The sequence below is a fragment of the Streptomyces sp. NPDC001980 genome (genome assembly GCF_040296885.1).
GTDB lineage: Bacteria > Actinomycetota > Actinomycetes > Streptomycetales > Streptomycetaceae > Streptomyces.
In genome coordinates this window covers 1-56,447 of the sequence record NZ_JBEOYD010000043.1, presented here as the reverse complement: position 1 = coordinate 56,447, position 56,447 = coordinate 1, and the positions used below count along the sequence as shown (strand labels likewise).

51 protein-coding genes and 1 pseudogene are annotated in these 56,447 nt (G+C 71.6%); 33 read left to right on the top strand and 19 right to left on the bottom strand.

Features of this window, described 5'->3' with window-relative positions:
• Nucleotides 1-265: 265 nt before the first annotated feature.
• The 4 genes from ABT137_RS41770 to kdpB (ABT137_RS41760) all read right to left on the bottom strand — a co-directional run bounded on the left by ABT137_RS41770 (nt 266) and on the right by kdpB (ABT137_RS41760) (nt 4,588).
• The gene (locus ABT137_RS41770; RefSeq protein ID WP_351717297.1) at nt 266-1,042 is read right to left on the bottom strand and encodes a GNAT family N-acetyltransferase; all 777 of its coding nucleotides are present in this window, start codon (nt 1,040-1,042) and stop codon (nt 266-268) included.
• A gap of 114 nt (nt 1,043-1,156) precedes the next feature.
• Nucleotides 1,157-1,234 carry a 50S ribosomal protein bL37 gene (locus ABT137_RS51135; protein ID WP_502984659.1) on the bottom strand — a complete coding sequence of 26 codons (78 nt, stop codon included), beginning with the start codon at nt 1,232-1,234 and terminating at the stop codon, nt 1,157-1,159.
• A gap of 31 nt (nt 1,235-1,265) precedes the next feature.
• Entirely contained in the window at nt 1,266-2,075 is an 810-nt protein-coding gene (locus ABT137_RS41765; RefSeq protein ID WP_351717295.1) for an SDR family NAD(P)-dependent oxidoreductase, read from the bottom strand.
• Nucleotides 2,076-2,434: 359 nt separating this feature from the next.
• Nucleotides 2,435-4,588, bottom strand: coding sequence for a potassium-transporting ATPase subunit KdpB (gene kdpB / locus ABT137_RS41760; RefSeq protein ID WP_351717293.1), 2,154 nt, complete (start codon nt 4,586-4,588; stop codon nt 2,435-2,437).
• 571 nt (nt 4,589-5,159) lie between these two features.
• Here kdpB (ABT137_RS41760) and ABT137_RS41755 point away from each other — a divergent pair.
• Nucleotides 5,160-6,572: a GlnX family signal transduction membrane protein gene (locus ABT137_RS41755; protein ID WP_351717291.1), complete on the top strand. Its 1,413-nt coding sequence runs from the start codon at nt 5,160-5,162 to the stop codon at nt 6,570-6,572.
• Between the two features lie 24 nt (nt 6,573-6,596).
• On the opposite strand, the gene ABT137_RS41750 is transcribed toward ABT137_RS41755, so the two are convergent.
• On the bottom strand, nt 6,597-8,156 hold the full coding sequence (locus ABT137_RS41750) for a Na+/H+ antiporter (RefSeq protein WP_351717290.1): 1,560 nt from the start codon (nt 8,154-8,156) through the stop codon (nt 6,597-6,599).
• A gap of 268 nt (nt 8,157-8,424) precedes the next feature.
• Here ABT137_RS41750 and ABT137_RS41745 point away from each other — a divergent pair, with 268 nt between their 5' ends.
• From ABT137_RS41745 to ABT137_RS41735, 3 genes are all read left to right on the top strand, one after another.
• A complete protein-coding gene (locus ABT137_RS41745; protein ID WP_351717288.1) occupies nt 8,425-10,923 on the top strand; it encodes an ATP-binding protein in 2,499 nt (832 codons plus the stop codon).
• A gap of 37 nt (nt 10,924-10,960) precedes the next feature.
• Nucleotides 10,961-11,350, top strand: coding sequence for a hypothetical protein (locus tag ABT137_RS41740; RefSeq protein WP_351717286.1), 390 nt, complete (start codon nt 10,961-10,963; stop codon nt 11,348-11,350).
• A gap of 192 nt (nt 11,351-11,542) precedes the next feature.
• Complete coding sequence (locus ABT137_RS41735; RefSeq protein ID WP_351717284.1) at nt 11,543-13,366, top strand: NAD-binding protein; 1,824 nt, start codon at nt 11,543-11,545, stop codon at nt 13,364-13,366.
• On the opposite strand, the gene ABT137_RS41730 is transcribed toward ABT137_RS41735, so the two are convergent.
• Nucleotides 13,344-13,862: a hypothetical protein gene (locus tag ABT137_RS41730; RefSeq protein ID WP_351717282.1), complete on the bottom strand. Its 519-nt coding sequence runs from the start codon at nt 13,860-13,862 to the stop codon at nt 13,344-13,346. The two genes, ABT137_RS41735 and ABT137_RS41730, sit on opposite strands and share 23 nt — an antisense overlap.
• Nucleotides 13,863-14,176: 314 nt before the next feature.
• On the opposite strand from ABT137_RS41730, the gene ABT137_RS41725 reads away from it, so the two are divergent.
• From ABT137_RS41725 to ABT137_RS41695, 7 genes are all read left to right on the top strand, one after another.
• Nucleotides 14,177-16,018, top strand: a complete 1,842-nt coding sequence (locus tag ABT137_RS41725) for an APC family permease (RefSeq protein ID WP_351717280.1) — start codon at nt 14,177-14,179, stop codon at nt 16,016-16,018.
• A gap of 298 nt (nt 16,019-16,316) precedes the next feature.
• Complete coding sequence (gene kdpF, locus ABT137_RS41720; protein ID WP_016434100.1) at nt 16,317-16,406, top strand: K(+)-transporting ATPase subunit F; 90 nt, start codon at nt 16,317-16,319, stop codon at nt 16,404-16,406.
• Nucleotides 16,407-16,413: 7 nt separating this feature from the next.
• Nucleotides 16,414-18,078 (top strand): potassium-transporting ATPase subunit KdpA, encoded by a 1,665-nt coding sequence (kdpA, locus tag ABT137_RS41715; RefSeq protein ID WP_351717278.1) that lies wholly within the window; start codon nt 16,414-16,416, stop codon nt 18,076-18,078.
• Nucleotides 18,075-20,207 carry a potassium-transporting ATPase subunit KdpB gene (gene kdpB / locus ABT137_RS41710; RefSeq protein WP_351717276.1) on the top strand — a complete coding sequence of 711 codons (2,133 nt, stop codon included), beginning with the start codon at nt 18,075-18,077 and terminating at the stop codon, nt 20,205-20,207. Before kdpA (ABT137_RS41715) ends, kdpB (ABT137_RS41710) begins: the two co-directional genes overlap by 4 nt.
• A 5-nt stretch (nt 20,208-20,212) precedes the next feature.
• Nucleotides 20,213-20,881: a potassium-transporting ATPase subunit C gene (locus ABT137_RS41705; protein WP_351717274.1), complete on the top strand. Its 669-nt coding sequence runs from the start codon at nt 20,213-20,215 to the stop codon at nt 20,879-20,881.
• Between the two features lie 8 nt (nt 20,882-20,889).
• Nucleotides 20,890-21,573, top strand: a complete 684-nt coding sequence (locus ABT137_RS41700; RefSeq protein ID WP_351717272.1) for a response regulator — start codon at nt 20,890-20,892, stop codon at nt 21,571-21,573.
• A gap of 1 nt (nt 21,574) precedes the next feature.
• Nucleotides 21,575-24,115 (top strand): sensor histidine kinase, encoded by a 2,541-nt coding sequence (locus ABT137_RS41695; RefSeq protein WP_351717270.1) that lies wholly within the window; start codon nt 21,575-21,577, stop codon nt 24,113-24,115.
• A 27-nt stretch (nt 24,116-24,142) separates the two neighbouring features.
• Here ABT137_RS41695 and ABT137_RS41690 read toward each other — a convergent pair whose 3' ends face one another.
• Nucleotides 24,143-24,676, bottom strand: a complete 534-nt coding sequence (locus ABT137_RS41690; protein WP_351717268.1) for a universal stress protein — start codon at nt 24,674-24,676, stop codon at nt 24,143-24,145.
• A 321-nt stretch (nt 24,677-24,997) separates the two neighbouring features.
• Here ABT137_RS41690 and ABT137_RS41685 point away from each other — a divergent pair, with 321 nt between their 5' ends.
• The 13 genes and pseudogenes from ABT137_RS41685 to ABT137_RS41630 all read left to right on the top strand — a co-directional run bounded on the left by ABT137_RS41685 (nt 24,998) and on the right by ABT137_RS41630 (nt 38,744).
• Nucleotides 24,998-25,345: an SAV_915 family protein gene (locus tag ABT137_RS41685; protein WP_351717267.1), complete on the top strand. Its 348-nt coding sequence runs from the start codon at nt 24,998-25,000 to the stop codon at nt 25,343-25,345.
• A 47-nt stretch (nt 25,346-25,392) separates the two neighbouring features.
• Nucleotides 25,393-26,727, top strand: coding sequence for a diaminopimelate decarboxylase (gene lysA, locus ABT137_RS41680; protein ID WP_351717265.1), 1,335 nt, complete (start codon nt 25,393-25,395; stop codon nt 26,725-26,727).
• Between the two features lie 104 nt (nt 26,728-26,831).
• Nucleotides 26,832-26,921: a K(+)-transporting ATPase subunit F gene (gene kdpF, locus ABT137_RS41675; RefSeq protein WP_351717263.1), complete on the top strand. Its 90-nt coding sequence runs from the start codon at nt 26,832-26,834 to the stop codon at nt 26,919-26,921.
• Nucleotides 26,921-29,074 carry a potassium-transporting ATPase subunit KdpB gene (gene kdpB, locus ABT137_RS41670; RefSeq protein ID WP_351717261.1) on the top strand — a complete coding sequence of 718 codons (2,154 nt, stop codon included), beginning with the start codon at nt 26,921-26,923 and terminating at the stop codon, nt 29,072-29,074. Before kdpF (ABT137_RS41675) ends, kdpB (ABT137_RS41670) begins: the two co-directional genes overlap by 1 nt.
• 3 nt (nt 29,075-29,077) lie before the next feature.
• Nucleotides 29,078-29,932 (top strand): potassium-transporting ATPase subunit C, encoded by an 855-nt coding sequence (locus ABT137_RS41665; protein ID WP_351717259.1) that lies wholly within the window; start codon nt 29,078-29,080, stop codon nt 29,930-29,932.
• Nucleotides 29,933-29,936: 4 nt separating this feature from the next.
• Entirely contained in the window at nt 29,937-31,586 is a 1,650-nt protein-coding gene (kdpA, locus tag ABT137_RS41660; RefSeq protein ID WP_351717258.1) for a potassium-transporting ATPase subunit KdpA, read from the top strand.
• 132 nt (nt 31,587-31,718) lie between these two features.
• Nucleotides 31,719-33,536 (top strand): APC family permease, encoded by a 1,818-nt coding sequence (locus tag ABT137_RS41655; RefSeq protein WP_351717256.1) that lies wholly within the window; start codon nt 31,719-31,721, stop codon nt 33,534-33,536.
• Nucleotides 33,537-33,632: 96 nt separating this feature from the next.
• Nucleotides 33,633-34,120: pseudogene (locus ABT137_RS51130) on the top strand (family 43 glycosylhydrolase); the annotation flags it as partial.
• Between the two features lie 174 nt (nt 34,121-34,294).
• Entirely contained in the window at nt 34,295-34,387 is a 93-nt protein-coding gene (locus tag ABT137_RS51125; protein ID WP_502984658.1) for a hypothetical protein, read from the top strand.
• Nucleotides 34,388-34,535: 148 nt separating this feature from the next.
• Nucleotides 34,536-35,828, top strand: coding sequence for an extracellular solute-binding protein (locus tag ABT137_RS41645; RefSeq protein WP_351717254.1), 1,293 nt, complete (start codon nt 34,536-34,538; stop codon nt 35,826-35,828).
• A gap of 8 nt (nt 35,829-35,836) precedes the next feature.
• Entirely contained in the window at nt 35,837-36,832 is a 996-nt protein-coding gene (locus ABT137_RS41640; protein WP_351717253.1) for a carbohydrate ABC transporter permease, read from the top strand.
• The gene (locus tag ABT137_RS41635; protein WP_351717251.1) at nt 36,829-37,662 is read left to right on the top strand and encodes a carbohydrate ABC transporter permease; all 834 of its coding nucleotides are present in this window, start codon (nt 36,829-36,831) and stop codon (nt 37,660-37,662) included. Before ABT137_RS41640 ends, ABT137_RS41635 begins: the two co-directional genes overlap by 4 nt.
• Before the next feature lie 29 nt (nt 37,663-37,691).
• Nucleotides 37,692-38,744, top strand: a complete 1,053-nt coding sequence (locus ABT137_RS41630; RefSeq protein WP_351717249.1) for an endo-1,4-beta-xylanase — start codon at nt 37,692-37,694, stop codon at nt 38,742-38,744.
• A gap of 106 nt (nt 38,745-38,850) precedes the next feature.
• On the opposite strand, the gene ABT137_RS41625 is transcribed toward ABT137_RS41630, so the two are convergent.
• Nucleotides 38,851-39,057, bottom strand: coding sequence for a DUF5999 family protein (locus ABT137_RS41625; RefSeq protein WP_351717248.1), 207 nt, complete (start codon nt 39,055-39,057; stop codon nt 38,851-38,853).
• A 348-nt stretch (nt 39,058-39,405) separates the two neighbouring features.
• Nucleotides 39,406-39,990 (bottom strand): hypothetical protein, encoded by a 585-nt coding sequence (locus ABT137_RS41620; protein WP_351717246.1) that lies wholly within the window; start codon nt 39,988-39,990, stop codon nt 39,406-39,408.
• Nucleotides 39,991-40,548: 558 nt separating this feature from the next.
• On the opposite strand from ABT137_RS41620, the gene ABT137_RS41615 reads away from it, so the two are divergent.
• Complete coding sequence (locus ABT137_RS41615; RefSeq protein ID WP_351717244.1) at nt 40,549-42,069, top strand: glutamate-cysteine ligase family protein; 1,521 nt, start codon at nt 40,549-40,551, stop codon at nt 42,067-42,069.
• 108 nt (nt 42,070-42,177) lie between these two features.
• Nucleotides 42,178-42,978: a CPBP family intramembrane glutamic endopeptidase gene (locus ABT137_RS41610; protein ID WP_502984657.1), complete on the top strand. Its 801-nt coding sequence runs from the start codon at nt 42,178-42,180 to the stop codon at nt 42,976-42,978.
• Here the strand turns inward: ABT137_RS41610 and ABT137_RS41605 are convergent.
• Nucleotides 42,968-43,780: a PhzF family phenazine biosynthesis protein gene (locus tag ABT137_RS41605; RefSeq protein WP_351717242.1), complete on the bottom strand. Its 813-nt coding sequence runs from the start codon at nt 43,778-43,780 to the stop codon at nt 42,968-42,970. The two genes, ABT137_RS41610 and ABT137_RS41605, sit on opposite strands and share 11 nt — an antisense overlap.
• A gap of 343 nt (nt 43,781-44,123) precedes the next feature.
• Nucleotides 44,124-45,572, bottom strand: a complete 1,449-nt coding sequence (gene argG / locus ABT137_RS41600; RefSeq protein ID WP_351717240.1) for an argininosuccinate synthase — start codon at nt 45,570-45,572, stop codon at nt 44,124-44,126.
• Between the two features lie 207 nt (nt 45,573-45,779).
• Here argG and ABT137_RS41595 point away from each other — a divergent pair, with 207 nt between their 5' ends.
• Nucleotides 45,780-46,415 (top strand): PadR family transcriptional regulator, encoded by a 636-nt coding sequence (locus ABT137_RS41595; RefSeq protein WP_351717239.1) that lies wholly within the window; start codon nt 45,780-45,782, stop codon nt 46,413-46,415.
• Nucleotides 46,416-46,493: 78 nt separating this feature from the next.
• Here the strand turns inward: ABT137_RS41595 and ABT137_RS41590 are convergent, their stop codons facing one another.
• Nucleotides 46,494-46,922 (bottom strand): type II toxin-antitoxin system Rv0910 family toxin, encoded by a 429-nt coding sequence (locus ABT137_RS41590; RefSeq protein WP_089105600.1) that lies wholly within the window; start codon nt 46,920-46,922, stop codon nt 46,494-46,496.
• Nucleotides 46,923-47,056: 134 nt separating this feature from the next.
• Nucleotides 47,057-47,248, bottom strand: coding sequence for a hypothetical protein (locus tag ABT137_RS41585; protein WP_351717237.1), 192 nt, complete (start codon nt 47,246-47,248; stop codon nt 47,057-47,059).
• Between the two features lie 200 nt (nt 47,249-47,448).
• On the opposite strand from ABT137_RS41585, the gene ABT137_RS41580 reads away from it, so the two are divergent.
• Both ABT137_RS41580 and ABT137_RS41575 read left to right on the top strand, forming a co-directional pair.
• Nucleotides 47,449-48,054 carry a Clp protease N-terminal domain-containing protein gene (locus ABT137_RS41580; protein WP_351717235.1) on the top strand — a complete coding sequence of 202 codons (606 nt, stop codon included), beginning with the start codon at nt 47,449-47,451 and terminating at the stop codon, nt 48,052-48,054.
• Between the two features lie 46 nt (nt 48,055-48,100).
• Complete coding sequence (locus ABT137_RS41575; RefSeq protein ID WP_351717233.1) at nt 48,101-49,075, top strand: EamA family transporter; 975 nt, start codon at nt 48,101-48,103, stop codon at nt 49,073-49,075.
• 134 nt (nt 49,076-49,209) lie between these two features.
• Here ABT137_RS41575 and ABT137_RS41570 read toward each other — a convergent pair whose 3' ends face one another.
• Entirely contained in the window at nt 49,210-49,899 is a 690-nt protein-coding gene (locus ABT137_RS41570) for a pyridoxamine 5'-phosphate oxidase family protein (protein ID WP_351717232.1), read from the bottom strand.
• Nucleotides 49,900-49,935: 36 nt separating this feature from the next.
• Here ABT137_RS41570 and ABT137_RS41565 point away from each other — a divergent pair, with 36 nt between their 5' ends.
• On the top strand, nt 49,936-51,264 hold the full coding sequence (locus tag ABT137_RS41565) for an aminotransferase class I/II-fold pyridoxal phosphate-dependent enzyme (RefSeq protein ID WP_351717231.1): 1,329 nt from the start codon (nt 49,936-49,938) through the stop codon (nt 51,262-51,264).
• 151 nt (nt 51,265-51,415) lie between these two features.
• Here ABT137_RS41565 and ABT137_RS41560 read toward each other — a convergent pair whose 3' ends face one another.
• Nucleotides 51,416-52,372 carry a DMT family transporter gene (locus ABT137_RS41560; protein WP_351717229.1) on the bottom strand — a complete coding sequence of 319 codons (957 nt, stop codon included), beginning with the start codon at nt 52,370-52,372 and terminating at the stop codon, nt 51,416-51,418.
• Between the two features lie 74 nt (nt 52,373-52,446).
• On the opposite strand from ABT137_RS41560, the gene ABT137_RS41555 reads away from it, so the two are divergent.
• On the top strand, nt 52,447-53,349 hold the full coding sequence (locus tag ABT137_RS41555; RefSeq protein WP_351717227.1) for a LysR family transcriptional regulator: 903 nt from the start codon (nt 52,447-52,449) through the stop codon (nt 53,347-53,349).
• A 42-nt stretch (nt 53,350-53,391) separates the two neighbouring features.
• Here ABT137_RS41555 and ABT137_RS41550 read toward each other — a convergent pair whose 3' ends face one another.
• The gene (locus tag ABT137_RS41550) at nt 53,392-53,859 is read right to left on the bottom strand and encodes a pyridoxamine 5'-phosphate oxidase family protein (protein WP_351717225.1); all 468 of its coding nucleotides are present in this window, start codon (nt 53,857-53,859) and stop codon (nt 53,392-53,394) included.
• Between the two features lie 81 nt (nt 53,860-53,940).
• Between ABT137_RS41550 and ABT137_RS41545 the strand changes: the two genes are divergently transcribed.
• Nucleotides 53,941-54,588 carry a cysteine hydrolase family protein gene (locus ABT137_RS41545; protein ID WP_351717224.1) on the top strand — a complete coding sequence of 216 codons (648 nt, stop codon included), beginning with the start codon at nt 53,941-53,943 and terminating at the stop codon, nt 54,586-54,588.
• 3 nt (nt 54,589-54,591) lie between these two features.
• Here the strand turns inward: ABT137_RS41545 and ABT137_RS41540 are convergent, their stop codons facing one another.
• Both ABT137_RS41540 and ABT137_RS41535 read right to left on the bottom strand, forming a co-directional pair.
• The gene (locus ABT137_RS41540; protein WP_351717222.1) at nt 54,592-55,092 is read right to left on the bottom strand and encodes a Rieske (2Fe-2S) protein; all 501 of its coding nucleotides are present in this window, start codon (nt 55,090-55,092) and stop codon (nt 54,592-54,594) included.
• 183 nt (nt 55,093-55,275) lie between these two features.
• Nucleotides 55,276-55,485, bottom strand: a complete 210-nt coding sequence (locus tag ABT137_RS41535) for a hypothetical protein (protein WP_351717220.1) — start codon at nt 55,483-55,485, stop codon at nt 55,276-55,278.
• A gap of 50 nt (nt 55,486-55,535) precedes the next feature.
• On the opposite strand from ABT137_RS41535, the gene ABT137_RS41530 reads away from it, so the two are divergent.
• Nucleotides 55,536-55,751, top strand: coding sequence for a VOC family protein (locus ABT137_RS41530; RefSeq protein WP_351717219.1), 216 nt, complete (start codon nt 55,536-55,538; stop codon nt 55,749-55,751).
• A gap of 74 nt (nt 55,752-55,825) precedes the next feature.
• Here the strand turns inward: ABT137_RS41530 and ABT137_RS41525 are convergent, their stop codons facing one another.
• Nucleotides 55,826-56,317 (bottom strand): MmyB family transcriptional regulator, encoded by a 492-nt coding sequence (locus ABT137_RS41525; protein ID WP_351717217.1) that lies wholly within the window; start codon nt 56,315-56,317, stop codon nt 55,826-55,828.
• Nucleotides 56,318-56,447: the final 130 nt, after the last annotated feature.

Sequence of the window (56,447 nt, the reverse complement as noted above, 5' to 3'; positions counted from 1 at the left end):
GCGGCGCAGTTCGATTCCGGCCATCACGCGGACGGCGGCACCAGCGTAAGCAGAGAGTGACGCGTGGGCCCACGGATCGGAGTGCGCTGGGCGTCAAGCTTGCGTTAAGAATCGCCTGGCAGGAGGTGGCGGAGCATCAAGAAAGGGTGGCCCGGAGGCCGGAAATGGGCGCTGGGCTGTACGGGGGACGGCAGGCGGGTGCCGGGCGCCGGACACCGAGCGTTATGCCGTACGGCATCCTGCACGACGTGCTGCCTGCTCCCTCTCACGCGCTCAGCCGTTCGCGTACTGCCGGACCGCCCACCGCGTAGTGCACATACTCGCGGACCAGGCGGAAGCCCGCGGTCCAGGCCAGCAGGCGGCTGGCGCGGTTGTGGACCGAGCAGTTCCAGGCGGGGACGTGGCCGCGCCCGGCGATGTCGGCGCACAGGGACGTCACGCAGGCCAGGGCGAGGTGGTGGCGCCGGCGGTCGGGGACCGTGTAGACGGCGAGGTCCTCGAAGCGGGTGCCGCGGAAGAAGGTGCAGGCGATCGCGAGGACCCGGCCGGTGCGGCCTACCGTGGCCCAGGCGTGCCCGGAGGCGGCCAGGCCCGGCGGTCCGCCCCAGCTGGCCGAGAGCCAGGAGGCGTCCGGGCCGAGGGCGAGCACCGCGTCGGCGTCGGCCGGCTCCAGGCGCCGTACCGTCACGCCCGTCGGGACCCGGGCGGGCTGCGGTTCGGCCTGGAGGGTCCAGACCATCCGCTCCCAGGGGGTGAGGCGTTCGAAGGCGGCGCCGAGCGCGGGCAGGAGGCTGGCGGGAGCGTCGATCCGAGTGCCGGCGAGCGGTGCCAGGGTCTCGGGTGTGAGCGCGTCCGCGGCGCCGCGAAGGACGACGTAACCGGCGCAGGACGCGGCGATCGCGCGCGGGTGGACCGGGCGGTCGGCCCACCAGCGGCCGACACCGGTGGCCAGGATGTGCTCGCCTATGGCGGCGGGTCCGGGGGTTCCGGCGGGCAGCCAGCGGGTGGTCAGGGGGAGGTGCGAAGGGGCGAGCTCGATCATGGGGTCTTCACTCCGACTTGTCCGGCGTTGAGGGTGATGGGGCAGAGCTCAAGGGACCGCGACGGGGGCAGTGCCCTCACCGGCACTGCCCCCGTCGCCGTACCGCCGGAGGCGTCAGCCCTGACCGGCCTTGGTGCCGTGGTTGGACTTCTTCCTGCGGCGGGCCTTCTTCTTGCGGGCTCGCTTGGACATGTAGATCAACTCCGTTGCAGTGAGGGGGCGTTCAAGCGGTGTGACCGACCAGGAGGTCGGCCAGCCTGCTCAGCCGCCTGACGGTGCGGTCCTCCGTCGCCGCCGGGGCCGGTTCGACGCGGGCGTCGCGGTCGTAGTAGGCGCCGTTGACGATCTCGACGGCCGGGTCGCAGAGCCGGACCACGTGTGCGGCGCCCTCGGCGGCCGAGGCGCCCTCGTGGGCGTAGAGCGGGAGCAGCGCGGTCTCGCACGCGCCCGGGTGCACGGAGACGGCGGTGACGCGCGGGTCGGCGGCGAACACCGTGAGGGCCAGCTGCGACTGGGCGTACGCGGCGAGCCGGGAGTAGCGGCGGGCGCGGTTCGGGTCGGCCCACTGGATGGAGGCCGTGCGGTGCAGCGCCGAGGAGACGTTGACCACCCGGCCGCCGGGGTCGCTGGTGAGGGCCGGCTCCAGCAGGCAGGTGAGCAGGTAGTGGGCGAGGAAGTTGACCTGGAAGGCGATCTCGTTGCCGTCGGCGGTCACCGTGTGCCGTTCGGGCGCGGCGATGGCCGCGTTGTTGACGAGGACGTCCAGATGCGGGTGCTCGGTGACCACCTTGTGCGCGAGGCCCTCGACCTCGTCGAGACGGGCGAAGTCGGCCGCATACGTGCACAGTTGGCCGGCCTCGATCCCGGCGGTGGCGACGAGCCGGTCTGCGGCGGCGCGTGCCTCCTCGGCGGTACGGCCATGCAGCAGCACGGTTGCGCCGCGCTCGGCGAGCAGCCGGGCGGTCTCCAGGCCGATGCCGGAGGTGGCACCGGTGACGAGGACGGTACGGGACGAAAGGGTGGAGTCGGACATGATCCCATCCGGGGTTGCGGGCACGCGCCACGGCCCCGGACGGGGCGGCGGGCGTGCGGGGTGAAAGGAGGGCAAGGGGGCGCCGGACCGGGTCAGGTCCCTTGGCGAGAGGGCGAGGGCCGGCGCCCCGTGGGTCACGGAAGCCGCGTCAGCGGGACGCGAGGGCTTCCGGGCAGCGCGGCACACGACGGGACGGCCGAGCGGGACTCGGCGGCCGGTCGAAGAGGAGCCAGGCGCTGTTCACAGGTTCCATGGAAGCCGCCCCGTAGACCCCGGACAAGCCGAAGTGCCGTTCTCTGACGGGGCTCTGACGTGCACATACGGGTCCTTGACGGGCCGTTCGGCCGCACGGGTGAGGGTCAGCCGAGGCCGGGTACCGCCGAGATGAGAAGGTCGATCAGCTTGATACCGGCGAACGGCAGCACCAGCCCGCCGAGCCCGTACACCAGCAGGTTGCGGCGCAGCAGGTCGTGCGCCGACGAGGGTGTGTAGCGGACTCCGCGCAGCGCGAGCGGGATCAGCGCGACGATGATCAGGGCGTTGAAGATGATCGCGGAGGTGATGGCGGAGGTAGGGCTGTGCAGGCCCATCACGTTGAGGGACCTCAGGCCGGGGTACGCGCCCGCGAACATCGCCGGGATGATCGCGAAGTACTTCGCCACGTCGTTGGTGATGGAGAACGTGGTCAACGCGCCCCGGGTGATGAGGAGTTGCTTGCCGATCTCGACGATCTCGATCAGTTTGGTCGGGTTGGAGTCGAGGTCGACCATGTTGCCGGCCTCCTTGGCGGCCGACGTACCCGTGTTCATGGCCACGCCCACATCGGCCTGGGCCAGCGCGGGCGCGTCGTTCGTGCCGTCGCCGGTCATCGCGACCAGTTTGCCGGCCGCCTGCTCCCGCCGGATCAGCGCGAGTTTGTCCTCGGGCGTGGCCTCGGCGAGGAAGTCGTCGAGGCCGGCCTCCTCGGCGATCGCGCGGGCGGTGACCGGGTTGTCGCCGGTGATCATGACCGTGCGGATGCCCATCCGGCGCAGCTCGGCGAAGCGCTGCCGGATGCCGTCCTTCACGACGTCCTTGAGATGGATCAGGCCGAGCACGCGCGGGCCGTCCCAGTCGTGCACCGCCACCAGCAGCGGGGTACCGCCGGACGCGGCCACCGTGTCGGCGAACGTCCGCGCCTGGGACGGGACCTGACCGCCGTACATCTCCACCCAGGCGATCACCTGCTGGGCCGCGCCCTTGCGGATCGCGCAGACGGCGCCGTTGTCCCAGCGCAGGTCCACACCGCTCATCCGGGTCTGGGCGCTGAAGGCGACCCAGCGGCCGTTCGCCAGCTCGTCCTGGGCGGGAGCGCGCAGTCCGTGCAGCTTCTTCGCGAGGACGACGACGGAGCGGCCCTCGGGCGTCTCGTCAGCCAGCGAGGACAGCTGGGCCGCGTCCGCGAGCTGCCGTTCGTCCACGCCGGGCAGCGGTACGAAGGCGACGGCCTCGCGGTTGCCCAGGGTGATGGTGCCCGTCTTGTCCAGCAGGAGCGTGCCCACGTCACCGGCCGCCTCCACGGCCCGGCCGGACATGGCGAGGACGTTGCGCTGCACCAGCCGGTCCATGCCCGCGATGCCGATCGCGGACAGCAGCGCGCCGATCGTGGTCGGGATGAGGGTGACGAGGAGGGCGACCAGGACGGTCGTCGACTGGGCCGCGTCCGCGTACTCGGCCATCGGCTGGAGGGCGGCCACGACCAGCAGGAAGATGATCGTGAGCGAGGCGAGCAGGATGTTCAGGGCGATCTCGTTCGGTGTCTTCTGCCGGGAGGCGCCCTCGACCAGGGCGATCATCCGGTCCAGGAAGCTGTGCCCGGGCCGCGCGCTCACCCGGACGACGATCCGGTCCGACAGCACGGTCGTCCCGCCCGTGACCCCGCTGCGGTCGCCGCCCGACTCGCGGATCACCGGCGCCGACTCGCCGGTCACGGCCGACTCGTCGACCGCGGCGACCCCGTCGACGACATCGCCGTCCGCGGGGATCATCTCGCCGGCCTCCACGACCACGAAGTCCAGCGGCTTCAGCTCGGTCGCGGCGACCGCCTCGGTGCGGGCGGTGCGCGCGTCCGTGCCGTAGCGCCAGTCGAGGAGCCGCAGCGCCACCGTGTCGGTGCGGGCCTTGCGCAGGGACGCGGCCTGAGCCTTGCCGCGGCCCTCGGCGACCGCCTCGGCCAGGTTGGCGAAGACCACGGTCAGCCACAGCCAGAAGCTGATCACCCAGGTGAAGACGGCCGGGTGCAGCAGCGCGGACAGGGTGGTCAGGGCGGCTCCCACCGAGACCACGAACAGGACCGGGTTCCTGACCAGGTCCCGTGGATGCAGTTTGCGCAGAGCGTCGGGAAAGGAGCGGACGAGCTGGGCGGGTTCGAAGAATCCGCTCGGGGTCCGGTGCCGCGTGCCCCCCTTCGACTCCGGACGGGTGGGACGCGGGGCGCGGGACGGCGGGGCCTGCTCGGGAGCGGCGCGCGACATGAGGACCTTCGTGAGACGACAGGGGGTGGTGGGCCGCGAGGACCGTGCGGTGCCGGAGCACCGGCACCGCACGGCGGGCGCACGGACGCCGACGGGACGCCGTCGGGGTGTGGTGCGCGGGCACCCGTCGTTCGGAACGGGCACCCCGGCCGCCGCGGCCGGCATCGGATGTGGGTCCGGGGCCGTGAGGCCGCTGACGCTCGCGGCCTCCTCGGGCGGCCGACCGTGAACCTATCCCTGCGCGGGCGCGGAACATGCCTGTTCAGCGCGGAATTTGCGGATCCCGTACGGGCGTCGCGGGCGGCCCGTCAAGGTCCCGTCAAACCCGCCTGAAGGGGCGTCAGGAGCGCGTCAAGGCCGATCGTTCATGCCCGGATCCGGTCGCAGACTGATCGGCACGGGGGACGGGCGACCGTCCGTGGCGGGTACCTGGGAGGGGACCGTGACCATCACGGCCGGCACAGCACACAGACCTCCGGCGGAGGCTGTCGAAGAGCCACGGCAGGCCACGGTGGTACCGCCGCCCGTACCCACCCCGGGGCCGCGGAAGGAACGCCCGGGGGAGTGGATCGTGGCCGCGCGGGCCGCTCTGCGCCGCCGTCTCCGGTCGACCGTACCGGCCCGGCTGCGTCTCCTGCGCGCGGCCACGGTCCTGCTCGCCGCCGCCCTCGGGGCGCTGCTCCTCGTCGCCGGCCTGGCCGCCAACGGCACCTGGGACGACGTGGCCGACCGCGACGCCCCCCGCACCACCAGCGCGGCCTCCCTCAACCTGGCCCTCAACGACATGGACGCCCAGGCCGCCAACATCCTGCTGTCCAGCGGGGACGGCGGGAAGGGCGAGCTGGCGACCCCGCACGCCAAGGCCGTCGCCCTGTACGGCGACGCCCGCCGCGAGATCGGCCACGACCTGCGCACCCTCGCGGCCGCCGCCCAGGGGAACCGCGCCGACGAGAAGACCGTGGAGTCGATCACCGACGACTTCGCCGAGTACCAGGAACTCATCGGCCGGGCTCTGGAGAACGACCGCCGCGCCGGCGGCAAACCGGACGCGCTCACCGACTACCGCGAGGCCACCGACCTGCTGCGCAACAGCCTCCTGCCGGACGCGCGCAAACTGGTCTCCTCCAACGACGCGGCCTTCGACTCGCACTACGCCGCGGCCCGTTCGGCACTCTCCGGCCAGCTCGCCGCGGTCCTCGCGCTGGGTCTGCTGCTCCTGGCCGTCCTCGGCGTCCTGCAGTGGTACCTGGCCCGCCGCTTCCGCCGCAACCTCAACCCCGGCATCCTGGCGGCCACCGTGTGCACCCTGGTCGCCGTCGTCCTCGGCACCCAGCTCCTCACGGCCTCCGCCACGCATCTGAAGGTGGCCCGGCACGACGCCTTCGACTCCGTCGTCGCCCTCTCCCGCGCCCGCGCGATCGCCTACGACGCCAACGCCGACGAGAGCCGCTACCTCCTCGACCCACAGCGCCGCACCCGGTACGCCGACTCCTTCCTCGCCAAGTCCCAGCAGCTGTACGGCATCCAGGGCGCCACGCTGGCCACGTACGACGCCGGCCTCGCGACCACCTGGCAGGCCTACCGCGCCGACTCCACCGACCTGCGCTTCACCGGTGAGTTCCGGCGCGAGCTGGACAACATCACCTTCCCCGGGGAGCGGGCCGCGGCCGAGAAGACGGTCGACGCGTACGCCGTCTACGAGCGCGACGACCGGAAGATCCGCGCACTGCTCGCCGCCGGCAAGGAGCAGCAGGCGGTGGAGTTCTGCATGGGGTGGGAGGCGGGCACGTCCAACGCGCACTTCGGCGCGTGGATGACCGCGCTGGACGAAGTGACCGGCATCAATCGTGCCCACTTCGACGCGTCGGTGGCCGCGGGGCGGAGCGAGATGACCGGCCGGCTTCCGTACGCCTGTGGGCTGTTGCTGCTTGCGATGGTGCTGACCGGGCTGGGGCTCCGGCCCCGGCTGGCGGAGTTCCGCTGAGTACTGGCCCCTGCCCGCGGAACGCTACGCGTCCGCCAGCCGCGCCTCCTCCAGGTCCAGCGACCGCTGGAGCCGCCTTCGGGTCGTGTCGCTGATCGTGTGCTCGTCGTACAGCCGTCGCAGCTCCGCCGCCTCCACCGCTATCAGGTCGCGGCGCAGCTGCCGGTAGACCAGGTCGGCCGACTCGACCGTACTGTCGGTCAGCCGGTCGCGGGCGTCGTCGAGACGTGCGTTCAGGCCGCGCCGGAGCCGGTCGAGGACCACGTCCGGCACGGCCTCCAGCTCGGACAGCTCCTCCAGGCGCCGGATGCCCGCGTCGGCCAGCCGGCAGCGGGCGGCGGCCTCCTCGCGCTCGGTGTGGTCGGGCTCCAGCGCGATGCCGGAGCGGCGCACCACCGAGGCCAGGGAGAAACCCTGCACGACCAGGGTGACCACGACCACCGAGGTGGTCAGGACCAGGACCAGCGGGCGCTCGGTCAGCGCCGAGCCGTCCTTCGCCACCACCGGGATCGACAGCGCGGCCGCCAGCGGCACCACGCCCCGGGTGCCGGCCCAGGTCAGCACCACCGGCACTCGCCAGTTCGGCCGCTGGATGCCGCCCTTGCGCTGCACGACCGCCGACAGCGGCGCCAGCCACAGCAGCCGCACCGCGATGAGCGTGCCGGCCACCGCCAGCGCGTACAGCGGCCAGGCCTTGTCTCCGTCGGAGAGCGCCCGCACCTGGGCGGGCAGCGCGAGCCCTATCAGGCTGAAGACCACGCTCTCCAGCAGGAAGACCACCGTGCCGTAGACGGCGTGCAGCTGGAGCCTTATCCGGGCGTTGGTGAGCCGGTCGCCGCGGCCGCCCAGGACCACGCCCGCCACCACCACCGAGGTGACCCCGGAGGTGTGGGCCGCCTCCGCGAGGACGTACGCCGCGTACGGCGTGACCAGGGAGATCACCGTCTCCAGGACCGGGTCCTCGGTACGCCGCCGTATCACCACGACGACCGCGGCGACCAGCGCGCCGATCAGCGTGCCGCCGCCCGCCAGCAGCAGGAACTCGCCGCCCGCCGCCCCCCAGTTCGCCGCCGCCGAGGCCACCGCGACACTCACCGCGACCCGGTAGAGGACCAGGGAGGTCGCGTCGTTGAACAGGCTCTCCGCCTGGACCAGCATCTGCACCTTCGGCGGCAGGGCGAGTCGGCGGCCGAGCGCGGTTACCGCGACCGGGTCGGTGCTGGCCAGGATCGCGCCCAGCACCAGCGCCATCCGCCAGGACAGCGGGGTGACCATCGAGGCGACCGCACCCACGGCCGCCGCCGAGGCGAGCACCAGGCCGACCGCGAGCACGCTGACCGGCTTCCACACCGCCCGCAGCTCGCGCCAGGAGAGTTCCTCCGCGCTGGCGTAGAGCAGCGGCGGGAGGACGACGAGGCCGATGACCTCCGGGCTGATCTGGATCGTCGGGGTGCCCGGCAGCAGGGCCACGGCGAGACCCGCGACCACGAGCAGGGAAGGCGCCGGAATCCGCCATCGGCGGGCGAAGGTCGCCACCACCGTGGCCAGTACCACGAGTGCGAGAACCGTACCCACGCTGCGCATGCCGTCCCCCTGGGGCCTGAGGGCCTGTCTCTCGGATCACGCCGCAGACGCGGGGCTGACGAGTCACCGCCGATGTCCTGCGACCTGATCCGAGAGACAGGCCCAACAGGAGCCACTGTGACTCCCGGCCGACCAGACTTCCCGGCACACCGCCTTCACCCTATCCGGCCAAGGGCCGTCAAGACAGTGTCAACGTCCTCGTCAGCGGCGCCAGAGACACGTCAAGACGGCGCTCCCCGGGCCCTCCGGCGCGCTTCTCTTTGAGGTGATGAACGATGTACCGCGCGGACGACTGAAGGTCTACCTCGGGGCCGCCCCAGGGGTCGGCAAGACCTACCGCATGCTCGACGAGGCCCAGCGCCGCGCGTCCCGGGGCGCGGACGTGGCGGTGGGGTACGTGGAGTGCCACGGGCGCCACCTGACCGAGGCCATGATCGACGGCCTGGAGGTCGTGGCACGGTTGCGCTGCGACTACCGGGGCGGCGAGTTCGAGGAGATGGACGTCGCGGCCGTACTGGCGCGTCGCCCCAAGGTGGCGATCGTCGACGAGTTCGCGCACACCAACATCCCGGGCGGCGGCCGGCACCCCAAACGCTGGCAGGATGTCGAGGACCTGCTCGCGGCCGGCATCGACGTGATCACCGCCGTCAACATCCAGCACCTGGAATCACTGAAAGACGTCGTCGAGAAGATCACCGGGGTGCCGCAGCACGAGACGGTGCCCGACGAGGTGGTCCGCAAGGCGGAACAGATCGAGTTCGTCGACATCCCGCCCGAGGGCCTGCGCCGCCGCATGGCGCACGGCAACATCTACGCCCCCGAGAAGATCGACGCGGCCCTCGCCAACTACTTCCGCCCCGGCAACCTCACCGCCCTGCGCCAGCTGGCCCTGCTCTGGGTCGCCGACCGCGTCGACGAGGCCCTCCAGTCGTACCGCGCCGAGCATGCCATCGGCGGGGTGTGGGAGACCCGCGAGCGGGTGGTGGTCGCGCTGACCGGCGGCCCGGAGGGCGACACGCTGGTACGGCGGGCCGCGCGCATCGCAGACCGGTCGGCGGGCGGCGACCTGCTCGCCGTGCACGTGGCCCGCAGCGACGGCCTGGCCGCGGGTGTCTCGCACGCCTCGCTGGCCCGGCAGCGCCGGCTGGTCGAGGACCTCGGCGGCAGCTACCACTCGGTGGTCGGCGACGACGTGGCCACCGCCCTGGTGGACTTCGCACGCGCCGAGAACGCCACCCAGCTGGTCCTCGGCACCAGCCGCCGGGGCCGCCTGGAACGCTTCCTCACCGGACCCGGCACGGGGGAGACGGTCACCGCCCTCTCCGGCGACATCGACGTCCACCGGGTCACCCACGAGCGGGCCGGCCGCGGCACACTGCTGCCCTCCCGCCGCCGCACCCTCTCCACCGGCCGGCTGATCGCCGGACCGGTCGCGGGGCTGGTGCTCCCGGTCCTGCTGACCGTCGCCCTCGCCCAGGTGCGCGGCACCGTCAACCTGACCAGCGAGGCCCTGCTGTTCCTGCTCGCGGTGGTCGGCGTGGCCTGCATAGGCGGGGTGACCTCCGCCGTGATCGCCTCCGTCACCGCGTCCCTGCTGCTCAACTACTGGTTCATACCGCCCATCGGCCAGTTCACCCTCGACGATCCCAACGCCCTGCTCGCGCTCGGGGTGTTCGCGGTCGTGGCCGCCACCGTCGCCGCGGTCGTCGACCGCTCGCTGCGGCTGTCCAGACGCGCGGCCCGGGCCACCGCCGAGGCGGAGACCATGTCGTCACTGGCCGGCAGCATCGTGCGCGGTGGCCAGACCATCCCGGCACTCCTGGAACGCACCCGCGAGACCTTCGGCATGGACTCCGCCGAGCTCGTCGAGGAGCCGCCCGACGGCGCCGAGGCCACCGCCGTGCCCGCCGGACCCGGCAACTACCTCGTCCTGCGCGGCCGTACGCCCTCGTCGTCCGAGCGGCGGGTCCTCGCCGCGTTCGCCGCGCACGTCGGTTCGGCGGTCGAGCGGGCCCGGCTCGCCCAGGCCGCCGCCGAGGTCGAACCCGTGCGTGCCGCCGACCGGATGCGCACCGCGCTGCTGCGCGCCGTCGGCCACGACCTGCGCACCCCGCTCGCGGCGGGCTGGGCGGCGGTCACCTCGCTGCGCAGCCGGGAGGTGGAGTTCTCCCCGGAGGACCGCGACGAACTCCTCGCCACCGCCGAGGAGTCCATGGCCCGGCTGAGCCGCCTCGTCGACAACCTCCTCGACCTCAGCCGCCTGGAGGCCGGCGTCCTCACCCTCAACCTGCGGGCCACCGCCCTGGAGGAGGTGCTCCCGACCGCCCTGGCGGACACTCCGACGGCCGAGGTGCACGGCGAGCTGGAGAACATGCCCCCGCTGCTGGCCGACCCGCCGCTGCTGGAGCGCGTGATCGCCAACCTGGTCGGCAACGCCGCCCGCTACAGCCCGCCCGGCAAGCGGGTACTGGTGACCGCGAGCGCGCTGGCTGGGCGCGCCGAACTCCGGATCATCGACCGGGGCCCCGGCCTGCCGGCCAACGGCCGCGACCGCCTCTTCGAGCCCTTCCAGCGGCTCGGCGACACCGACAACACCACCGGCCTCGGCCTCGGACTCGCCCTCGCCCGGGGGCTCACCGAGGCGATGGACGGCACCCTGACCCCCGAGGACACCCCGGGCGGCGGACTGACCATGGTCGTGTCGCTGCCCCTGGCCGATCGGGCCCAGCCCTTCCGGACACCGCAGCACGTAGGAGGTGCCACATGAGCAGCACGCATGCCGGTCCGGTACGAACGACCTTCGGGTGGCCCACGATGCCCGTCCGGGACCGGGCCGCCCTCGGTCCGCCAAGTCCGCCGACACCGTCGTCGACCACGTGCGCGGCGAACTCACCGCGCTGCTCGGCCTGTCCGGCTGCCGTTTCGAGTACGGCACCCTGCTGGGCCGGCCGCCGCGGCTGGGCAAGGACGGCGCGATCAGCGTCGGGCGCCGGACCTGGGACCCGGACCGCGACGGCTGGCCGGAGGGCGAGACCGAGCTGCGCGCGTACGGCAACGGGCACTACCTCGGCCGGTTCAGGCTCACCCCGGGACCCGGGCCGGTGCCCCCGTTGCAGGCACGGCTGGTCGCGGTGACGCCGGCCGACCAGACCGGGGCGGCGCTGGACACGGCGGGGCCGGTGGGCGCGGGCTGACCCGCGGGTCGGCGGCAGCCCCGCCGTCCGGCTTCCGCGCCTGTCTCGCTCCTGCTTCTTGACATGTTCTTGGCAGAGTTTTGAACGGCGGGCAGCGGTCCGGCCGGAACCGGCGTCACGGCCGGTGCCGTTCAGGCTGATGTGACGTCAACCCTGCTCGTGCCAGCGGCATCCGGAGAGCGAACCGGCCACATGGTGATCTGCGGCGACGACGGCCTCGCACACCGGCTCGCCGTCGAACTGGACGCCGTGTGCGGCGAGGTCGTCACCGTGGTCCTGCCGACCGCCGACGACGAGCACGGCGCCCGGGTCGCCGCCCTGCACCGCGACCCGGCGTCCGCCGTCCACCTGCACATCTCGGGCCGCCCCGACGAGGCCACCCTGCGCGCGGCCGGCGTGGCACGGGCCGCCGCGCTCGCCCTGACCTACCGCGACGACCAGGTCAACGTCACCGCGGCCCTGGTGGCCCGCGCGGTCAACCCCTCCGTACGGCTGGTCGTGCGGATGTTCAACCGGGAGCGCGGCAGCCATCTGGAACGGCTCCTCGACCGGGCGGCGGGCCTGTGCGACGCCCCCGCACCGGACACCTCCACCACCGTGCTCTCCGACGCCGACACCGCCGTACCGGAACTGGTGGCGGCGGCCGCCGTGGGGCACGGCCACACCCTCCAGGTCGAGGGCAAGGTCTTCCGCGGTGTCGTACGGCCCGCGGGGACCCCGACGCACGCCACCGACCTCGCCACCCTCGCCGTGCTCTCCGGCGCGCACGAGGACGATCCGGCCAGCCAGGACAGCGCCGAGACGGCCGGCGAGGACGGCACCCTGCTGCTGCCGGACGACCGGACGGCGTACCACCGGCAGTTCACGCACGGGCGGCTGATGCTGGAGGAGGTCGTCCACCTCGACACCGCCGAACCGGCCCGCCGCGCCTGGCGGTTCCGGCCGGTGCGCTGGCTGCGGGCCCGGCTCGCCCATCTGCCGTGGCGGGTCTTCCGCTCCCGGCAACTGGCCGCAGTCTACGGCTCGTTGGCCGCCGTGGTGGTCGCGCTGTCCGCCGCCACCGCGCTCTTCGCGGACGAGCATCCCTGGTGGAAGAACTTCTACCTGCCCCTGCTGGACATCTTCACGATGGGGGATCCGGCGACCGAGGAGTCCCCCGCCCGCCGCATACTCCAGCTCCTCGCCGGCTTCGTCGGGCTCGCCGTGCTGCCGCTCGTGGTCGCCGCGACCATGAACGCCACCGAGGCGTTCCGCACCGCCTCGGTGAACCATCCGCCCGACGACGACGTCAGCGGCCATATCGTCCTGGTCGGCCTCGGGATGGTCGGCACCCGGGTGCTGGACCGGCTGCGCACCAGCGGCCATCAGGTCGTGGCCATCGAGCGGGACCCACGTGCGAGGGGAGTCGCGCTCGCCCGGGCACTCGGCGTCCCGCTGGTCCTGGAGGACGCCACCGCCCCGGGCGTCCTCGAACTCGCCCGGGTCCGGCAGTGCGGCTCCCTGCTCGTCCTGACCCGCGACGACGGCCAGAACCTCGACATCGTGATGGCCGTCCGGGAGGCCAACCCCGAGGTACGGGTGGTCACCCGGCTGTACGACGACGCCTTCGCCGCGACCGTCCAGCGCACGCTGCGGGCGTCCTACCCGGACGCGCTCACCCGGAGCAGAAGCGTTTCGGCGCTGGCCGCGCCGTCGTTCGCCGCCGCGATGATGGGCCGCCATGTGCTGGGGGTGATGCCCGTGGAACGGGGGTCGCTGCTGTTCACCTGCGTGGACGTGGCCGGGCATCCGGAGCTGGAGGGACGCTCGGTGCACCAGGCGTTCCGGCGGCGGGAGTGGCGGGTGCTGGCAGTGGGGCCGGTCGGCGGGGGCGCCCCGGGACAGCCCGCCTTCGACTGGCGGCCGGCGCAGGGGCGGGTGCTGGAGGCGGGGGACCGGGTGGTGATGGCCACCACGCGGCGCGGACTCGATGTGCTGATGACGGGGGTGGGCGCTAATCCAGGCCCGACGCCTTGAAGACCCCCAGCGCGTTCTCGCGCTCGACCTGTTCGCCGAGGCGGCTCAGGGCGATCGAGCCGCAGAGCAGGGTGCCGGCCTCGGCGGCCTTGCGGGCGCCCGCGTCGACGCGCAGCCACAGGTCGGGGTTGTCGACGAGGACCTGGGGATCGATCTCCAGCCGGTCGCCGAAGGCGTCCCGGAGGAGCAGGCGCGGCGAGATGCCGTCGAGGCGGCGGACCGAGACCAGGCGGTCGGTGCGGACCCTGCGGGTGCGCAGGAGCCGGCGTGAGGTGAGCCAGCCGTCGCCGGCGCGGACCCTGGCGGGGCAGAGGACGCCGAAGAGGAGCAGGGCGAGGGTGGTCCAGAGGGTGCCGCGCCACCAGGTGAACGTCTCTGATCCCCAGTCGATCAGGAGGAGCAGGGCGAGGAGGGCGCCTGCGCAACGGGCCGATGCGTAGACGTCTTTGGACCAGCGGTGGTCCTCGGAGGGGCGGGCTTCTTCGCCGTGCTGCATGGGCTGAAGGTAGGGAGCGGCGGTGCACGGCGTCAGTAGGTGGGGCATGTCTTTGACGGGACTCTGACGGTTGTGGGTGCGTGCGGGCCGGTGGGGGCTGGTCGCGCCCACGCGGTGGCAGCCGCACATCGAATACAGCCCCGCGCCCCTTTCAGGGGCGCTGCCGTCAAGGGCGTGTCAAAGTCGCCGCCCCCCGCGCGAAGAACGCGCAAGGAATTGTCGGACCTGGGCAGGGCGGGACAGAACCTAGTCGCATCGCGCGCGGTACTCCCGTGCGCGAGACGTATATCCCGTTCGTTAAGGAGCACCCTCCCATGTCCGTACTGACCGCCGAGCCGGGGGCCGTGCCCGCCGGTGAGGAGCCGCCCGATACCGGGGAACGGCATCGCCTCACCGCCGTGACCGGCCTCGCCGCGCTGTCACTGGACGCGATGGCGTCGGTGGCGTACGGACCGGAGGCCATCGTGCTGGTGCTGGCCGCCGCCGGTGCGCACGGGCTCGGCTTCACGCTGCCCGTCACGCTCGCGATCGCGGCCCTTCTGGCGGTGCTCGTCGCCTCGTATCGGCAGGTCATCGCGGCCTTCCCGGACGGCGGCGGGTCCTACGCCGTGGCCCGGACCCATCTGGGGGCGCGGACCAGCCTGGTCGCCGCCGCCTCCCTGGTGCTGGACTACGTGCTCAACGTCGCCGTCGCCGTCACCGCCGGGGTCGCCGCCCTCACCTCCGCCTTCCCGGCGCTGTACCCGCACCGGCTGGTGCTGTGCCTGGCCGTGCTGGTGCTGGTCACGGGGGTGAACCTGCGGGGCATCGTGGAGTCGGCGAAGGCGTTCATCGTGCCGACGGTGGTGTTCGTCGGGTCGATCTTCGTGCTGATCGTGGTGGGGCTCTTCAGGTCCTCGCCGGCCAGTACGGTCACCGCCGCCGGGCATGCCTCCGTGCTCGCCGACAACGCCTCCAGCGTGGGTGCCCTGCTCCTGCTGAAAGCTTTCGCCTCCGGTTGTGCCGCCCTCACCGGCGTCGAGGCCATCGCCAACGCCGTGCCCTCCTTCCGGGTGCCCCGCGTCAAGCGCGCCCAGCACGCCGAGGTCGCCCTGGGCGCGGTGCTGGGCGCGATGCTGATCGGGCTCTCGGTGCTGATCTCCCGGTTCCATCTGCAGCCGGTCGCGGGCGTGACCGTCCTGGCCCAGCTCGCCGACGCCTCCCTCGGCCACAACTGGGGCTTCTACGTCATCCAGTTCGCGACGATGATCCTGCTCGCGTTGTCCGCGAACACCAGCTTCGGCGGGCTGCCGGTGCTGCTGAAGCTGCTCGCCCGGGACAACTACCTGCCGCACGTCTTCGCGCTGAAGGCCGACCGGCAGGTGCACCGGCACGGTGTGCTCGCCCTGGCCCTGGTCTCGGCCGCGTTGCTGGTGTTCTCCGGCGGCGACACCAACACGCTGGTGCCGATGTTCGCCATCGGGGTCTTCGTCGGCTTCACCGTCGCCCAGGTCGGGATGGTGAAGCACTGGCGGCTGCAGCGGGGGGCCGGCTGGCGGGGGAAGGCGCTGCTCAACGGGTTCGGGGCGGTCCTGACCGGGGTCGCCACCGTCGTGGTCACCGCCAGCAAGTTCACCGAGGGCGCCTGGCTTGTCGTGGTCATGCTGCCGCTGCTCGTCGGTGCCTTCGTCGCCGTGCACCGTGCCTACGGGCGGATCGGGGAGCGGCTCGGGCTCGGGCGGATCCCCGATCCGCCGCACCGGGAGCGGTCGGTCGTGATCGTGCCGGTGTCGTCGCTGTCCCGGCTCACCTCCCAGGCGCTGTCGGCGGCCGCTTCCCTCGGCGACGAGGTGCGGGCCGTCACCGTCTGCCATCCCGACCCCGAGGACCGCGCCCAGCTGCACGCCCTGGAGCGCGCCTGGGCCGCGTGGGACCCCGGGGTGCCGCTGGTCCGGCTGGCCTGCGAGCGGCGCACCCTGGGCCGTCCCATCGCCGCCTACGTCCGTGAGGTGACCGCGGCCGAGCCGGCCACCCAGGTGACCGTGCTGATCCCGGAGACCGAGCCGGAGCGGCTCTGGCAGCGGCTGCTGCAGAACCAGCGCGGTGCCGTCGTCGCCCATGCCGTGCGCAGGGAGACCGACGCGGTGATCTGCCGGCTGCGGTTCCGCCTGTCCTGACGCCTCCGGGGCTCCTGAGGCCGACGTTCCCCCAGTTCAGGGCGGTTTCGGCGGCCGAATGGCGCTTCCCGGTCGCGGGTTGGTCGCGGCCGCGTAAGAGTCCCGTCAAAGGCGCGAACACCGCCGTAAGGGACCCGTCAACGGCGGCTGAATCCGGCCAGAAAGACGCTTTCCTCTAACAGTCCAAGTCCGTTCCGAACCTCATCCAGGAGTTCACGATGGCCGATCTGGCCTTCGTCGTCACCGTGCTCGCGGGTTTCGCGCTGGTGGCCCTCGTCGCCAAGGGGGTGACCAAGCTGTGACCGCCGAGAACATCGTCGGCCTCGTCGTGGCCGTCGCCCTGCTGGGCTATCTCGTCCTCGCCCTGATCTTCCCGGAGAGGTTCTGAGACACCCATGGGTCCCGTAACCGCCGCCGTGCTCCAGCTCGTCGCGCTCATAGGCGCGCTGGCGCTCTGCTACATCCCCTTCGGCAACTACATGGCCAAGGTCTACTCCTCCGACAAGCACTGGCGCGTCGAGAAGTGGATCTACAAGGGCATCGGCGCCAACCCCGACACCGAGATGCGCTGGCCCGCCTATCTGCGCGGAGTCCTCGCCTTCTCCCTCGTCGGCGTCCTCTTCCTCTACCTGCTGCAGCGGCTCCAGGGCATCCTGCCCGGCTCGCTCGGCTTCTCCTCGGTCAACCCGGCGCAGTCGTTCAACACGGCCGTCTCCTTCGTGACCAACACGAACTGGCAGTCGTACTACGGCGAGCAGACCATGGGGCACATCGTCCAGACCGCCGGTCTGGCCGTGCAGAACTTCGTCTCCGCGGCCGTCGGCATCGCCGTCGCCGTGGCGCTGGTGCGCGGGTTCGCGCGCTCGCGCACCGGTGAGATCGGCAACTTCTGGTCCGACCTGGTGCGCGGCACCGTCCGCATCCTGGTGCCGGTCTCCGTCGTCGCCGCGATCGTCCTGGTCGCCTGCGGTGCCATCCAGAACTTCTCCGGCATCCACGCGGTCGGCCAGTTCATGGGCGGCTCGCAGCAGTGGAACGGCGGCGCGGTCGCCTCCCAGGAGGCCATCAAGGAGATCGGGACCAACGGTGGTGGCTACTTCAACGCCAACTCCGCCCACCCCTTCGAGAACCCGACGCCCTTCACCAACCTGTTCGAGATCTTCCTGATCCTGCTGATCCCGTTCGCGCTGACCCGCACCTTCGGTGTGATGGTCGGCTCGGTCAAGCAGGGTTACGCGATCCTCGCCACCATGGGCACCATCTGGCTCGGCTTCACCGCACTGATGATGTGGACCGAGTTCGCCCACCACGGCCCGGCGCTCCAGCTCGCGGGCGGCGCGTACGAGGGCAAGGAGGTCCGCTTCGGCGTCGGCGGCTCGTCGATCTTCGCCGTGGCGACCACGCTCACCTCGACGGGCGCGGTGGACTCCTTCCACTCCTCGTTCACCGGCCTCGGCGGCGGCATCACCATCCTGAGCATGCAGTTGGGCGAGATCGCGCCCGGCGGTACCGGTTCCGGCCTCTACGGCATCCTGATCATGGCGATCATCGCGGTGTTCATCGCCGGTCTGATGGTCGGCCGCACGCCCGAGTACCTGGGCAAGAAGATCGGTGCCCGCGAGATCAAGCTGTCGGCGATCTACATCCTGATCACCCCGGCGCTCGCGCTCGTCTTCACCGCGGCCTCCATGGCCCTGCCGACCCCGCCGCACTCCATGCTCAACCCGGGCGCGCACGGGTTCTCCGAGGTGCTGTACGCCTTCACCTCGGCGGCCAACAACAACGGCTCGGCCTTCGCCGGCCTGAACGCGAACACCGACTGGTTCAACACCATGACCGGACTCGCGATGCTGTTCGGCCGCTTCCTGCCCATGGTGTTCGTGCTGGCGCTGGCCGGCTCGCTCGCCGAGCAGAAGCCCGTCCCGGCCACGGCCGGCACCCTGCGCACCGAGAAGCCGCTCTTCACCGGCCTGCTCGTCGGCGCGATCCTGATCATCACCGGTCTGACCTACTTCCCGGCCCTGGCGCTGGGTCCGCTCGCCGAGGGGCTGGCGTCATGACCACCCGTACCCAGAAGTCAGAGGACTCCATGTCCACAGCCACCCCGACCCGGGCGCCGCACAGCGACGTCCCCACCGGGCACAAGCCCGCCGAAGGACGTGTCGGCGCGGGCCTGTTCGACCCCAAGCAGCTGGTCAAGTCCCTTCCCGAGGCCTGCCGCAAGCTCGACCCGCGGGTGATGGTCAAGTCGCCCGTGATGTTCGTGGTGTGGGTCGGCTCGATCCTGACCACCGTCTTCTCCTTCAAGGACCCCGGCGACTGGTTCGGCTGGACCATCAGCGCCTGGCTGTGGCTGACCGTGATCTTCGCCAACCTGGCGGAGGCGGTCGCCGAGGGCCGCGGCAAGGCCCAGGCCGACACCCTGCGCAAGGCGAAGACCGACACCATCGCCCGGCGGCTGACCGGCTCCACCGAGGAGCAGGTGCCCGGCACCGAGCTGAAGATCGGTGACCTGGTCGTCTGCGAGGCCGGCGACATCATCCCCGGTGACGGTGACGTCATCGAGGGCGTCGCCTCCGTCGACGAGTCGGCGATCACCGGTGAGTCGGCCCCGGTCATCCGCGAGTCCGGCGGTGACCGCAGCGCCGTGACCGGCGGTACGAAGGTGCTGTCCGACCGGATCGTCATCAAGATCACGACGAAGCCGGGCGAGACCTTCATCGACCGCATGATCAGCCTCGTCGAGGGCGCGGCCCGGCAGAAGACGCCGAACGAGATCGCGCTGAACATCCTGCTCGCCTCGCTGACCATCGTCTTCCTGCTGGCCGTCGCCACCCTGCCGCCGTTCGCCGACTACGCGGGCACCCACCTGACGATGGTCGTGCTGGTCGCCCTCCTTGTCTGCCTCATCCCGACCACCATCGGCGCGTTGCTCTCCGCGATCGGCATCGCCGGCATGGACCGGCTGGTGCAGCGCAACGTGCTCGCCATGTCCGGCCGCGCGGTCGAGGCCGCCGGTGACGTCTCCACGCTGCTGCTCGACAAGACCGGCACCATCACCCTCGGCAACCGCCAGGCCTCCGAGTTCGTGCCGGTGCGCGGGGTGACCGAGGCCGAGGTGGCCGACGCCGCACAGCTGTCGTCGCTGGCCGACGAGACCCCCGAGGGCCGCTCCATCGTCGTCCTCGCCAAGGAGAAGTACGGGCTGCGCGAGCGGCACCAGGGCGAGCTGGCGCACGCCGAGTGGATCGCCTTCACCGCCCAGACCCGCATGTCGGGTGTGGACGTCGACGGCCGGAAGATCCGCAAGGGCGCGGCCGGTTCGGTCATCGCCTGGGTCCGCGAGCAGGGCGGCACCGTCGCCGAGGACGCGGACACCCTCGCCAACGCCATCTCCGAGTCCGGCGGCACCCCGCTGCTCGTCGCGGTCGACGACGCCGAGGGCGCCCGGGTCCTGGGCGTCATCCACCTCAAGGACGTCGTCAAGGAGGGCATGCGCGAGCGGTTCGAGGAACTGCGCCGCATGGGCATCAAGACCGTCATGATCACGGGTGACAACCCGCTGACCGCGCGCGCCATCGCCGAGGAGGCGGGCGTCGACGACTTCCTCGCCGAGGCCACTCCCGAGGACAAGATGGCCCTCATCAAGCGGGAGCAGGCGGGCGGCAAGCTGGTCGCGATGACCGGTGACGGCACGAACGACGCGCCGGCGCTCGCGCAGGCCGACGTCGGCGTGGCGATGAACACCGGTACGTCGGCCGCCAAGGAGGCCGGCAACATGGTCGACCTCGACTCCAACCCGACCAAGCTCATCGAGATCGTCGAGATCGGCAAGCAGTTGCTGATCACCCGCGGTGCGCTGACCACGTTCTCCATCGCCAACGACGTCGCGAAGTACTTCGCGATCATCCCGGCCATGTTCGCCGTGGTCTACCCGGGCCTGGACAAGCTCAACATCATGCACCTGTCCTCGCCCAGCTCCGCGATCCTGTCCGCGGTCATCTTCAACGCGCTGATCATCATCGCGCTGGTGCCGCTCTCCCTGAAGGGCGTGCAGTACCGGCCGGTGAGCGCGGACAAGATGCTCCGCCGCAACCTCGGGATCTACGGCCTCGGCGGCCTGATCGCCCCCTTCATCGGCATCAAGATCATCGACATGATCATCTCTCTCATCCCTGGAATCGGCTGATCGCGATGAACAACTCCGTAACCAACACCGCCCGGTTGCTCTGGGCGGGCCTGCGGGCCCTCCTGGTGCTGACCCTGGTGACGGGCGTCGTCTACCCGCTGGTCGTCACCGGCATCGCCCAGGCCGCGTTCCACAACAAGGCGAACGGCTCCGAGATCAAGTCGGACGGCAAGGTCGTCGGCTCGTCCCTGATCGGGCAGTCGTACAACCTGCCGCTGAAGAAGGGCCAGGAGACCCCGGACGCGGACCTGCAGTGGTTCCAGGGCCGCCCGGCCAACGGGCTCGGCAGCAACAGCATCAACACCCAGTACAAGTTGATCCTTTCGGGTGCGACCAACCTGGCTGCCGACAACAAGGTGCTGATCCAGCAGGTGAAGGACGCCAAGGCCGCCGTCGTCAAGGACAACTCGGTGCCCGGCTACACGGTCTCGCCCTCCCAGGTGCCGGCCGACGCCGTCACCTCCTCGGGCTCCGGCCTGGACCCGGACATCTCCCCGGCCTACGCCGAACTCCAGGTCCACCGGGTCGCGGACAAGAACGGCCTGTCCGTCGCCCAGGTGGAGAAGCTGGTCAAGGACCACACCACGGGCCGCACGCTCGGCTTCATCGGTGAGCCCCGGGTGAACGTCCTCGAACTCAACATCGCGCTGAAGGATCTGACCAAGGGCAGTTGAGAGAACCGATGACCCGAGTGCTGGTCGTGGAAGACGACCCCCAGCTCGTGCGGGCACTCGTGATCAACATGCAGGCACGCCAGTACGGAGTGGACGCGGCGCCCGACGGCGCCACGGCCCTCCGGCTGGCGGCCGCGCGTCAGCCGGACGTGGTGATGCTCGACCTCGGACTGCCCGACATGGACGGGGTCGACGTCATCAAGGCGCTGCGTGGCTGGACCCGCGTACCGATCCTGGTGCTGTCCGCGCGGCAGGCCTCCGACGAGAAGGTCGCCGCGCTGGACGCGGGCGCCGACGACTACATCACCAAGCCGTTCAGCATGGACGAACTCCTCGCCCGGCTGCGGGCCGCGGTCCGCCGCACCGAGGACGTGCCGCTCACCCCCGAGACCACCCGGGTGGAGACGGCCGACTTCACCATCGACCTGCTCGCCAAGAAGGCGGTGCGGGCCGGTCACGACGTACGGCTCACCCCCACCGAGTGGCATCTGCTGGAGATACTGGTCACCAACCCCGGCCGGCTCGTCACGCAGAAACACCTGCTGCGCGAGGTGTGGGGAGTCACCCAGAGCAACAAGACCAACTACCTGCGGGTCTACATGGCCCAGCTCCGCCGCAAGCTGGAGGCGGACCCCTCGCACCCCCGGTACCTGATCACCGAGCCCGGCATGGGCTACCGCTTCGAAGGATGACATGGCACGCGGCAGGCTTCGGATCTACCTCGGCGCGGCTCCCGGCGTGGGCAAGACCTACGCCATGCTCTCCGAGGCCCACCGCCGGATCGAACGCGGCACCGACTGCGTCGTCGCGTTCGTCGAGCACCACGACCGGCCGCGCACCGAGGTGATGCTGCACGGCCTGGAGGAGATCCCGCGCAGGGAACTGGAGTACCGGGGCGCGGTGTTCACCGAGATGGACGTCGACGCAATCCTCGCCCGCCGCCCCCAGGTCGCCCTCGTCGACGAACTCCCGCACACCAACATCCCGGGCTCCCGCAACGCCAAGCGCTGGCAGGACGTGGAGGAGTTGCTGGCCGCCGGGATCGATGTCGTCTCGACGGTGAACATCCAGCATCTGGAGTCGCTGGGCGACGTCGTGGAGTCCATCACCGGGGTGCGGCAGCAGGAGACCGTGCCCGACGAGGTGGTACGGCGCGCCGACCAGATCGAACTGGTCGACATGTCCCCGCAGGCCCTGCGCCGCCGTATGGCGCACGGCAACATCTACCAGCCGGACAAGGTCGACGCGGCCCTGTCCAACTACTTCCGGCCGGGCAACCTCACCGCCCTGCGCGAACTCGCCCTGCTCTGGGTCGCGGACCGGGTCGACGAGTACCTGAACGAGTACCGCAGCGAGCACCGGGTCTCGAAGATCTGGGGTTCGCGGGAGCGGATCGTCGTCGGACTCACCGGCGGCCCGGAAGGACGGACTCTCATCCGTCGGGCGGCGCGGCTGGCCGAGAAGGGCGCCGGCGGCGAGGTGCTCGCCGTCTACATAGCGCGCAGCGACGGCCTCAACTCGGCCTCCCCGAAGGAACTCGCCGTCCAGCGCACCCTCGTCGACGACCTCGGCGGCACCTACCACCACGTCGTCGGCGACGACGTCCCGGCCGCGCTCCTCGACTTCGCGCGCGGGGTCAACGCCACCCAGATCGTCCTCGGCGTCTCCCGGCGCCGCAGCTGGCAGTACGTCTTCGGGCCGGGCGTCGGCGCCACGGTCGCCCGGGACTCGGGACCCGACCTCGACGTCCACCTCATCACCCACGACGAGGCCGGCAAGGGACGGCTCCCGCTGGGCCGTTCGGCGCGGCTCGGCCGGTCCCGGCTCATCTGGGGCTGGCTGACCGGTGTCCTCGGGCCGGTCCTGCTCACCTGGCTGCTGACCTCCGCCGCACCGGAGGTGGGCCTCGCCAACGACATGCTGCTGTACCTCGCGCTGACGGTCGCCGCGGCCCTGCTCGGCGGTCTGCTCCCGGCGCTCACCTCCGCGGTGGTCGGCTCCCTGCTGCTCAACTGGTTCTTCACGCCGCCCGTCCACACCCTCACCATCGCCGACCCGAAGAACATCGTCGCCATCGCGATCTTCGTCGGGGTCGCGGTGTCCGTGGCCTCGGTGGTCGACCTGGCCGCCCGGCGCACCCAGCAGGCGACCCGGCTGCGCGCCGAGTCGGAGATCCTGTCCTTCCTCGCGGGCAGCGTGCTGCGCGGCGAGACCAGCCTGGAGGCACTCCTGGAACGGGTGCGGGAGACCTTCGGCATGGAGTCGGTGGCGCTCCTGGAGCGGGCGGACGACGTGGCGCCCTGGACGTGCGCCGGCAGCGTCGGGCCGCAGCCCTGCCAGTCGCCGGAGCGGGCGGACGTCGACGTGCCGGTCGGCGACCACATGACCCTCGCCCTGTCAGGACGCGTACTGCCGGCCTCCGACCGGCGGGTGCTGGCCGCGTTCGCCGCCCAGGCTGCCGTCGTGCTCGACCGGCAGCGGCTCCAGCAGGAGGCGGACCAGGCGAAGGAGCTGGCGGAGGGCAACCGCATCCGTACCGCTCTGCTGGCCGCCGTCAGCCACGACCTGCGCACCCCGCTGGCCGGCATAAAGGCCTCGGTGTCGTCGCTGCGCTCGGACGACGTCGAGTGGTCCGAGCAGGACCGGGCGGAGCTCCTGGAGGCCATAGAGGCGGGCGCCGACCGGCTCGACCACCTCGTCGGCAACCTCCTCGACATGTCCCGCCTGCAGACCGGCACCGTTACGCCCATCGTCCGCGAGGCCGACCTGGACGAGGTGGTGCCGATGGCGCTCGGCGGGGTCCCCGAGGACAGCGTCGAGCTGGACATCCCGGAGACGCTGCCCATGGTGAACGTCGACAAGGGGCTGCTGGAACGGGTCGTCGCCAACGTGGTCGAGAACGCCGTCAAGTACAGCCCCGCGGACACCCCCGTACTGGTGAAGGCCAGCTCCATGGCCGACCGGGTGGAGGTGCGCGTCGTGGACCGCGGACCCGGCGTCCCGGACGAGGCCAAAGAACGCATCTTCGAGCCGTTCCAGCGGTACGGGGACTCACCGCGCGGTGCGGGGGTGGGGCTCGGCCTCGCCGTGGCCCGGGGCTTCGCCGAGGCGATGGGCGGCACGCTGACCGCCGAGGACACCCCCGGCGGCGGCCTCACCATGGTGCTGACCCTGCCGACCGCACCGGGCCGCAGTCCGGGGCGGCCGGACCTGCCGGCGGCTGTGACGTCGTAGCGCGGCGACCCGCCACAGGGCTCGGTGCTACGACAACTGCCGTGAGTCCAGCGGCAGATGCCAGCTGTTGCGGCGGTGCGCGGCGGCCAGCGCCTCCTCCAGCGGGGAGGGCGGCACGGCCAGGACCGGGCAGTGCGCGTGGGAGAGGCAGTAGCGGGCGACCCGGCCCGAGAAGGCCCGGTGCCAGCCGCGCCGGCCCGCACCGACGACCAGCACGTCGTCCTCCCGGTCCGCCGTCTCCACCAGGGACAGCCCGGGGGTGCCGCGCACCACGAGGCCGTGCAGGGGGGCGCCGGGCCCGGCGTCGCCGAAGACATCCTCCAGCACGTCGAGCAACCGCTGCCGGGCCATCCGCTGCCACTCGTCGACCAGCAGCATCGAGGCCGGTGAGCGCCGCGCCGCCAGCTCACCGCCCGGCGGCTCCCACACGAGCACCGGCCACAGTTCCGCATCCCGGCGCCGGGCCTCCGCCGCGGCCCGCGACAGGGCCGTGACGCTGCCCAGCGAACCGCTCACGCCGACCACGACCCGAACGGGCGCGCAGGCGTCGTAACCGGACATGACTCCACCGTTCTTCCGTAGGTGTCCCGGGGCGCTCCCGGGCCGGACGGGTACCCCGATCCGGTTCCATGACACTGCGTCGAACGGGTGACGGCCAGTGCCCGGGGCACTTCTTGGCACGCCTCTGACGGCCACTGTGACCGCCGCCACCAGCACCGACGGGTGCTCCGTCAGCGTCCCGTCAACGTCGCCGCGATCACCGTCAGCGTCCCGTCATGAGGCATCGGAGAGGGGCCGGAAGCGGGCATAGCGTCTTGGGCACGCCCCGCCGGCCGACCCGCCTCCGGGGCACCAGCTCCTTCCTGTGCCAGGAGGCATGTCATGCCAGAACTCTTGTGCGGTGACGATCCGGAGCCTTCCGATCGCTCCCCGGCCGGACCCCTGTTCGTACCGGTCCGGCCGGGACCCGCGGGATGTGCGGCCCGGCTCTTCCGCACCCCGCTCGGCGAGCGCACCGCCGTCGGTTTCACCTCGGCCCGCAGACTCGCCGCCACGCTCGGCCCCGACCAGGCCTGGATCCGGCTCGCCGAACCCGCGCTGCGCGCCCTGGCCGCACCGCTCGGCGTCACCACCGTGACGGTCGACCCGCAGCTGTCGGCGCCGGCCCCCGCGCCGGTCGCGCCGCTCCCGCGCGCCGCCGTGTCCCTGCGGACCGTCCGCACCGCCTGAGCCGCGTGAACCGCCTGATTCGTCCGAGTCTGAGAGGGGAGCGGTCGATGACCACCCTGCATGAACCCGTCGTCACCACCACGCCCGCCGATCTGTCGGTGTGGCCCGCCTCCACCACCGAGCCCCGGCCCGGCGACCTCGCCGTCGGCGGGGTCCCGCTCGCCGAGGTCGCCGACCGCTTCGGCACCCCCGTCTACGTCCTCGACGAGAACGAGGTCCGCGAGCGCTGCCGCACCTACCGGCACGCCTTCCCCGACGCCGAAGTCCTCTACGCCGCCAAGGCGTTCCTGTGCCGGGCGATGGTCCACTGGACCGAGGAGGAGGGGCTCGGCCTGGACGTCTGCTCGGCGGGCGAGCTGGAGTTGGCGGTCACCACCGGGTTCCCGCCGGAGCGGATCGTGCTGCACGGCAACGCCAAGTCGCCGCGCGACCTGGAGACCGCGCTGCGGCTGGGCGTCGGACGGATCGTCATCGACAGCCCCTCCGAGATCGCCCGGCTCGCCGCCGCCGTCGGACCCGACGGACACCAGAGGGTCATGGTCCGGGTGGTGCCCGGGATCAGCGCGGGCGGCCACGAGAAGATCCGCACCGGCACCGACGACCAGAAGTTCGGCCTCTCCATCGCCGACGGCTACGCCCAGCACGCCATCGCCCGGATACTGGACCAGCCGCAGCTCGAACTCACCGGCCTGCACTGCCACCTGGGCTCCCAGATCACCAGCGTCAAGCCGTACCTCGCCGCCGTGCGCCGGGTGGTCGGGCTCATGGCCCGGCTGCACGAACAGCACGGACTGGTACTGCCCGAGCTGGACCTCGGCGGCGGCCACGGCATCGCCTACCGGCCCGGCGAGGAGGCCCTCGACCTCACCGCTCTGGCCCGCAAGGTGCGCGCCGAACTGTCCGACGCCTGCGCGGCGGCCGGGCTGCCGGTGCCCCGCCTGATCATCGAGCCGGGGCGGGCCATCGTGGGCCCGGCCGGGATCGCCGTCTACCGCGTCCTCGCCGTCAAGAAGACCGGCGACCACACCTTCGTCGCCGTCGACGGCGGCATGAGCGACAACCCCCGGCCCGCGCTGTACGGCGTCCGGTACGCGCCCCGGCTCGTCGGCCGCGCGAGCGCCGCGCCCACCGCCCCGGTGACCGTCGTCGGCCGGCACTGCGAGGCGGGCGACGTCCTGGCCGCCGACGTCGAACTCCCCTCCGACCTGCGCCCCGGCGACCTGCTCGCGGTGCCGGTGGCCGGCGCCTACCACCTCTCCATGGCCTCCGGCTACAACCTGGTCGGCCGCCCGCCGGTCACCGCCGTCCGTGACGGCCACGCCCGGCTGCTGGTCCGGCGGGAGTCCCTGGACGACATCCGCCGCCGCGACGTCGGGCTCTGACCGGGCCCGTTCCCCGACCCACCTCCGGGCGAGCGGCGGCCCGGCCCTCGCCCGGAGGTGCTCCACGTCCCCTTGTGAAACATGCGTGTGAAGATGAGGTCCCTGTGACGATCGAGAACATCGTCGGGCTGGTCGTCGCGGTCGGCCTGCCGGCCTACCTCGTGGTGGCCCTGATCAAGCCGGAGCGCTTCTGATGACCGCCTCCGCACCCGTGCGCGACAGACCCGCCGGCACGGTACGACCACCCGACGCGGGCCCCGGCCGCCGGATAGGCGGCGGACTGCTCGACCCCCACCAGCTGTGGCGGGCCCTCCCGGCCGCGCTCCGCAAGCTCAACCCGGTGACCCTGGCCCGCAACCCGGTCATGTTCGTCACCGAGATCGGCGCGGCCCTGACCACCGGCCTCGCGATCGCGCACCCGTCCGGGTTCGGCTGGCTGATCACCGTCTGGCTGTGGCTGACCGTCGTCTTCGCCAACCTGGCCGAGGCGGTCGCCGAGAGCCGGGGCCGCGCCCAGGCCGACACCCTGCGCGGAATGCGCCGGCAGACCGTCGCCCGCAGGCTGACCGCCGCGCCGGACGGCGGGTACGCCGAAGAGAGCGTCGGCGCCGGGGAGTTGCGGCGCGACGACCTCGTGGTCGTCGAGGCGGGGGACCTGGTGCCCGGTGACGGTGACGTCGTCGAGGGCGTGGCCAGTATCGACGAGTCGGCGATCACCGGCGAGTCCGCGCCGGTCATCCGGGAGTCGGGCGGCGACCGTTCCGCCGTCACCGGCGGCACCCGGGTGCTGTCCGACCGGATCGTGGTCCGCATCACCCAGGAACCCGGCGAGTCCTTCCTGGACCGGATGATCTCCCTGGTCGAGGGCGCCAACCGGCAGAAGACCCCGAACGAGCTGGCCCTCAACCTGCTGCTCGTGATGATGACGTTCGTCTTCCTGGTCGCGGTCCTCACCCTGCAGCCGATGGCGATCTTCTCCAAGGGCGTCATGTCGGCCGCGCCCGACACCCAGGCACTCACCGCGCACGGCGTCACCGGGATCGTCCTGGTCTCCCTGCTGGTCTGCCTGATCCCGACCACCATCGGCGGTCTGCTGTCCGCGATCGGCATCGCCGGCATGGACCGGCTGGTGCAGCGCAACGTGCTGGCCATGTCGGGGCGCGCGGTGGAGGCGGCCGGTGACGTCAACACGCTGCTGCTCGACAAGACCGGCACCATCACCTACGGCAACCGGCGGGCGAGCGCGCTGCTGCCGGTCGGCTCGGTGCTGGGACGCCAACTCGCCGAGGCCGCCCTGCTGTCGAGCCTCGCCGACGAGACCCCCGAGGGACGGTCGATCGTCGAGTACGTGCAGGGGCAGTTCGGCATCGCGGCCACCACGCCCGAGGGCGCCGAGTGGGTCGCCTTCTCCGCCGTGACCCGGATGTCGGGGGCCGACCTTCCTGACGGGCGACGCCTGCGCAAGGGGGCGGCCGCAGCGGTCGCCGCCTGGGTCGAGGAGAACGACGGCACGGTTCCGGTCGCCCTGGACGCCTGCGTGGAGCAGATCTCGGCCTCCGGCGGCACCCCGCTCGCGGTGGCCGAGGCCGCCGGCGACGGCCCGGCGCGGCTGCTCGGCGTCGTCCACCTCAAGGACGTCGTCAAGCCCGGCCTGCGTGAGCGCTTCACCGAGCTGCGCCGGATGGGCATCCGCACGGTCATGATCACCGGCGACAACCCGGTCACCGCGCGCGTCATCGCCGAGGAGGCGGGCGTCGACGACTTCCTCGCCGAGGCCACCCCCGAGGACAAGCTCGCCCTGATCAAGAAGGAACAGGCGGGCGGCAAGCTGGTCGCGATGACCGGCGACGGGACGAACGACGCCCCGGCCCTCGCCCAGGCAGACGTCGGCGTCGCCATGAACACGGGGACGTCGGCCGCCAAGGAGGCCGGCAACATGGTCGACCTCGACTCCGACCCCACGAAAATCATCGACATCGTCGAGATCGGCAAGCAACTCCTCATCACCCGGGGCGCGTTGACCGCGTTCTCCATCGCCAACGACATCGCCAAGTACTTCGCGATCCTCCCGGCGATGTTCGGCGGGGTCTATCCGGCCCTGGACGCGGTCAACATCATGCGGCTGCACTCACCGGCCTCCGCGATCCTGTCCGCGGTCATCTTCAACGCGGTCATCATCATCGCGCTGATCCCGCTGGCCCTGCGCGGCGTCCGCTACCGGCCCAGCAGCGCCGACGCCCTCCTCACCCGCAACCTGTGGATCTACGGCATGGGCGGGCTCGTCCTGCCCTTCCTCACCATCAAGCTCATCGACTTCGCCGTCGTCCAGTTCATCCCGGGGCTCTGACTCATGACCTTCCTCTCCAGGATGCCCTCCTGGGTCGGCCACCATCTGGCGGCGATCCGGGTGGTCATCGTGCTCACGCTGGTGCTGGGCCTCGGCTACCCGCTGGCCATGACGGCGATCGCCCAGGTCCCGGGCCTGCGGGACGACGCGCAGGGCCGTACCTCGCTGATCGGCCAGTCCTTCCTCGACAAGAAGGGCCACCCGATCCCGTACTACTTCCAGTCCCGCCCCTCCAACGCCGGTACCGGATACGACGCCTCGGCCTCCGCCGCAGGCAACCTCGGCCCGGAGTCGACCGTCGACGTCCTCGGCCCCGACGGCAAGCAGAGCCTGCTCACCCAGGTCTGCGCCCGCAGCAGGGCGGTCGGCGAGCTGGAGCACGTCGACGGCTCCCGGCCGTACTGCACCTCCGACGGGGTCGGCGCCGTCCTCGGCGTGTTCCGCGACGGCGGTACGACGGGGAAGGCGACCCGGGTCGTCAGCCTCGACCAGGCCTGCCCCGCCAGGCCGTTCCTCGCCACCTACGAGGGCGTCACCGTCACGTGCGCCAAGGCCGGCGAGGACTACGGCGCGGCCGTCGTCACCCCGGTCCGCGGGAACGCGCCCGCCCACCCGAAGGTCCCCGCCGACGCGGTCACCGCGAGCGGCAGCGGCCTCGACCCGCAGATCAGCCCGGCCTACGCCGCACTCCAGACCCCGCGCGTCGCCCGCGAACGCGGCATGACCGAGGCGGCCGTACACCAGCTGGTCGAGAAGTACACCAGCGGCCGGGCCCTCGGCATCCTCGGCGAACCCGCCGTGAACGTCGTCCAGTTGAACGCGGCCCTCGACCGCATGCATCCCGTGAAGGGGGCCTGACCCCATGTACGGCTGGCTTCAGGCCACCCTCGTCCTCGCCGTCGTCGTGGGACTGCACGTCCCGCTCGGCGACTACCTGGCCCGCGCTCTCGACGGCGGCTCCCACCACCGCGCCGAACGCGCCCTCTACAAGGTGTGCGGCGTCGACCCCGACCGTGAACAGGACTGGCGGCACTACCTGTTCGCTCTCCTCGCCTTCAGCCTGGTCAGCATCGCCGCGCTGTTCGCGCTCTTCACCCTCCAGGGCGGGCTGCCCTGGTCCACCGGCCACGCCGGCATGCCCTGGCGGCTCGCCCTGCACACCGCCGTCAGTTTCACCACCAACACCAGCTGGCAGAACTACGCGGGTGAGTCCACCACCGGGCACCTGGCCGTCATGGCCGGCCTGGGCGTGCAGGCGTTCGCCTCGGCGGCCGTCGGCATCTGCGCCGCGCTGGCCCTGATCCGGGGGCTGGTGCGCCGGGACACGGACCGGCTGGGCAACTTCTGGGTGGACCTGATCCGTACGATCTTCCGGGTCGTCCTCCCGCTGTCGATCGTCTCCGGGATCATCCTGATCGCCCTCGGCGTCCCGCAGAACCTCGCGAGCCCGCACACCGTCACCACCGTGGCGGGCGGTCAGCAGACCCTGCTCGGCGGTCCGGTCGGCTCCTGGGAGCCGCTCAAGCTGATGTCGGGCGACGGCGGCGGCATCTTCAACGCCAACAGCGCCCACCCCTTCGAGAACCCGTCCGCGTTCACCAACGCGATCGAGATCGTGCTCATGCTGCTGATCCCGACCGCCTTCATCCGCACCTACGGCCGCATGATCGGCTCGCTCCGGCAGAGCTGGACCCTGCTCACCGTCGTCGGCATCCTCTTCGGCCTGCTGCTGGCGGCCGGCAGCCTCGCCCAGAGCGCCCACACCGGCACCGTGACCGAGGCGGTCGGCGGGCAGTACGAGGGCACCGAGACCCGCATCGGCGTGCCCGGCTCCACCCTCTTCGGCGTCGCCGCCACCGGCTCCGCCGACGGCGCGGCCAACGCCTCGTACGACAGCTTCTCCAGCCTCGGCGGCGGGGTGCTGCTGTCGGCGATGATGCTCGGCGAGATCGCGCCCGGCGGCACCGGCAGCGGACTGTACGGCCTGATCATGGCCGTGCTGATCGCCGTGTTCGTCGGCGGCCTGATGGTCGGGCGGACCCCCGAGTACCTGCGCAAGCGGATCGGGTTCCCGGAGATGCGGTACGTCGTGCTCTACGCGCTGGTCGCCCCGACCGCCATCCTCGGCTGCGCCGCCCTCGCGGTGGCCCTGGGCGACGGCCAGTCGTCCATGGGGAACCCGGGACCGCACGGCCTGACCGAGCTGGTGTACGCCTACACCTCCAACGTCAACAGCAACGGCAGCGCCATGGCCGGCTTCAACGGCGCCACCGACTTCCACAACCTGCTGATGGTGGCGGCGATGCTGATCGGCCGTTACGTACCGATGGTGTTCCTGCTGGCCCTGGCCGGCCGGCTGGCCCGGCAGCAGCCCGGTGTCGTCACCGTCGGCACCCTCCAGGCCCGCGGCGTCAACTTCGTCGCCCTGGCCACCGGGGCCGCGATCATCCTGGCGCTGCTCAACTTCCTGCCCGCGCTGTCCCTCGGCCCGCTCGCGGAGGGGCTCCTGTAGAGACTCCCGGGCGGGCCGGCCCTCCTCACTCACACTCACGCCGGCCGGCCCGCCCGGGCACCACCACGGGCGCGCGGACACGGCACGGAGGACACTGTTGCCGACCGTCCCACCGGCCGTGATGAGGTACCGATGGCGTATGGCCTGGCACGCCGTGAACTGAGACCGAGGGTTCCACTGCGCCCGGGGGAGGGCGACAAGCACCGTCTGACCAGCCTGGAAGGGCTGGCCGCGCTCTCCCTGGACGCGCTCAGCTCCGTGGCGTACGGCCCCGAGGCGATCGTGCTGGCCCTGGTGGTCGCCGGCACCGGGGCCCTCAGCGCCACCCTGCCCATCACCCTCGCGATCACCTTCCTGCTCGCGGCGCTCGTCGTGTCGTACGGGCAGGTCATCGCCGTTCACCCGGACGGGGGCGGTGCCTATGCCGTCGCCAAGACCGACCTCGGCGCCACCGCGAGCCTGCTGGCCGCCGCCAGCCTGGTCGTCGACTACGTCCTCACGGTCGCCGTCAGCCTCGCCGCCGGCGCCGACGCGCTCGTCTCCGCCTTCCCGGCCCTCGCCCACGACAAGCTGCTCGTCTGCCTGGTCGGCCTGGCCCTGCTGACGGCCGTGAACCTGCGCGGCGTGACCGAGAGCGCCCGGGTGCTGATGCTGCCGACGCTCCTGTTCATCGCCGCGATCCTCGGTGTCATCCTGCTCGGCCTGCTGCGCGGGCACCCGGTCGCCGTCGTCGGCACCGACCAGCCCGTGCACGCGACCGAGGCACTGAGCGCGCTGGTGATCCTCAAGGCGTTCTCGTCCGGCTGCTCGGCCCTGACCGGCGTGGAGGCCATCGCCAACGCCGTGCCGACCTTTCGCACGCCGAGGGTCAAGCGCGCCCAGCGCACCGAACTGATGCTGGGGGCGCTGCTCGGGACCATGCTGATCGGGCTGGCCGTCCTGATCCACCGCGACCATGTGGCCCCGCGCGGCGGGGTGACCGTCCTCGCCCAGCTCACCGCGGGCGCCTACGGCACCGGCTGGCCCTACTACGCCACCAACCTCGTCGTCACCCTCGTCCTGGGCCTGGCCGCCAACACCAGCTTCGGCGGGCTGCCGGTGCTGATGAGCCTGCTCGCCCGCGACCACCGGCTGCCCCACCTCTTCGGCCTGCGCGCCGAACGCCCGGTCTACCGCTACGGCGTGGTCGCCGTCGCCCTGCTCGCCGCGCTCCTCCTGCTGGCCACCGACGCCGACACCCACCGGTTGCTGCCGCTCTTCGCCATCGGCGTCTTCATCGGCTTCACCCTCAGCCAGACCGGCCTGGTCCGGCACTGGGCGACCGGGCGCCCGGCCGGCTGGAAGCGCCGCGCGCTCATCAACGGCACCGGCGCCGTGCTCACCACCCTCGCCGGGGTCATCCTGCTGTTCACCAAGTTCCTCTCCGGCGCCTGGGTGGTCGTGATCGCCGTACCGCTGATGATGCTGCTGTTCGCCCGCATCCAGCGCTACTACACCGAGGTGGGCGAGGAACTGGGCCTCGGCCGCATCCCGGAACCACCGGCCCGGCGCACCGCCAGCCTGGTGATCGTGCCGATCGGCGAGGTCAGCAAGCTCGCCCGGCACGCCCTCGGCGCCGCCCTCGCCCTCGGCGACGAGGTGGTCGCGGTCGCGGTGCACGGCGACCCGGCGAGGTCCCGGGCGCTGGAGGAGGCCTGGGCGCGCTGGAACCCCGGCGTGCGCCTCGACATCATCGACAGCCCGCACCGCTCGCTGGTGCAGCCGGTCGTCGACTACGTGCAGCGCGCGGCGGCGGACGGTCGTCAAGTGGCCGTGCTCATCCCCGAGGTGGAGCCGAGACACCGGCGCTACGAGATCCTCCAGAACCAGCGCGGCCTGCTCCTCGCCACCGTCCTGCGGGCCCGCACCGACGTCGTGGTGTGCCTGCTGCCGTACCGGCTGAAGCTCTGACGGCCGCCTTGTCGGCCCCTTGAGCGCGCTCCTGCAGTGCGCCCCGTAATGTTCGCCGACCTCGCCGAAACTTTCGGCGTGGCCTGGGGGGCACACATGCGGACCTACGGCAACCCGGTCATCCCCGGCTTCCATCCCGACCCGGGCGTGTGCCGGGTCGGAGCGGACCACTACCTCGTCCGTTCCAGCTTCGAGTACTTCCCCGGCGTGCCGCTCTTCCACAGCCGGGACCTGGTGCACTGGCGGCAGCTCGGCAACGTCCTCGACCGGCCGGGGCAGTTGACGCTGCCCGACGACACCCCGGCCTCGGGCGGCATCCACGCCCCGACGATCCGGCACCACGACGGGCCGAGGGACCTTGGTCCGACCCTGTGTGGATCGACGTCCCCGGCATCGACCCGGACCTCGCCTGGGACGAGAACGGCGACTGCTGGTCGCCGAGGGCGGTACCGCGCTCGGGCACGGGGCGTCCGTGGCCCCCGCCCTCGCGCCGCACTGGATCTCCCCGCGCAGCCGGTCGTACGGATCGGGCCGGTGCGGCAGTGGATCGCCGAACGCCCGGTGCCGCCGGGCCCGTTGACCCTGGTGATCGAGATCCGTACGAACCGGGTGCCGCCGCCCACCGCCACCGCGCCCGGGGCGGACGGCGAGGCGACCGGCGTCCGCCCCGCCGGGCCCGACGCCGTGACCCTTTCGATCGAAACGCCCGACGGTGTCGTTCGGCTGGCCGAACTGACGGCCGCTCTCTCTCCACCGAGGTGGCGGGCGGGTTCACCGGCCGGGTCATCGGCATGTACGTCACCGAGGGGCGGGCCGCCGTCGACTGGTTCGAGTACGTGCCCATCAGCTGATGCGCGACACCTTGACGCTCCTGATGCGCCTTTCTAGAGTCGCCGTTCGGAACGTTCGGTGAAAATACCGAATGTTTCGAAAACGGCGGCCCCAGAGCACCACCGAACCAGGACGGCGTCGGTCGTCCCGTACCCCAAGGAGCGCATCATGGGCGACCCGGCACTGTCCCGGCGCGGATTCCTGACGGCCACCGCGGCCGCCGGTCTGGGCATGACCGCCCTCAGCGGCTGCGGCGGCTCGGACTCGGGGACGTCGGGGGGAACCACCACCGTCGAGTGGTGGAACATCTCCACGACCGAGCCGGCGAAGGGCGTGTGGGCGGCCCTCGCCAAGAAGTTCGAGGCGCAGAACCCCAAGGTCAAGCTGAAGATCGTCCAGCTGGAGAACGACGCCTACAAGACGAAGATGACGGCTCTGACCGCCTCCGGGAAGCTCCCCGACATCTTCCACACCTGGGGTGGCGGCGTCCTCCAGCAGCAGGTCGACGCCGGACTCGTCAAGGACCTCACCGACCCCACCAAGTCCTGGGCCGACGGCCTGCTCCCGGTCGCCAAGCAGGCGTACATCCTCGACAACAAGACCTACGGCATCCCCTTCGACATCGGCATGGTCGGCTTCTGGTACAACAAGGCGCTCTTCAAGAAGGCCGGGATCAGCACGCCCCCGACCACCTGGAGCGGGTTCCTCGACGCCGTGAAGAAGCTGAAGGCCGCCGGTGTCACCCCCCTCGCGCTGGCCGGCAAGGAGAGCTGGACCGGCATGTACTACTGGGCGTACCTCGCGATGCGCACCGCCGGCATCGACGCCCTCAAGAAGGCCGACGACGACAAGGACTTCACCGGTGCCGGGTTCGTCGAGGCCGGACAGCACCTGAAGGACCTCGTCGCCCTCCAGCCCTTCCAGAAGGGGTTCCTGGGCGCCGCCTACTCCACCCCGACCGGCCAGGCCGCCACCGTCGGCAACGCCAAGGCCGCGATGGAGCTGATGGGCCAGTGGGCGCCCAGCGTCGAGGCCGACGCCGGCAAGGGCATCGGCGCCGACCTCGGCTTCTTCCCGTTCCCGGCCGTCGAGGGCGGCAAGGGCACCATCACCGAGGTTTTCGGAGGCGGCGGCGGACACGCGCTGCGCGCCGACGCCCCGCAGGCCGCCGTCGACTTCCTGGAGTTCTTCGCCTCCGAGACGACGGATGTGGAACTGGTGAAGAAGACCAGCGTGCTGCCCGTCGTACCCGCCGCCGAGAGCGCCATGACCGACGCCAACCTCAAGCTCGTCCAAGCCCAGTTGAAGGCCGCCACCGGTTTCCAGCTCTACCTCGACCAGGCCTACGCGCCGGCCGTCGGCCAGCAGGTCAACGACAGCGTGGCCGGGCTGATCGCCGGGTCCAAGTCGCCCGCGGACGTCGCGCAGGCGATCACCAAGACCGCGAAGGAAGAGCAGTAGGCCGCCCGATGACCTCGACCTACCTGCCCGGCACCCGGTCGGGACCGGACGCCGCGCCGCAGCCGCTTCCGACCTCGGGCCGGGCCCGTTCCCGGCGCCGGCTGCTGCACTGGCTCACCGCCATGGGCTTCCAGCTGCCCGCCCTGGCGCTGTTCGGCGTCCTCGTCCTGCTGCCGATCCTGTTCGCGCTGTACGCATCCTTCTTCCGCTGGGGCGGCTTCGGCATGCCCTCCGACTACACCGGCACCGACAACTTCACCCGGCTCTTCCAGGACGACGTCTTCCTCGGCGACCTGTGGCGCTGCCTGGTCCTGGTCCTGCTGTCGCTGGCGTTGCAACTCCCGTTCGCGCTCGCCATGGCGGTCCTGCTCAACCAGCGGATCCGCGGCCGGGCCGTCTACCGGATGCTGTTCTTCGCGCCGTACGTGCTCTCCGAGGCGATCACCGGCGTCCTGTTCGGCATGATCTTCGCCCCCGGCGACGGTCTCGCCGACCACCTGCTGAGCGACCTCGGCCTCGGCGCGCTCGGCGGGAAGTGGTTCGCCGACCCCTCCACCGTCATGGCCACCCTCTTCCTGGTCATGACCTGGAAGTACTTCGGCTTCCACATGATGCTCTACCTGGCCGGACTCCAGTCCATCCCGGCCGAGTTGACGGAGGCCGCGACCGTCGACGGCGCCTCGCCCTGGCAGCGCTTCCGGCACGTCACCCTGCCCCTGCTCGCGCCCACCCTGCGGATCAGCGTCTTCCTGTCGGTGATCGGCTCCATCCAGCTCTTCGACCTGGTGTGGGTGGTCACCGCGGGCGGCCCGGACCACCACTCGGAGACCATGGCCGTGACCATGTTCCAGTACGGCTTCAAGCGCTACCAGGTCGGCTACGCCAGCGCGATCAGCGTGGCCATGTTCGCCGTCAGTCTCGTCTTCGCCCTCGCTTACCAGCGGTTCGTGCTCCGCCGCGACCTGGCCGGCGCCACCACGACCATGCGGGGGGACGGCGCATGAGCGACAGCCGCAAGACCGTACGGACACTTCCGCTGCACCTGGTCCTCGTCCTCGTCGGCGCGCTGATGGTCGTACCCCTGCTGTACGCCCTGCTGTCCGGGTTCAAGACGACCGGCGAGCTGTCCCGCAACCCGGTCGGGCTGCCCGAGTCCTGGGTCACCTCCAACTACACCGGCATCCTCGGCTCCGGCGCGTTCTGGCGGCTGGTCGGCAACAGCACGCTGATCGCGGTCGCCACCACCGTGCTCGTGGTCGCGGTGTCGGCGCTGGCCGCCTTCTCCTTCGCGCGGTTCGCGTTCCGCGGGCGGGAAGTGCTGTTCACCGTGTTCACGATGGGCCTGATGTTCCCGTTCGCGGTGGCCGCCCTGCCCCTCTTCCTGCTGCTGCGCTCGATGAACCTGCTGGACAACCCGCTGGGCGTGATCCTGCCGCAGGCCGCGTTCGGGCTGCCGATGACCATCATCATCCTGCGCGGCTTCTTCCGCGAGATTCCGGGGGAGCTGGAGGAGGCGGCCACCCTCGACGGCTGCGGGCCGTTCGGCTTCTTCTGGCGGATCCTGCTGCCCATGGCCCGGCCCGCGCTCGGCACGGTCTCCGTGCTCGCGGTCGTCACCAGCTGGAACAACTTCTTCCTGCCGCTGCTGGTCTTCACCGACGCCACCTGGTGGACCGTCCCCATCGGCGTGCAGCAGTTCCAGGGCCAGTACGCCACCGACACCGCCCGGGTCTTCGCCTACCTGGTCCTCGCCATGGTTCCCGCCCTGGCTTTCTACTCGGTCGCCGAGCGCCAGCTGGTCGGCGGCCTCACCGCCGGCGCCACCAAGGGCTGAACATCCCACCCACGGACAGGAGTCGCACGATGTCCCGTACCCGGCTCAGACTCGCCGGTGCCCTCGCGGCCGTACTCGTGGCGGCCGGGGTGGCCACCGGCCCCGCCGCCCAGGCCCACGACCGGCCACCCACCCTCGCCGAACTGGCCCAGCGTCACGGCCGCTACTTCGGCTCCGCCACCGACAACCCCGAACTCACCGACACCGCCTACACGAAGCTGCTCGGCACCGAGTTCGACATGATCACGCCCGGCAACGGCATGAAGTGGTACGCCACCGAACCCCAGCAGGGCGTCTTCGACTGGACCAACGGCGACCAGATCGTGAACCTCGCCCGCAAGAACCACCAGCAGGTCCGCGCCCACACCCTGGTCTGGCACAGCCAGCTGCCCGACTGGCTCACCTCACGCGACTGGACGGCCACCGAACTGCGGGCGGTCCTGAAGAAGCACATCCAGACCGAGGTACGGCACTACCGGGGCAGGGTCTACTCCTGGGACGTCGTCAACGAGGCCTTCAACGAGGACGGCAGCTACCGCGAGACCCTCTGGTACAAGACACTCGGCCCCGGCTACATCGCGGACGCACTGCGCTGGGCCCACCAGGCCGACCCGCACGCCCGGCTCTACCTGAACGACTACAACATCGAGGGCCTCGGCGCGAAGAGCGACGCCTACTACGCGCTCGCCCAGCAGCTGAAGGCGCAGCACGTCCGGCTGGACGGCATCGGCTTCCAGGCCCACCTCGCCCTCCAGTACGGCTATCCGGCCACTCTGGAGGACAACCTCGGCCGCTTCTCCCGCCTCGGCCTGGACACCGCGCTCACCGAGGTGGACGTACGGATGCAGCTGCCGGCCACCGACGAGAAGCTGGCCGAGCAGGCGACCTGGTACGCGGATCTGACCCGGGCGTGCCTCGCCGTGCGCAGGTGCGTGGGGATCACGGTCTGGGACTACACGGACAAGTATTCGTGGATCCCGGCGTTCTTCCCGGGCGAGGGCGCGGCCCTGCCCTGGGACGAGCAGCTCGCTCCCAAACCGGCCTACTTCGCGCTGCGCACAGCACTCGGCTACACCGGGTAACCGTCCCCGGACGCACGTCGGGGCCGGTGCGCACCATGTGTGCGTCCGGCCCCTGCTGGTCACCGGGCGGAGCGGCGGGGCCGCCCGGGGTGGTGCGGTGGGTCCGTCAGGCGGCGGTCACCACGCGGCCGGCACCGACCGGGCGGTGCGGCGCGATGATCTGGCCGTCGGGCAGGAGCTCACCGGTGTCCTCGAACAGGAGAACGCCGTTGCACAGCAGGCTCCACCCCTGCTCCGGGTGGTGCGCCATGAGGCGGGCGGACTCCCGGTCGGCGGATTCGGCTGTCGGACACGGCGGCTGGTGCTGGCACATGGATAGGGTCTCTCGCTCGGTCGTGGTCATGTCGTCCCCCGTGGTGATGTGTCGGTCGAAACCAGTGTTGCCTTCCTGGCGTTGCTCCGCAGGGATTTCGCTGCACCGCTTCTCACAGGTTGGAGACGCGTCACCCGCGCGGACGGTTCATCTCGACCGGGTTGCCGATTCGGATGGTTTCGCATGGCCGGATGGGGCTAGTCCGGACGGTGGACCATCGCGGGGCTAGGGCTATTACGGCTCTTAGGAGCGGTGAATTGCTCGTACGAGCGGAAGGAAAGGAAAACGCCCGTACACGCCCGTACCCCGCCACTTGTCCGGCAGTGGCGGGGTACGGCGGTGACGGCCTCAGGCGGGCGTGATGAGCAGGGGGGCCGGGGTGATCCGGTGGGTCAGCACCGGGAGCAGTTCGGCGACCAGGTGCGGCCGGTGGGCCGCGATACCGGGCGGGGCGGGTGCCAGCGGCACGAGCAGGTCGGTGGCGGCCGGGTGCCCCTCGGCGCCGTCCGCCGTGCAGTCGCCGTGCAGCCACAGGGTGAGCATGTAGAGGCCCGGAAGGGACAACAGGCGCGGCTGGTACGTCTGTTGCAGGGCCTCGGCCTGGTGGAGGGCGCGCTCGGTGGAGGTGATGTAGGGGCCCTCGAAGAAGTGCGAGAAGGCCCAGCCGTCCGGGGTGAGCATCGTGTCGGCCGCGGCCACCGCCCGGTCGCCGCAGCGGATCAGGAAGCGCCAGCCGGCCAGCCGGGTGGCGGACACGCCCTCCGGGGTGATCCGGTCCATGACGTGCACGGGAAGGGGGAGTTCGGGGGTCGCGGGTCCCTGGGCGGTGCGCAGGGAGGGGGTCCGGGCCTCGCGGACCGCGGTGGGGGAACCGAGGGCGGTGAGGACGGAACGCAGTGCGGGCGCGGGGGCAGGAGGGACTTGCAGCGGCATGGTGGGTCGCCTCTCATTCGACAGGCGCGGCGGCGCGAGGGCAGGGGCGGACGGCGCTGTCAGCTCACAGGAGGTCAGAGAGGCGGGGGCCCGGTTCGGTGACGAGAGGTGCGGGCGTTGCCTGCCGCACGTCGCTCAGGCGGCAGGAACCAGACCGTGGGCGCCAGCCTTCTGCCTTGTTCGCGGAGTTTATACGACGCCTGTTCAGATGGTGTTTCGCCGGGCTGTTTCAGAGAAGAGAGCAAGGCGCAATTCAGCCGTTGATTCGCGTGGAATCCTCCCGATTTCCAGCCCGTCGGAACCCCGCTGACCTCGGATTACGAGGCTGTCGCGGTCGGCCGGATGTCATCGGCGTTTTTCACGAGGGGTACGGGGAACCCGAAGTTGCGTGCGGCGTCATGCCTCGTGAATGTGCCGCGGGACACATTCCAACAGAGTAGCGGGTGGAGGTGGCGCGCGCGACGTTATCGATCGCTTCCGCTGGGCATCATCCCACCTGGACTCGGGACACCGCGGCGGCCGGAAGCCCGGCCCGCCCATTCGAGGAGGGACGCTTCGATGGGGGAGAAGGTCGTGGCGGGCCGGTTCGACCTGTCCGATCGCCGGCACTACCGCGAAAAGCTCCAGGACTGCCTGACGGGGCTGGAGCGGTTGCTGGTGGAGAAGCGGTTCGACCGCCCCAAGAACCTCATGGGCGTCGAGATCGAATTGAATCTGGCGGGTTCCGACGGCATGCCGAGAATGTTGAACGGACAGGTTCTGGAACGTATCGCGAGCCGTGATTTCCAAACAGAACTCGCCATGTTCAATCTGGAAGTGAACATAGCTCCACACCGGCTCGACGGCCGGGTTTTCGACCGGCTCGCGGAGGAACTCCGCACCTCTCTGGCGTACGCCGACCGCAAGGCGGGCGAGGTGGACGCCGGGATCGTGATGACCGGCATCCTGCCCACCCTGGAGCGGGACGACCTGGTCTCCGCGAACCTCTCCGAGGTGGACCGGTACACCCTGCTCAACGACCAGATCGTGGCCGCCCGGGGCGAGGACTTCCTGCTCGACATCGAGGGCGTCGAGCACCTCGTGTGCACGTCGAAGTCGATCGTCCCGGAGGCCGCCTGCACCTCCGTGCAGCTGCACCTCCAGGTCACCCCGGCCCGCTTCGCCGACGTGTGGAACGCGGCGCAGGCGGCGGTCGCCGCGCAGATCGCGGTGGGCGCGAACTCCCCGTTCCTCTTCGGCCACGAACTGTGGCGGGAGTCCCGCCCCCCGCTGTTCCTCCAGGCCACCGACACCCGCCCGCCCGAGCTCCAGGCACAGGGCGTGCGGCCGCGCACCTGGTTCGGCGAACGCTGGATCAGCTCGGCGTTCGAGCTGTTCGAGGAGAACCTGCGTTTCTTCCCGGCCCTCCTCCCGATCTGCGACGAGGAGGACCCGCTCGCCGTCCTCGACGCGGGCGGGGTGCCGAAGCTCGCGGAACTCGTCCTGCACAACGGCACGGTGTACCGCTGGAACCGGCCGGTCTACGGCATCGCCGACGGCGTCCCCCACCTGCGCGTCGAGAACCGTGTCCTGCCGGCCGGGCCCACCGTCACCGACGTCGTCGCCAACGCGGCGTTCTACTACGGCCTGGTCCGCGCCCTCGCGGAGGAGTCCCGCCCGGTGTGGACACGGCTGCCGTTCGCCGCGGCCGAGGCGAACTTCGACGCGGCGTGCCGCAACGGCATCGACGCGCGCCTGGTCTGGCCGAGGCGGGCGCGGTACGGCGGCGGTACGGCGGAGGTGGACGCGGTCACCCTGGTCCGCGACGAACTGCTGCCGCTGGCCGAGGCCGGGCTGGACGCGTGGGGGGTGGAGCCCGCCGACCGGGACTTCTACCTCGGCGTGATCGAGGAGCGGTGTCGCAGGCGGGTCAACGGGGCGTCCTGGCAGGCGGCGACGTTCCACCGGGCACGGGAGCAGGGGCTGCCGAGGGACGCGGCGCTGGCGGCGATGACGCGGCGCTATGCGGAGCTGATGAACGAGGGGGATCCGGTGCACACCTGGCCGGTGGGGTTATTGGAGCCGGTGCCGTTGGGGTGAGGGCGCTGTGGTGGGGGTCGGTCATGCCTGTTCCGGGTTGATCGGGCAAGCTGTGATGTCCCGTGGTGAAGACGGCCGTGGGGCGGGTTTGCTCGACTGGAGGCAGGAGTGCAGGTGGAGGCGGATCAGGTGGCCGGTGCTTATCCACTGGAGCGGCCCTCGCAGCGCATGTTCAGGGACGAGACGCTGCTCGTTCTGGGGCTTTCGCTCGGTGCGAGCGGAGTGTCCGCCCTGATCAGCTTCATCGGGTCGGTCACCAAACCGGGCGGCCTCAAGGACCAGGCGGCGACCCTCAACGCGTCGGCCGCGCCGGGCCGCCCCTGGCTGGATCTGGCCTGGCAGCTCTTCGGCATCGCGACGGCACTCGTCCCCGTCCTCCTCGTCGCCCACCTTCTTCTGCGCGAGGGCGCGAGCCTGCGCACGCTGGGCTTCGACCGCACCCGCCCCTGGTCCGACCTGGGGCGCGGCGCCGCGATCGCCTCGGTGATCGGCAGCGCCGGCATCGCCTTCTACCTGGCCGCACGCGGCCTCGGCTTCAACCTCACGGTGGTACCGGAGGCGTTGCCCGACGTGTGGTGGAAGTACCCCGTACTGATCCTCTCCGCGATGCAGAACGCGATCCTCGAAGAGGTCATCGTCGTCGGCTACCTGCTGCGCCGGCTCGACCAGTTGGGCTGGACCGCCGGCACGGCGCTGGTGGCCAGTTCCGTCCTGCGCGGCTCCTACCACCTCTACCAGGGGATCGGCGGCTTCGTCGGCAACATGGTGATGGGCGTGGTCTTCGTCTACCTGTACCGGCGGTGGGGCCGGGTCGGTCCCCTGGTGGTGGCGCACAGCCTGCTCGACATCGGCGCGTTCGTCGGCTACGCGCTGCTCGCCGGCAAGGTGGGCTGGCTGCCTACGGCGTGAGCAGTTCGCCGTCGATGACGGTGACCGCACGCCCGGTCAGCAGGGTGCGGTCACCGCGCAGCGAGGTCCGGACGAGTCCGGCCCGCCGGGAGGCCTGGAGCCCCGTCAGATCGTCCCTGCCGAGCCGCCCGGCCCAGTGCGGCGCAAGAGCGGTATGGGCACTCCCGGTCACCGGGTCCTCGTCGATCCCGACGTTCGGGAAGAAGCAGCGGGAGACGTAGTCGTACCCCTTGGCCGGGTCCTCGGCACGGGCGGTGGCGATGATCCCGCGCGCGGAGTGGGCGGCGAGGGCCTTGTGGTCGGGGGAGAGGCCGAGCACGGTCTTCTCGTCGGCGAGTTCGAGGAGCAGGTCGCCGATGTTCGGCCCGGTGTCGAAGCCGGCGACGGGTTCGGCGCCGAGCGCGCCGGCGACTCCGTCGCGTACGTCGACCCGGGTGAGCGGGGCGGTGGGAAAGTCGAGGGTGACCGACCCGTCCTCGCCCGGCGTCGCGACCAACACCCCACTCAGGCTCGCAAACCGCACGGGCCCCACGTGTGCCCCGGTGGTGTGCAGCACATGTGCGGTGGCCAGCGTGGCATGCCCGCACATCGCGACCTCCGTGACAGGCGTGAACCACCGCAACGCCCAGTCCGCGTCCCCGCCCTCGGGCAGCGGGTGCGCGAACGCGGTCTCGGCATGGTTCACCTCCATGGCGACGTTCTGCATCCACCCGTCGTCAGGAAAGGAATCAAGCAGCACGACCCCGGCCGGGTTCCCGGAGAAGGCCCGCTCGGCAAAGGCATCGACGATTCGAATCCGCATGCCCCAGACGCTAGAGCTTCCGCACCACGGCCGACCAAGGCCAATCCCGGAGCCCTGGCCCGATTTCCGGCGCGCGCAGCCAAATGGGGGGCCGGGGTGTCGCTTACCGGCGCTGGCCGGGTGCCGCTGCGCCCACCCGTGCCGCCCTGCGGCACGATTGCCCGCAGCTATGTGGCTGACGCGACTGCAGCGCCCCGTAAGGGGCGCGGGGAACTGCGCGAGCAACCACGACGGCGCCGCACCGGCCGCTCGACCGGTCGTAACCACGGCGCTGACGCCCAAGCGCCCCCGGCAAGACGAAAGGGCCGACTCGTCACCGAGTCGGCCCTCCTGAGCGGAACGCTCAGTCCGTGCCGAGTTCCATCGCCGCCCGGTCCAGCAGCTCGTCCGCGTCCGGCGTGGCCTCCCCGCGGGACGCGATCGCCTCGGCGCCGCCCTCCGGCATGCTGCCGATCAGACCGGTCGCCGCCGCCTGCGCCGCACCGATCGCCGGGTTGGCGGAGCCGATCAGGCCCAGCCCCGCGTACTGCTCCAGCTTCGCGCGGGAGTCGGCGATGTCGAGGTTGCGCATGGTCAGCTGGCCGATCCGGTCCACCGGACCGAACGCCGCGTCCTCGGTGCGCTCCATCGACAGCTTGTCGGGGTGGTAGCTGAACGCCGGCCCCGTCGTGTCGAGGATCGAGTAGTCCTCGCCGCGCCGCAGCCGCAGCGTCACCTCACCGGTGACGGCCGCGCCGACCCACCGCTGCAGCGACTCCCGGATCATCAGCGCCTGCGGGTCCAGCCACCGGCCCTCGTACATGAGCCGCCCGAGCCGCCGGCCCTCGTTGTGGTACTGCGCGACTGTGTCCTCGTTGTGGATCGCGTTGACCAGCCGCTCGTAGGCGGCGTGCAGCAGCGCCATGCCCGGCGCCTCGTAGATGCCCCGGCTCTTGGCCTCGATGATCCGGTTCTCGATCTGGTCGGACATGCCGAGCCCGTGCCGGCCGCCGATCGCGTTGGCCTCCATGACCAGTTCGACGGCGGTCTCGAACTCCTTGCCGTTGACGGTCACCGGACGGCCCTGGTCGAAGCCGATCGTCACGTCCTCGGGCAGGATCTCGACCTCGGGGTCCCAGAACCGCACGCCCATGATCGGCTCGACGGTCTCGATGCCGTTGTCCAGGTGCTCCAGGGTCTTCGCCTCGTGCGTGGCGCCCCAGATGTTGGCGTCGGTGGAGTACGCCTTCTCGGTGCTGTCCCGGTACGGCAGCCCGTGGGCCACCAGCCACTCGGACATCTCCTTGCGGCCGCCGAGCTCGGTCACGAAGTCCGCGTCCAGCCAGGGCTTGTAGATCCGCAGGTGCGGGTTGGCGAGCAGGCCGTACCGGTAGAACCGCTCGATGTCGTTGCCCTTGAAGGTCGACCCGTCGCCCCAGATCTGGACGTCGTCCTCCAGCATGGCCCGCACCAGCAGCGTGCCGGTGACGGCACGGCCGAGCGGGGTGGTGTTGAAGTACGCCCGCCCGCCCGAGCGGATGTGGAACGCGCCGCAGGTGAGCGCGGCGAGGCCCTCCTCGACCAGCGCGGCCCGGCAGTCGACCAGGCGCGCGATCTCGGCGCCGTAGGTGTGCGCACGGCCGGGCACCGAGGCGATGTCGGGCTCGTCGTACTGGCCGATGTCGGCGGTGTAGGTGCACGGGACGGCGCCCTTGTCGCGCATCCACGCGACCGCGACCGAGGTGTCGAGCCCGCCGGAGAAGGCGATGCCGACGCGCTCGCCGGCGGGAAGGGAGGTGAGGACCTTGGACATAGGAAGATTATGCATGAGACCGCATGGTCATGCAACGCCCCTGTTGGGCACGTCTCGGACGGTGGGGGCCGTGCGGACATCCTGACCCCGCCCGGCGGGAGCTGCTGGGGAGAGGCTTGTCATCCGAACGCTTCCGATATATCGTCGAGGCATCGCGAAAGATACGCGACAGATCAACGATGGATAACGATGGATGGAGTGATTGCTATGCGTTCCCACGGATTCGAGCGTGGACATGGTCAGGGCGGCCCTCACCCGCACGGGCGGGGCGGCTTCGGTGGACGTGACGGTCGTCGTGCGGCGTTCGGGCCCTTCGGCCCGGGTGGCCCGGGCTTCGGTCCCGGCGGGCCCGGTTTCGGACCGGGCCACTGGGGGCCGCGAGGGCGCGGTGGTCCCAGGGGAAGGGCGCGGCGCGGTGACGTACGGGCCTCGATCCTGGCCCTGCTCAAGGACCGCCCGATGCACGGTTACGAGATGATCCAGGAGATCGCCGAGCGCAGCGGCGGCGCGTGGAAGCCCAGCCCCGGCTCGGTCTACCCCACCCTCCAGCTGCTGGAGGACGAGGGTCTGATCGCCAGCGAGAGCGAGGGCGGCAAGAAGCTGTTCTCCCTCACCGACAGCGGCCGCACCGCGGCCGACGAGGGCCCCGACGCCCCCTGGGAAGAGGCTTCCCGCGGGGTCGACTTCGAGGCCCTGAGCGAGATCCGCCAGGCCGGCTTCGGTCTGATGGAGGCCTTCGGGCAGGTCTGGAAGACCGGCAGCAAGGAGCAGCGCGAGAAGGCGCTGGCCGTCATCAACGAGACCCGTAAGAAGCTGTACCTCATCCTCGCCGACGAGGACTGACCCTCGGGCGTGAGATGAGACCCGGCGCGCCCCGCGTAATGATCCGCGGGGCGCGCTTCCGTGTCCGCCGGACAGCCCCTAGGCCACCAGACCGCCCAGCTTGCGCAGCGACTCGTTGAGGGCCGCCGTCGCCGAGTCCTTGAGCTTGCCCGCCATCAGCGACACGGCAGCGCCGGTGAACTCGCCGTCGATCCGCACCCCCGTCGCGTCCCCGTCCGGGGTCAGCGTGTAGCGCGTGGCGACGGTCACCGCCATCGGGCCCTTGCCGCGGATCGCCAGCACCCGGGCCGGCTCCAGTTCCTCGATGGTCCACTCGACCTCCGCCGGGAAGCCCATCAGCTTCATGTTCTCCTGGAAGGTGCCGCCCACCGCCAGGGTCTCGGGGCCGCCCTTGGGAAAGTTGGTGTGGGTAGCGTTCCACTCGCCGTACGCCGACCAGTCGGTGAGCTGTGCCCACACCTTCTCGGCCGGTGCCTGGATGCGTGCCTCCGCGCTGACTTCGGCCATCGGGCCACCCCTTCGTGTCGGGCTACGGTGTCGCGGAACGTAGCCGCAGGGCCTCGAACATTCAATACTGATGAACCGTCAGGAAATGTGCGGATCCCGCGCCGCCCCCTCGACGGCCGGTCCCGCCCGGCCGCTCAGCCGACCCGCCGTATCAGCGCCGCGTCGAACAGGTCCCATGCGCGTGGGAACGCGCTCTCGTCGTGGCAGTGCCAGGCGTCCCAGAACAGGTCCGCGGGCAGTGCGTCGGCCGGGGCGTAGACCCGGTACACGTACTGCCTGCCGTCGACCGCCGGCAGGGCGACCAGCCAGCAGCACCCGCTCTCCACGTCAGGGGGAGACGTGCGGCGGGTGCGCGGCGGTTGCGTGTGGGGCGCGCGGCAAGGCGGCGCGCGCTCCGGTGGCCGGAATCAGCCTGATCTCATCCGCAAGGAGGAGATTCCGGCCATCCGCGTCCACTCTGCGTGGGACGCGAAAATGCTTCCCCCCGCCGATGACTCAGGTCTCTGGGATTGATGAGGTAGGGGGTGTGCAACCCCGTATTCCCCGCCAGCCCGTCCAGGACCAGGGCAGTATCCACGCGGACGACGCTGCCGGGCTCGGTGCCGAGCCGGCAGCGGTGGTCGCCGGTGCCCGCCGCCGGGCCGTGCGGGACGGGGACCGTCAGGTCGACACCGCCCATCTGCTGCACTCGCTGATCGAGTACGACCCCGAGGTGCGCGCCGCCCTCGGCGACGCCCCGCAACTCGCCCGCCTGCTCGGCTACCTCGTGCAGCGCAGCATCGGCTACGGCCTGCGCTGGCAGAGCGGGATCGAGGACTCCGGAGCGCTGCCCGCCCTTCCGCACGCCGGGCGGAGAGCCGAGGGCAGGGGTGACGGCGCCTGGTCGCCGGTGGCCGCGGCCGCCCTGGAGTACGCCCGCAGCCGCGCCCGGCGCCGCGGCGCGGCCCACCCCGACGGCATCGACCTGCTCGCGGGCCTGGTCCTCGACCCGGAGTCCCGGGCCGTGGAGGTACTGGAGCGGGCCGGGGTGGCCGCCCGCGAGCTGGCCGTGCGGATAGACGGCGACGGGGCGGTGGGGCCGGTCGGCGTGGTCCGGGACGCCGAGGCGGAGCGCCGCACGTCCGGCCGTTGAGACAGGTGCCATCGAGGGTGACGCTCATGTCGCCTGCTGGCATCATGTGCCGGTGCACACCACTGACAGCAGTCATGGAAAGGGCCTCGGGCTCTCCCTCGCCCTCGGGTCGGCGCTCGCCTTCGGCGGCTCCGGCGTCGCGGCCAAGCCCCTGATCGAGGCCGGGCTCGCGCCGCTGCACGTGGTGTGGCTGCGGGTGGCGGGCGCCGCGTTGGTGATGCTTCCGCTCGCCGTCCGCCACCGCGACCTGCCGCGCCGGCGGCCGGCGCTGCTCGCCGGGTTCGGCCTGCTCGCCGTGGCCGGCGTCCAGGCCTGCTACTTCGCCGCCATCTCCCGGATACCCGTGGGAGTGGCGCTGCTCGTGGAGTACCTCGCTCCCGCGCTGGTGCTCGGCTGGGTCCGGTTCGTGCAGCGGCGGCCGGTCACCCGCGCCGCCGCGCTCGGTGTCGTCCTCGCGGCGGGCGGCCTCGCGTGTGTGGTGGAGGTGTGGTCGGGGCTGCGGTTCGACGCGCTGGGGCTGGCGCTGGCGCTGGCGGCGGCCTGCTGCCAGGTGGGGTACTTCGTGCTCGCCGACCACGGCGGGGGCGAGGGGGTGGATCCGCTGGGGGTGATCGCCTACGGGCTGCTGGTCGGGGCGGGCCTGCTCACCGTGGTGGCCCGGCCGTGGGAGATGGACTGGTCGGTGCTGGGCGGCTCCGCGCGGATGAACGGGGCGGCCGTGCCGGCGGTGGTCCTGCTGGGGTGGATCGTGCTGGTCGCGACGGTCGTCGCGTACGTCACGGGTGTGGTGTCGGTACGCCGGTTGTCCCCGCAGGTGGCGGGGGTGGTGGCCTGCCTGGAGGCGGTGGTGGCGACCGTGCTGGCGTGGGTGCTGCTGGGGGAGCGGCTGGGTGCGCCGCAGGTGGTGGGTGGGGTTGTTGTACTGGCCGGGGCCTTCATCGCGCAGTCCGCCACGCCTGCCAAGGGCTCCGCCGAGCCCTTGGCGCGTGGTGAGGGTGTTGTGCGGGAGCCGGCCGTCTGAGCGTTGCCGGCCACCGGTCGGTGGTGGCCGACCGCTCCCCCGAGTTCTCGGCTTCGCTCGAACCCGGGGGGATCCCCATCGCGGCGGAGCCCCACATCGGATACGGCCCCGCGCTCCCTAGGGGGCGCTGCCCATCAGCGGGTCTTCAGGTACTGCGGCACCGGAACGTCCGCCGCCAGGTCACCGTTCGCGACCGGAGCCTCGTACCCCTTCCGCAGCGGCAGCACGCCCGCCCAGTGGGGGAGGTCCATGTCCTCCGGCTCGTCGTTCGCGCCGCCCGTGCGGGTCTTGGCGGAGACCTCGTTCAGGTCGAGGCGGATCACCGCGGTCGCGGCCAGCTCCTTCTTGTTGCCGGGGCGGGAGTCGGCGGCCCGGCCCGGCACCACGTGGTCGACCAGGGCGTCCAGCGCGCGGGCCTTCTCCTCGGGGTCGGTGACCTGGCGGGCGATGCCGTGCACCACCACGGAGCGGTAGTTGACCGAGTGGTGGAAGGCGGATCGCGCCAGCACGAGGCCGTCGACATGGGTGACCGTCACGCACACCGTGAGTCCGGGGTCGGCCTGGCCGGTCATCCGCAGCGGACGCGAGCCCGTCGAGCCGTGCAGGTACAGGACCTCGCCGACCCGGCCGTACAGCGTCGGCAGCACCACCGGCGCGCCGTCGCGCACGAAGCCGAGGTGACAGAGGTAGCCCTCGTCGAGGATCGCGTGCACCAGTTCCCTGTCGTACGACGCCCGCTCGGCGGAGCGGGTGGGAACGGTGCGGTCGGTCTTCGCGTAGGCGGCGGGCTGGGCCGGGACCGTCCCCTGTACGGCTGTCTCCATTGCGAATCTCCATTGCACTAGTGCATAATGTCGTTTGTGCTAGGAGAATATCCGATCGAAGGGCGCGGCGCAGCAGAGATTGCGGCCAGCGTCGAGCGCGCGGTGGGTTCCGGGGAGTTGGAGCCGGGGCAACTGCTGCCCCCGATGCGGGAGTTGGCGAGCAGGCTCGGGGTGAATCCCAATACGGTCGCGGCCGCGTACCGCACCCTGCGCGAGCGCGGGGTCATCGAGACCGCCGGCCGGCGGGGCAGCCGGGTCCGGCCGAAGCCGGCCACCACCGGGCGGGACCAGCTTCCCGACGTCCCGGCCGGGGTGCGCGACCTGTCCTCCGGCAACCCCGACCCCGTACTGCTCCCCGCCCTCGCGCCGGTCCTGGCGGCGGTGGCGGCCGAGTGCGACCGCGACCCGGTCCTCTACGGCGCCGACCCCGTCGAGCCGGAGCTGGAGCGGATGGCCCGCGCCGAACTGGCCGCCGACGGTGTGCCCGACGGGCCGCTCACCGTCACCTCGGGCTCCCTGGACGCCGCCGAACGCGTCCTGCTGGCGCACCTCAAGCCCGGCGACCCGGTCGCCGTCGAGGATCCCGGCTGGGGCCGCACGCTCGACCTGATCCCCGCGCTGGGGCTGCGCACCGTCCCGGTGGCCGTCGACGACGAGGGGCCGCGTCCCGACGCCCTGCGCCGGGCCCTGGAGTCCGGAGCGCGCGCCCTGATCGTCACGGCCCGGGCGCACAACCCCACCGGCGCCGCGGTCAGCGCCGCACGCGCGCGTGCCCTGCGGGCCGTCCTGCGCGCACACCCGCACACCCTGCTGATCGAGGACGACCACGGCCACGGCATCGTCGACCTCCCCCTGCACCCCCTGGCAGGCGTCACCCGCCACTGGGCGTTCGTCCGCTCGGTCGCCAAGGCCTACGGCCCCGACCTGCGCCTCGCCACCCTGACCGGCGACGAGGTGACGGTCGACCGGGTGCGGGGGCGCCAGCGTCTGGGCCCGGGCTGGGTGAGCCGCCTGCTGCAGCGCACGGTGGTCCGGATGTGGGCCGACGGCGCGGTGAACGGCCCGGAGGTGGCGGCGGCGTACCGGGCCCGCCGTGACCTCCTCGTCGACGCGCTCGCGGACCACGGCGTCGAGGCGCACGGCCGCAGCGGCATGAACGTCTGGGTCCCGGTTCCGGACGAGACCGGCGCGGTGTCCCGGCTGCTGCACGAGGGCTGGGCGGTGGCCCCGGGCGCCCGCTACCGCCTGGCGACCCCGCCGGGCATCCGCGTCACCGTCTCGACACTGACACCGGAGGAGGCCGGTCCGCTGGCGGCGGCGGTGGCGAGGGCGGTGACACCGGCGAAGGGCCGCGTCCAGGCCTAGGGCGCCTGACCGGGGGTGCACTATGCGGGGCAGCGCCCCGAAGGGGGCGCTGGGGGTACCCCCGGCCGAAGGCTGGGGGAGGAACTGCGCGACCAGCCACGATGGCGCCGCAGTCGGCATACGGCATATCGCGGCACTTCCAGCGGAGCGCTCAGCCGCGGCCCGCGCCCTCCCGGGGGCGTGGCTTCATCTGGGTGAGCGCGGCTCCTGCGAGGACGATCACCGCGCCCACCGGCGTGCTCCACCGCAGCGACTCGCCCAGCACCGCGACCCCCGCCGCGGCGGCGATGACCGGGATGAAGTACGTGACCATCTGGGCGGTGGTCGGCCCCACCTCCGCCACCAGCCCGTACTGGACGAGCACCGCCAGCCCCGTCCCCAGCGCGCCAAGGGCGGCGACCGCCAGCAACGGGACCAGCGCGAAGTGCGCCGGGAAGGACGTGAACAACGGTGTCACCACGGCCAGTTGCACCGTCGCCAGCAACAGCTGCGCCCCGGTCATCGCCAGGTGCGGGTCACCCGTCCCGGCCAGCGTCCGCCGGACGTAGATCCATCCGATCGGATAGCTCAGCGAGGCCAGCAACGCCATGGCGGTCCCCGTGACGTCCAGGCCGTGGAAGCCCTCCCAGGCCCCCAGTACCGTCAGCACACCGATGAATCCCAGGCCGAGCCCGGCGAACCGGACCCTCGTCGGCCGGTCCTCCGACAGGGCCACCAGCGACAGCACCATCCCCCACAGCGGCGAGGTCGCGTTGCAGATCCCGGCCAGGGTGGACGGGATCGTCAGCTCCGCGTAGGCGAAGAGGGAGAACGGCAGCGCGTTGAGCAGGAACGCGGCGACCGCAAGGTGCCCCCAGGTGCGGGCCCCGCGCGGCAGCCGCTGCCGCTTCACGGCCATCGCCGCCGCAAGGACCGCCGTGCCGAACACCAGCCTGCCCAGGGTGACCTGGAACGGTGCGTAGCCCTCCGTCCCCACCTTGATGAAGAGGAAGCTGAAGCCCCAGATCAGCGAGAGGGCGCCGAAGCGCAGGCGCCAGTCGAGGCGGGGGCGGGAGGGGCCGGCGGCAAGCGCCGGCTCGCTGGTCGCGGCGGTGGTCACGGTGCTCATGCCCTCCACGATGCGGGAAGCGACCTCGTAGCACAATCGAGACTTCTCGCCGGGTACCTCTTAGAATCGCTAACATGTTGAACCTGGAGCGCCTGCGCACCCTCGACGCCCTCGCCCGGCACGGCTCGGTCAGCGGCGCCGCCGAGGCCCTGCACGTCACGACGTCGGCCGTGTCGCAGCAGATGGGCAAGCTGGAACGCGAGGTGGACCAGCAGCTCCTCGCCAAGAACGGCCGGGGCATCCGGCTCACCGACGCCGGGCGGCTGCTCGCCGAGCACGCGGCCCGGATCCTCTCCCAGGTCGAGCTGGCCCAGTCCGACCTGGAGGCACACCGGGGCCAGGTCGTCGGCGAGCTCCGGCTGTCCGCGTTCCCGACGGCCGCCCGCGGCCTGTTCCCGACCGCACTGGCCGCCCTGCGCGCCCGGCACCCGGCGCTGCGGGTCCGCTCCAGCGAACTGGAACCGGAGAACGGCATCGCCGGGGTCGTCCGCGGCGACCTCGACCTCGCCGTCGTCCTGGACTGGTACAACAAGCCGATGCCCGTTCCCGACGGGCTGGTCAAGGCACCCCTGCTGGACGACCCCGCCGAGGTGGCGCTGCCGGTCGGGCACCGGCTCGCCGACCGCGAGGAGGTGGATCTGGGGGAGTTCGCCGAGGACGAGTGGATCACCTGGGGCGAGGGCGAGTTCTGCCACGAATGGCTGATGTTCACGCTGCGCTCGCGCGGCATCGAGCCCATCGTCGGACACCGCGCGGCCGAGACGCACACCCAACTCAACCTGGTCGCCGCCGGGCTGGGCGTCTGCATCGCCCCGCTGCTGGGCCGGCACCCGGTGCCGGACGGCGTGGTCATGGTGCCGCTGAAGCAGCGGGTGCGCCGCCATGTGTACGTCGTCTGGCGGGCCGACGCCGACCGCCGCCCCTCGATCCGGGCGGCGGTGCAGGCGCTGCGCGGCGCGGCCGAGGCGATCGCCTGAGCCCGCTGCCCGCCTGTTGAACGACCTTGCCCGTGAACTTCCTTACGCCGAGCCCAGCTTGCGGAAGTCCCAGGAGGCGATCTTCGTCGGGGTGAGCCGGGCCCAGGCGTGCCGGCCGTCGTGCGGCATCTCGTCCAGGCCGAAGTTCTTGCGGGCGAACACCGTCTCGATGTAGTCGAGTTCGGCGACCAGTTCGCCGGTGCGCGGGACCTCGCCCACGAACTCGACGGTTCCTCTCAGCTCGACGCCGCGCAACTGGTCGTACTCCTCACCGGAGTCGACCACGACCGCCACCCGCGGATCGCGGCTGAGGTCCTTCCAGCGCTGGCTGCGCACCACCGAGTAGAGCCACAGGGACGTGCCGTCCCAGGCGAACCACAGGGCACTGACATGCGGGGCGCCGGACGCCGAGACGGTCGCGACCCGGCAGGTGCGCTGTGTGGTGAGGAACTCGTCCAGCTCACCGGGCGTCATCATGATCTTCCGGCCCCGGCGCTGAGTGACGGTCATACGGCCCCCTCGTCTCTTCTTCCGTTCCCGCGCGATGGCGGTTAGTGTCACCCGCCCCGCACCAAGGTGGAAGGGGGCGTCATGCCGTCGTCGTACGAACGGCTCGCGGAACTCCTCGACCCCGTGAGCACCGTGCTGCTCACCGTCGAGTGCCAGCAGGGCGTGGTGGGTCCGGACAGCGCGCTGCCCGAACTCGCCCGTGAGGCACGGACGTCGGGGGCTCTCAACAACATCGCCCGCCTGGTCGGCGCAGCGCACGACACCGGCGTCCAGGTGATCCATGCGATCGCCGAACGCCGCCCGGACGGCCGCGGCGCGAACCGCAACGCCCGCCTGTTCCGCGCCGCCGAACGGCTGCCCGTCCAGCAGCTCTCCGGCACCGCGGCGGTCCGCGTCGCGCCCCCCATCGAGGTCTCGGAGGAGGACCTCGTCGTACGACGGCTGCACGGCCTGTCGCCGATCCAGGGCACCGACGTCGACCCGCTGCTGCGCAACCTCGGCTGCCGCACCCTGGTCGTCACCGGTGTCTCGGCCAACGTGGCCGTTCCCAATGCCGTGTTCGACGCGGTCAACCGGGGCTACACGGTCGTCGTCCCGGCCGACGCCATCGCGGGAGTGCCCTCCGAGTACACCCCCGCGATGGTCCGCAACACCCTCGCGTTGGTCGCCACGGTCGCGACCACGGACGAGGTGCTCGGCTGCCTCAAACAACCGCGCCGGCGGTCCTGAGGATCAGGCCAGCGATATCTGGTCGCCGGCGACCGTGATGTTCGCGGCCGTCAGACCCGTGGTCGCCGGGCCCTGCTTCACGCTGCCGTCCGCGATGGCGAACTTGCTGCCGTGACAGGGGCAGACGATCTCGCCGGCGGCGACGCTGGTCACCGCGCAGCCGGCGTGCGGGCACTTCGTCGAGAACGCCTTGTACGTGCCGGACGTCGGCTGGGTGACGACCACGGCCTGGTCCTTGTAGATCGTGCCGCCGCCCTCGGGGATGTCCGTGGTCTTGGCGAGCGCCGTGCCACCGGCCGCGGCCGTCGAGCCGCCGGCCGAGCCGTTGCTGTCCTGGGTGGTGGAGCCACCGCCCGCGTTGCCGTTCGTGGTGGTCGTGCTCGACGAGTCGTCGTCCGACGACCCGCAGGCGGTCAGCGCGGCGGCGAGCCCTGCCGCTCCGGCCGCCACCATCACGGTGCGGCGGGCCGGGTTGGCCGAGGGGTTGAGCGGTGCGCTGGTCATGTGAGGGGTTCCCTTCCGCGGAGCTTCTCGTTGATCCGTCCAGGGGTACGGTCTTCGGGCACCACCTGTTCAGACGGCATCCAGATAGTGACCACCTGGACATGAGGCTTCGGTAAAACGGCGCTGTCGGTTCGCTGTCGGTCTTGACCTGCGCCGGAGCGGGACCGGCGACCCCCGGCGCCGTCAGGCCGGACAGGCCGGGCGGAAGGGCACCGTGACCTGGCCCGCCGGGGAAGGCGGGTCCTCGAAGCGGCTGAGGTCGCGGTCGAAGACGCGGCCCACCGAGTTGCCGGCGACGTCCTCCAGCGCGGGGTCCACCCGGAGCAGATGCGGAGTCCCGCGCCAGGGTCGGCGCGGAGTCAGCTCCCAGGATTCCTCGCCGGCTCCGGTCACGGCGGTACCACGAGGCCGCTGTTCTGGAATTCCCGGCCGTCAAGGTCGCGGTGGTCGGGCCCTTCCTGCTGATGGAGGGCGACGCGAAGCTCCGGCGCGCCGCGACCCTGCACGTCAACGACCTGGACGCCGCCGTCGGGGCGTTCGTCGGCGCGGGCGGCGAGGTGGTCGACGGGCCCGCCAGGTCCGGCGGCGGCACCCGCACGATCGTGCGGGACCGCGACGGGAACGTCTTCGAATGCTTCCGGAGCGACTCCGTCGAATAAGCCATGGAGTCTCATAGATCACGGAGTCGAATGGGCCGCGGCGGGGCCGAAATGTGGCAGTGGGCGGGTTTCCGTTACTCGGAGCCGTCTTCCTGGACAGGCAGGAAGACTATGAGGGAAAGCTTTTCGTCATGGGCGTCCGCCAGTTGCAGATAGTCCAGGTCGACACGGCCGAGCCGTGGGTGCCGTAGCTCCTTCCGGGCGGAGGTGAATCCGCTGACGCTCCGCTCGTCCCACAGCGCGCGGAACGCGTCGGAGGAGTCCAGCAGCGACTCCAGCAGTGCGGGGCCGCGCGGATCGTCGGGATACCGGGCGAGGGCAACCCGCAACTGGCCGGCGAGGGAGCGCGCCTCGCTGAGCCAGTCGACGAACAGTCCCGAACCCCGAGACTCGGTGAAGGTGATCCAGAGGATGTTGCGCTCGTCCGCCGCGCGCTGGTCGAGGCCACCGAGCAACTCGGCGTACGCGTCGTTGTACGCCAGCAGGTCCCACCACGGGTTCATCACGTAGGCGGGCTTGGGGGACAGTTCCCGCACCAGCCGTTCCAGCAGGGGATCCACCTTCACGGGCCCCGGACCTGCGGGCGGCGGCACCAGAGCGGCCTGAAGAAGTGATGGAGCATGCAAACAGTGTACCAGAAACGATTTCAGAAGAAGATTTAAAAGATCGTCGTGATCTGCGTGACCAAATGATCGT

Bases quoted from the DNA above. Each gene is read 5' to 3' on its own strand.
- ABT137_RS41770 (WP_351717297.1), bottom strand. From the start codon at position 1,042: ATGATCGAGCTCGCCCCTTCGCACCTCCCCCTGACCACCCGCTGGCTG.
- ABT137_RS51135 (WP_502984659.1), bottom strand. From the start codon at position 1,234: ATGTCCAAGCGAGCCCGCAAGAAGAAGGCCCGCCGCAGGAAGAAGTCC.
- ABT137_RS41765 (WP_351717295.1), bottom strand. From the start codon at position 2,075: ATGTCCGACTCCACCCTTTCGTCCCGTACCGTCCTCGTCACCGGTGCC.
- kdpB (WP_351717293.1), bottom strand. From the start codon at position 4,588: ATGTCGCGCGCCGCTCCCGAGCAGGCCCCGCCGTCCCGCGCCCCGCGT.
- ABT137_RS41750 (WP_351717290.1), bottom strand. From the start codon at position 8,156: ATGCGCAGCGTGGGTACGGTTCTCGCACTCGTGGTACTGGCCACGGTG.
- ABT137_RS41745 (WP_351717288.1), top strand. From the start codon at position 8,425: ATGAACGATGTACCGCGCGGACGACTGAAGGTCTACCTCGGGGCCGCC.
- ABT137_RS41735 (WP_351717284.1), top strand. From the start codon at position 11,543: ATGGTGATCTGCGGCGACGACGGCCTCGCACACCGGCTCGCCGTCGAA.
- ABT137_RS41730 (WP_351717282.1), bottom strand. From the start codon at position 13,862: ATGCAGCACGGCGAAGAAGCCCGCCCCTCCGAGGACCACCGCTGGTCC.
- ABT137_RS41725 (WP_351717280.1), top strand. From the start codon at position 14,177: ATGTCCGTACTGACCGCCGAGCCGGGGGCCGTGCCCGCCGGTGAGGAG.
- kdpA (WP_351717278.1), top strand. From the start codon at position 16,414: ATGGGTCCCGTAACCGCCGCCGTGCTCCAGCTCGTCGCGCTCATAGGC.
- kdpB (WP_351717276.1), top strand. From the start codon at position 18,075: ATGACCACCCGTACCCAGAAGTCAGAGGACTCCATGTCCACAGCCACC.
- ABT137_RS41705 (WP_351717274.1), top strand. From the start codon at position 20,213: ATGAACAACTCCGTAACCAACACCGCCCGGTTGCTCTGGGCGGGCCTG.
- ABT137_RS41700 (WP_351717272.1), top strand. From the start codon at position 20,890: ATGACCCGAGTGCTGGTCGTGGAAGACGACCCCCAGCTCGTGCGGGCA.
- ABT137_RS41695 (WP_351717270.1), top strand. From the start codon at position 21,575: ATGGCACGCGGCAGGCTTCGGATCTACCTCGGCGCGGCTCCCGGCGTG.
- ABT137_RS41690 (WP_351717268.1), bottom strand. From the start codon at position 24,676: ATGTCCGGTTACGACGCCTGCGCGCCCGTTCGGGTCGTGGTCGGCGTG.
- ABT137_RS41685 (WP_351717267.1), top strand. From the start codon at position 24,998: ATGCCAGAACTCTTGTGCGGTGACGATCCGGAGCCTTCCGATCGCTCC.
- lysA (WP_351717265.1), top strand. From the start codon at position 25,393: ATGACCACCCTGCATGAACCCGTCGTCACCACCACGCCCGCCGATCTG.
- kdpB (WP_351717261.1), top strand. From the start codon at position 26,921: ATGACCGCCTCCGCACCCGTGCGCGACAGACCCGCCGGCACGGTACGA.
- ABT137_RS41665 (WP_351717259.1), top strand. From the start codon at position 29,078: ATGACCTTCCTCTCCAGGATGCCCTCCTGGGTCGGCCACCATCTGGCG.
- kdpA (WP_351717258.1), top strand. From the start codon at position 29,937: ATGTACGGCTGGCTTCAGGCCACCCTCGTCCTCGCCGTCGTCGTGGGA.
- ABT137_RS41655 (WP_351717256.1), top strand. From the start codon at position 31,719: ATGGCGTATGGCCTGGCACGCCGTGAACTGAGACCGAGGGTTCCACTG.
- ABT137_RS41645 (WP_351717254.1), top strand. From the start codon at position 34,536: ATGGGCGACCCGGCACTGTCCCGGCGCGGATTCCTGACGGCCACCGCG.
- ABT137_RS41640 (WP_351717253.1), top strand. From the start codon at position 35,837: ATGACCTCGACCTACCTGCCCGGCACCCGGTCGGGACCGGACGCCGCG.
- ABT137_RS41635 (WP_351717251.1), top strand. From the start codon at position 36,829: ATGAGCGACAGCCGCAAGACCGTACGGACACTTCCGCTGCACCTGGTC.
- ABT137_RS41630 (WP_351717249.1), top strand. From the start codon at position 37,692: ATGTCCCGTACCCGGCTCAGACTCGCCGGTGCCCTCGCGGCCGTACTC.
- ABT137_RS41625 (WP_351717248.1), bottom strand. From the start codon at position 39,057: ATGTGCCAGCACCAGCCGCCGTGTCCGACAGCCGAATCCGCCGACCGG.
- ABT137_RS41620 (WP_351717246.1), bottom strand. From the start codon at position 39,990: ATGCCGCTGCAAGTCCCTCCTGCCCCCGCGCCCGCACTGCGTTCCGTC.
- ABT137_RS41615 (WP_351717244.1), top strand. From the start codon at position 40,549: ATGGGGGAGAAGGTCGTGGCGGGCCGGTTCGACCTGTCCGATCGCCGG.
- ABT137_RS41605 (WP_351717242.1), bottom strand. From the start codon at position 43,780: ATGCGGATTCGAATCGTCGATGCCTTTGCCGAGCGGGCCTTCTCCGGG.
- argG (WP_351717240.1), bottom strand. From the start codon at position 45,572: ATGTCCAAGGTCCTCACCTCCCTTCCCGCCGGCGAGCGCGTCGGCATC.
- ABT137_RS41595 (WP_351717239.1), top strand. From the start codon at position 45,780: ATGCGTTCCCACGGATTCGAGCGTGGACATGGTCAGGGCGGCCCTCAC.
- ABT137_RS41590 (WP_089105600.1), bottom strand. From the start codon at position 46,922: ATGGCCGAAGTCAGCGCGGAGGCACGCATCCAGGCACCGGCCGAGAAG.
- ABT137_RS41570 (WP_351717232.1), bottom strand. From the start codon at position 49,899: ATGGAGACAGCCGTACAGGGGACGGTCCCGGCCCAGCCCGCCGCCTAC.
- ABT137_RS41560 (WP_351717229.1), bottom strand. From the start codon at position 52,372: ATGAGCACCGTGACCACCGCCGCGACCAGCGAGCCGGCGCTTGCCGCC.
- ABT137_RS41555 (WP_351717227.1), top strand. From the start codon at position 52,447: ATGTTGAACCTGGAGCGCCTGCGCACCCTCGACGCCCTCGCCCGGCAC.
- ABT137_RS41550 (WP_351717225.1), bottom strand. From the start codon at position 53,859: ATGACCGTCACTCAGCGCCGGGGCCGGAAGATCATGATGACGCCCGGT.
- ABT137_RS41545 (WP_351717224.1), top strand. From the start codon at position 53,941: ATGCCGTCGTCGTACGAACGGCTCGCGGAACTCCTCGACCCCGTGAGC.
- ABT137_RS41540 (WP_351717222.1), bottom strand. From the start codon at position 55,092: ATGACCAGCGCACCGCTCAACCCCTCGGCCAACCCGGCCCGCCGCACC.